52 protein-coding genes (1 of these 52 running past the window's edge) are annotated in these 56,613 nt (G+C 58.9%); 30 read left to right on the top strand and 22 right to left on the bottom strand.

Features of this window, described 5'->3' with window-relative positions; all coding sequences use genetic code 11:
* The 4 genes in view from AC2FIT_RS04090 to AC2FIT_RS04075 are tightly spaced (each overlapping or abutting the next) and all read right to left on the bottom strand, a layout consistent with a single transcriptional unit that may run on beyond the window.
* Positions 1-1,968: the 5' portion of a hypothetical protein gene (locus tag AC2FIT_RS04090; RefSeq protein WP_496826892.1), read on the bottom strand. The gene continues 75 nt to the left of window position 1, outside the view; 1,968 of the gene's 2,043 nt are visible here — the first part of the coding sequence; the start codon lies at positions 1,966-1,968; its stop codon lies beyond the left edge, outside the window.
* Positions 1,965-4,727 carry a DUF4159 domain-containing protein gene (locus AC2FIT_RS04085; RefSeq protein WP_496826890.1) on the bottom strand — a complete coding sequence of 921 codons (2,763 nt, stop codon included), beginning with the start codon at positions 4,725-4,727 and terminating at the stop codon, positions 1,965-1,967. Before AC2FIT_RS04085 ends, AC2FIT_RS04090 begins: the two co-directional genes overlap by 4 nt.
* Complete coding sequence (locus tag AC2FIT_RS04080) at positions 4,724-5,599, bottom strand: DUF58 domain-containing protein (RefSeq protein WP_496826888.1); 876 nt, start codon at positions 5,597-5,599, stop codon at positions 4,724-4,726. Before AC2FIT_RS04080 ends, AC2FIT_RS04085 begins: the two co-directional genes overlap by 4 nt.
* A complete protein-coding gene (locus tag AC2FIT_RS04075) occupies positions 5,596-6,603 on the bottom strand; it encodes an AAA family ATPase (protein WP_496826886.1) in 1,008 nt (335 codons plus the stop codon). Before AC2FIT_RS04075 ends, AC2FIT_RS04080 begins: the two co-directional genes overlap by 4 nt.
* Positions 6,604-6,668: 65 nt before the next feature.
* Here AC2FIT_RS04075 and AC2FIT_RS04070 point away from each other — a divergent pair, with 65 nt between their 5' ends.
* A complete protein-coding gene (locus AC2FIT_RS04070; protein WP_496826884.1) occupies positions 6,669-7,247 on the top strand; it encodes a DUF1285 domain-containing protein in 579 nt (192 codons plus the stop codon).
* Here AC2FIT_RS04070 and AC2FIT_RS04065 read toward each other — a convergent pair.
* On the bottom strand, positions 7,244-8,182 hold the full coding sequence (locus AC2FIT_RS04065; protein ID WP_496826882.1) for a DMT family transporter: 939 nt from the start codon (positions 8,180-8,182) through the stop codon (positions 7,244-7,246). The genes AC2FIT_RS04070 and AC2FIT_RS04065 overlap by 4 nt on opposite strands.
* Positions 8,183-8,364: 182 nt before the next feature.
* On the opposite strand from AC2FIT_RS04065, the gene AC2FIT_RS04060 reads away from it, so the two are divergent.
* Positions 8,365-9,120, top strand: a complete 756-nt coding sequence (locus tag AC2FIT_RS04060; RefSeq protein WP_496826880.1) for a hydroxypyruvate isomerase family protein — start codon at positions 8,365-8,367, stop codon at positions 9,118-9,120.
* The gene (locus AC2FIT_RS04055) at positions 9,105-9,413 is read left to right on the top strand and encodes a DUF2798 domain-containing protein (RefSeq protein ID WP_496826878.1); all 309 of its coding nucleotides are present in this window, start codon (positions 9,105-9,107) and stop codon (positions 9,411-9,413) included. The genes AC2FIT_RS04060 and AC2FIT_RS04055 overlap by 16 nt, the downstream gene beginning before the upstream one ends.
* A 45-nt stretch (positions 9,414-9,458) precedes the next feature.
* On the opposite strand, the gene polA is transcribed toward AC2FIT_RS04055, so the two are convergent.
* From polA to AC2FIT_RS04040, 3 genes are all read right to left on the bottom strand, one after another.
* Positions 9,459-12,257 (bottom strand): DNA polymerase I, encoded by a 2,799-nt coding sequence (gene polA / locus AC2FIT_RS04050; RefSeq protein WP_496826876.1) that lies wholly within the window; start codon positions 12,255-12,257, stop codon positions 9,459-9,461.
* Positions 12,258-12,426: 169 nt separating this feature from the next.
* Positions 12,427-13,089: a YrbL family protein gene (locus tag AC2FIT_RS04045; RefSeq protein WP_496826874.1), complete on the bottom strand. Its 663-nt coding sequence runs from the start codon at positions 13,087-13,089 to the stop codon at positions 12,427-12,429.
* Positions 13,090-13,179: 90 nt separating this feature from the next.
* Complete coding sequence (locus AC2FIT_RS04040) at positions 13,180-13,359, bottom strand: zinc-finger domain-containing protein (protein WP_496826872.1); 180 nt, start codon at positions 13,357-13,359, stop codon at positions 13,180-13,182.
* Positions 13,360-13,446: 87 nt separating this feature from the next.
* On the opposite strand from AC2FIT_RS04040, the gene AC2FIT_RS04035 reads away from it, so the two are divergent.
* Complete coding sequence (locus tag AC2FIT_RS04035; RefSeq protein ID WP_496827165.1) at positions 13,447-14,439, top strand: ABC transporter ATP-binding protein; 993 nt, start codon at positions 13,447-13,449, stop codon at positions 14,437-14,439.
* Positions 14,440-14,474: 35 nt separating this feature from the next.
* On the opposite strand, the gene AC2FIT_RS04030 is transcribed toward AC2FIT_RS04035, so the two are convergent.
* The 3 genes from AC2FIT_RS04030 to deoC form a co-directional block, all read right to left on the bottom strand.
* Positions 14,475-15,293 carry an SDR family oxidoreductase gene (locus AC2FIT_RS04030; RefSeq protein ID WP_496826870.1) on the bottom strand — a complete coding sequence of 273 codons (819 nt, stop codon included), beginning with the start codon at positions 15,291-15,293 and terminating at the stop codon, positions 14,475-14,477.
* Between the two features lie 24 nt (positions 15,294-15,317).
* Positions 15,318-17,651, bottom strand: a complete 2,334-nt coding sequence (locus AC2FIT_RS04025; protein ID WP_496826868.1) for an aldehyde dehydrogenase family protein — start codon at positions 17,649-17,651, stop codon at positions 15,318-15,320.
* 75 nt (positions 17,652-17,726) lie between these two features.
* Positions 17,727-18,725: a deoxyribose-phosphate aldolase gene (deoC, locus tag AC2FIT_RS04020; RefSeq protein WP_496826866.1), complete on the bottom strand. Its 999-nt coding sequence runs from the start codon at positions 18,723-18,725 to the stop codon at positions 17,727-17,729.
* A gap of 196 nt (positions 18,726-18,921) precedes the next feature.
* On the opposite strand from deoC, the gene AC2FIT_RS04015 reads away from it, so the two are divergent.
* The 6 genes from AC2FIT_RS04015 (at position 18,922) to AC2FIT_RS03990 (ending at position 26,250) form a co-directional block, all read left to right on the top strand.
* Positions 18,922-19,875, top strand: coding sequence for a metal ABC transporter solute-binding protein, Zn/Mn family (locus tag AC2FIT_RS04015; RefSeq protein WP_496826864.1), 954 nt, complete (start codon positions 18,922-18,924; stop codon positions 19,873-19,875).
* Between the two features lie 3 nt (positions 19,876-19,878).
* On the top strand, positions 19,879-20,682 hold the full coding sequence (locus AC2FIT_RS04010; RefSeq protein WP_496826862.1) for a metal ABC transporter ATP-binding protein: 804 nt from the start codon (positions 19,879-19,881) through the stop codon (positions 20,680-20,682).
* Positions 20,683-20,684: 2 nt separating this feature from the next.
* Positions 20,685-21,890 (top strand): metal ABC transporter permease, encoded by a 1,206-nt coding sequence (locus AC2FIT_RS04005; RefSeq protein ID WP_496826860.1) that lies wholly within the window; start codon positions 20,685-20,687, stop codon positions 21,888-21,890.
* Positions 21,887-22,816 carry a metal ABC transporter permease gene (locus AC2FIT_RS04000; protein ID WP_496826858.1) on the top strand — a complete coding sequence of 310 codons (930 nt, stop codon included), beginning with the start codon at positions 21,887-21,889 and terminating at the stop codon, positions 22,814-22,816. Before AC2FIT_RS04005 ends, AC2FIT_RS04000 begins: the two co-directional genes overlap by 4 nt.
* Before the next feature lie 286 nt (positions 22,817-23,102).
* Positions 23,103-24,968 carry a DNA mismatch repair endonuclease MutL gene (mutL, locus tag AC2FIT_RS03995; RefSeq protein WP_496826856.1) on the top strand — a complete coding sequence of 622 codons (1,866 nt, stop codon included), beginning with the start codon at positions 23,103-23,105 and terminating at the stop codon, positions 24,966-24,968.
* A 52-nt stretch (positions 24,969-25,020) separates the two neighbouring features.
* Positions 25,021-26,250 (top strand): DNA recombination protein RmuC, encoded by a 1,230-nt coding sequence (locus tag AC2FIT_RS03990; RefSeq protein WP_496826854.1) that lies wholly within the window; start codon positions 25,021-25,023, stop codon positions 26,248-26,250.
* Positions 26,251-26,253: 3 nt separating this feature from the next.
* Here the strand turns inward: AC2FIT_RS03990 and AC2FIT_RS03985 are convergent, their stop codons facing one another.
* The 3 genes from AC2FIT_RS03985 to AC2FIT_RS03975 are packed head-to-tail and all read right to left on the bottom strand — an operon-like array spanning position 26,254 to position 28,026.
* Entirely contained in the window at positions 26,254-26,658 is a 405-nt protein-coding gene (locus AC2FIT_RS03985) for a hypothetical protein (RefSeq protein ID WP_496826852.1), read from the bottom strand.
* Between the two features lie 51 nt (positions 26,659-26,709).
* A complete protein-coding gene (locus AC2FIT_RS03980; RefSeq protein WP_496826850.1) occupies positions 26,710-27,360 on the bottom strand; it encodes a ChrR family anti-sigma-E factor in 651 nt (216 codons plus the stop codon).
* A 9-nt stretch (positions 27,361-27,369) separates the two neighbouring features.
* Complete coding sequence (locus tag AC2FIT_RS03975) at positions 27,370-28,026, bottom strand: sigma-70 family RNA polymerase sigma factor (protein ID WP_496827163.1); 657 nt, start codon at positions 28,024-28,026, stop codon at positions 27,370-27,372.
* A 146-nt stretch (positions 28,027-28,172) separates the two neighbouring features.
* Between AC2FIT_RS03975 and AC2FIT_RS03970 the strand changes: the two genes are divergently transcribed.
* Both AC2FIT_RS03970 and AC2FIT_RS03965 read left to right on the top strand, forming a co-directional pair.
* Positions 28,173-28,946, top strand: coding sequence for a DUF1365 domain-containing protein (locus AC2FIT_RS03970; protein ID WP_496826848.1), 774 nt, complete (start codon positions 28,173-28,175; stop codon positions 28,944-28,946).
* 87 nt (positions 28,947-29,033) lie between these two features.
* On the top strand, positions 29,034-29,351 hold the full coding sequence (locus AC2FIT_RS03965; RefSeq protein ID WP_068336837.1) for a DUF3775 domain-containing protein: 318 nt from the start codon (positions 29,034-29,036) through the stop codon (positions 29,349-29,351).
* 188 nt (positions 29,352-29,539) lie between these two features.
* Here AC2FIT_RS03965 and AC2FIT_RS03960 read toward each other — a convergent pair whose 3' ends face one another.
* Genes AC2FIT_RS03960 through AC2FIT_RS03945 form a run of 4 tightly spaced genes read right to left on the bottom strand, consistent with a single transcriptional unit; the run spans position 29,540 to position 33,043 of the window.
* Entirely contained in the window at positions 29,540-30,682 is a 1,143-nt protein-coding gene (locus AC2FIT_RS03960) for a saccharopine dehydrogenase family protein (RefSeq protein WP_496826845.1), read from the bottom strand.
* 3 nt (positions 30,683-30,685) lie between these two features.
* A complete protein-coding gene (locus tag AC2FIT_RS03955; protein ID WP_496826843.1) occupies positions 30,686-31,741 on the bottom strand; it encodes a saccharopine dehydrogenase in 1,056 nt (351 codons plus the stop codon).
* Between the two features lie 14 nt (positions 31,742-31,755).
* Positions 31,756-32,370, bottom strand: coding sequence for a glutathione S-transferase family protein (locus AC2FIT_RS03950; protein ID WP_496826841.1), 615 nt, complete (start codon positions 32,368-32,370; stop codon positions 31,756-31,758).
* 22 nt (positions 32,371-32,392) lie between these two features.
* Positions 32,393-33,043, bottom strand: coding sequence for a histidine phosphatase family protein (locus tag AC2FIT_RS03945; RefSeq protein ID WP_496826839.1), 651 nt, complete (start codon positions 33,041-33,043; stop codon positions 32,393-32,395).
* A 322-nt stretch (positions 33,044-33,365) separates the two neighbouring features.
* Between AC2FIT_RS03945 and gcvT the strand changes: the two genes are divergently transcribed.
* The 6 genes from gcvT (at position 33,366) to AC2FIT_RS03915 (ending at position 41,693) form a co-directional block, all read left to right on the top strand.
* Entirely contained in the window at positions 33,366-34,460 is a 1,095-nt protein-coding gene (gcvT, locus tag AC2FIT_RS03940) for a glycine cleavage system aminomethyltransferase GcvT (protein WP_496826837.1), read from the top strand.
* Positions 34,461-34,478: 18 nt separating this feature from the next.
* Positions 34,479-34,844, top strand: a complete 366-nt coding sequence (gene gcvH / locus AC2FIT_RS03935) for a glycine cleavage system protein GcvH (protein WP_496826835.1) — start codon at positions 34,479-34,481, stop codon at positions 34,842-34,844.
* A 108-nt stretch (positions 34,845-34,952) separates the two neighbouring features.
* The gene (gene gcvP / locus AC2FIT_RS03930; RefSeq protein ID WP_496826833.1) at positions 34,953-37,808 is read left to right on the top strand and encodes an aminomethyl-transferring glycine dehydrogenase; all 2,856 of its coding nucleotides are present in this window, start codon (positions 34,953-34,955) and stop codon (positions 37,806-37,808) included.
* Between the two features lie 197 nt (positions 37,809-38,005).
* Positions 38,006-39,187: a phosphoserine transaminase gene (locus tag AC2FIT_RS03925; protein ID WP_496826831.1), complete on the top strand. Its 1,182-nt coding sequence runs from the start codon at positions 38,006-38,008 to the stop codon at positions 39,185-39,187.
* Positions 39,188-39,245: 58 nt separating this feature from the next.
* Positions 39,246-40,841: a phosphoglycerate dehydrogenase gene (serA, locus tag AC2FIT_RS03920; protein ID WP_496826829.1), complete on the top strand. Its 1,596-nt coding sequence runs from the start codon at positions 39,246-39,248 to the stop codon at positions 40,839-40,841.
* 114 nt (positions 40,842-40,955) lie between these two features.
* The gene (locus tag AC2FIT_RS03915) at positions 40,956-41,693 is read left to right on the top strand and encodes a metallophosphoesterase family protein (RefSeq protein ID WP_496826827.1); all 738 of its coding nucleotides are present in this window, start codon (positions 40,956-40,958) and stop codon (positions 41,691-41,693) included.
* Here the strand turns inward: AC2FIT_RS03915 and AC2FIT_RS03910 are convergent.
* The 3 genes from AC2FIT_RS03910 to AC2FIT_RS03900 all read right to left on the bottom strand — a co-directional run bounded on the left by AC2FIT_RS03910 (position 41,680) and on the right by AC2FIT_RS03900 (position 45,364).
* The gene (locus tag AC2FIT_RS03910; protein WP_496826825.1) at positions 41,680-43,197 is read right to left on the bottom strand and encodes a malonate--CoA ligase; all 1,518 of its coding nucleotides are present in this window, start codon (positions 43,195-43,197) and stop codon (positions 41,680-41,682) included. The two genes, AC2FIT_RS03915 and AC2FIT_RS03910, sit on opposite strands and share 14 nt — an antisense overlap.
* 94 nt (positions 43,198-43,291) lie before the next feature.
* A complete protein-coding gene (gene hutC / locus AC2FIT_RS03905; protein WP_496826823.1) occupies positions 43,292-43,996 on the bottom strand; it encodes a histidine utilization transcriptional repressor HutC in 705 nt (234 codons plus the stop codon).
* A 12-nt stretch (positions 43,997-44,008) separates the two neighbouring features.
* On the bottom strand, positions 44,009-45,364 hold the full coding sequence (locus tag AC2FIT_RS03900; protein ID WP_496826821.1) for a formimidoylglutamate deiminase: 1,356 nt from the start codon (positions 45,362-45,364) through the stop codon (positions 44,009-44,011).
* An 81-nt stretch (positions 45,365-45,445) separates the two neighbouring features.
* On the opposite strand from AC2FIT_RS03900, the gene hutI reads away from it, so the two are divergent.
* From hutI to AC2FIT_RS03860, 8 genes are all read left to right on the top strand, one after another.
* Positions 45,446-46,654 carry an imidazolonepropionase gene (gene hutI, locus AC2FIT_RS03895; protein ID WP_496826819.1) on the top strand — a complete coding sequence of 403 codons (1,209 nt, stop codon included), beginning with the start codon at positions 45,446-45,448 and terminating at the stop codon, positions 46,652-46,654.
* On the top strand, positions 46,651-48,180 hold the full coding sequence (gene hutH, locus AC2FIT_RS03890) for a histidine ammonia-lyase (protein ID WP_496826817.1): 1,530 nt from the start codon (positions 46,651-46,653) through the stop codon (positions 48,178-48,180). Before hutI ends, hutH begins: the two co-directional genes overlap by 4 nt.
* Positions 48,180-48,977, top strand: a complete 798-nt coding sequence (hutG, locus tag AC2FIT_RS03885) for an N-formylglutamate deformylase (RefSeq protein ID WP_496826815.1) — start codon at positions 48,180-48,182, stop codon at positions 48,975-48,977. The genes hutH and hutG overlap by 1 nt, the downstream gene beginning before the upstream one ends.
* Positions 48,974-50,656, top strand: a complete 1,683-nt coding sequence (hutU, locus tag AC2FIT_RS03880; protein WP_496826813.1) for a urocanate hydratase — start codon at positions 48,974-48,976, stop codon at positions 50,654-50,656. The genes hutG and hutU overlap by 4 nt, the downstream gene beginning before the upstream one ends.
* A gap of 70 nt (positions 50,657-50,726) precedes the next feature.
* Complete coding sequence (gene serB, locus AC2FIT_RS03875; protein ID WP_496826811.1) at positions 50,727-51,605, top strand: phosphoserine phosphatase SerB; 879 nt, start codon at positions 50,727-50,729, stop codon at positions 51,603-51,605.
* Between the two features lie 47 nt (positions 51,606-51,652).
* Entirely contained in the window at positions 51,653-51,982 is a 330-nt protein-coding gene (locus AC2FIT_RS03870; RefSeq protein ID WP_068336887.1) for an ArsR/SmtB family transcription factor, read from the top strand.
* On the top strand, positions 51,970-52,398 hold the full coding sequence (locus AC2FIT_RS03865; protein ID WP_496826809.1) for an SRPBCC family protein: 429 nt from the start codon (positions 51,970-51,972) through the stop codon (positions 52,396-52,398). The genes AC2FIT_RS03870 and AC2FIT_RS03865 overlap by 13 nt, the downstream gene beginning before the upstream one ends.
* A 22-nt stretch (positions 52,399-52,420) precedes the next feature.
* Positions 52,421-52,741, top strand: coding sequence for a YciI family protein (locus AC2FIT_RS03860; protein WP_496826807.1), 321 nt, complete (start codon positions 52,421-52,423; stop codon positions 52,739-52,741).
* A gap of 5 nt (positions 52,742-52,746) precedes the next feature.
* Here the strand turns inward: AC2FIT_RS03860 and AC2FIT_RS03855 are convergent, their stop codons facing one another.
* Positions 52,747-53,745, bottom strand: coding sequence for an asparaginase (locus AC2FIT_RS03855; protein WP_496826805.1), 999 nt, complete (start codon positions 53,743-53,745; stop codon positions 52,747-52,749).
* A 178-nt stretch (positions 53,746-53,923) separates the two neighbouring features.
* On the opposite strand from AC2FIT_RS03855, the gene AC2FIT_RS03850 reads away from it, so the two are divergent.
* The 4 genes from AC2FIT_RS03850 to rlmN all read left to right on the top strand — a co-directional run bounded on the left by AC2FIT_RS03850 (position 53,924) and on the right by rlmN (position 56,571).
* Positions 53,924-54,457: an invasion associated locus B family protein gene (locus tag AC2FIT_RS03850; RefSeq protein WP_068336896.1), complete on the top strand. Its 534-nt coding sequence runs from the start codon at positions 53,924-53,926 to the stop codon at positions 54,455-54,457.
* 162 nt (positions 54,458-54,619) lie between these two features.
* Positions 54,620-54,784, top strand: coding sequence for a hypothetical protein (locus AC2FIT_RS03845; protein ID WP_496826803.1), 165 nt, complete (start codon positions 54,620-54,622; stop codon positions 54,782-54,784).
* Positions 54,785-54,926: 142 nt separating this feature from the next.
* Positions 54,927-55,304, top strand: coding sequence for a lysozyme inhibitor LprI family protein (locus tag AC2FIT_RS03840; protein WP_496826801.1), 378 nt, complete (start codon positions 54,927-54,929; stop codon positions 55,302-55,304).
* A 79-nt stretch (positions 55,305-55,383) separates the two neighbouring features.
* On the top strand, positions 55,384-56,571 hold the full coding sequence (rlmN, locus tag AC2FIT_RS03835; protein WP_496826799.1) for a dual-specificity RNA methyltransferase RlmN: 1,188 nt from the start codon (positions 55,384-55,386) through the stop codon (positions 56,569-56,571).
* Positions 56,572-56,613: the final 42 nt, after the last annotated feature.

Here is a 56,613-nt window from a genome sequence, read left to right as displayed (position 1 = left end):
CAAACCAGCCTGCGTCACATCTCGTGTCTCATAGGCATCGCGCGGGGTCAGGCCGATCCAGCCACGCCCGGCGGCCGGACGTCCTGCGCGGACATTTCGGATGGAGGGCAATCCCTCTTCCAACCGAACTGCGCCACCGCGCATTTGGGCCAATACAGGGTCCAGAACCTCGGCTGTGGCGATGGTGCGCTCAAACTCTTTTGGTGCCGCCGGGCCCAACCCGATAACCGCCATCTGTTCGCCCTCCTGCAGTCGATAAAGACCAATCTCCGGACCGAAATACGTTGCTTCGAACCGGCCGGGCGATACCTCTTCGAGGGTGATTTCGAGTGTCTCTCCGTTCGGACGGGTAATCGTCACCGGCCCAACTTCATCCCCAAGCGTTTGGCGAATGATGCGCATGACCTGCCCGTTAGCTTCGGCCCAAAGGGCTTCTTCTTCCAATTCAGGCTCTTTCATCATCCAATGGGCCAACCGGCGCAGCAGTTCCAACTGCGGTCCGCCCCCTTCAAAGCCTCGGCTCCACAGCCAGGCGTGGTCTGAGGCCAGCAGCGCAACCCGTCCTTCCCCCACACGGTCAAGCACCAGCAGCGGGCGTTCTTCCACGCCGGTCATCAAAAGCTCACCGCTGCGATGGCTCACATCGATCTGACGCAGCCACGCGCCCCAATCCTCGGAATCGCCCAGATCCGTCGTCACCGGATGACGATGACCCAGGTCGGTGACCGTTGGCACAAAGCGTTCCTCGATCACCCGTGCCGTGGGCTGCGCTGGCAGAATTGGTGCCAGAGGCGACCGAAAAATGCTGTCTGCGCTGGCAAAGTCCGGTCCCGCAGCAATCAGAACCGCCCCGCCTTCGTTGATGTAGTTGGTCACGTTGTCCAGATAGATCGCAGGCAGGATGCCGCGCCGCTTGTAGCGGTCAAAGATGATCAGGTCGAAATCGTTGATCTTCTCCAGAAACAACTCACGTGTCGGAAAAGCGATCAGAGATAGTTCATCGACCGGTACCCCGTCTTGTTTCTCTGGCGGGCGCAAAATGGTGAAATGCACCAGATCGACCGAGCTGTCGGATTTCAGCAGGTTGCGCCATGTCCGTCCACCGGGATGCGGCTCGCCCGAGACCAGCAGCACGCGCAGCCTGTCGCGTACACCATTCATCTGGATCAGCGCAGTGTTGTTGCGGTCGGTCAGTTCGCCATCGGCCAGCGGTACCGTGAACTGGATTACGTTGCGCCCGCCATGGGGCAGTGTGATGGGCAGTTCGACATCAATTCCGATGGGAATATTCAGCCGCTCTGGCTCAGCCCCGTCAACCGAGACTTCAAGCGGTGCGGTCGTCTCACCGGCGGGTGCCGCCCCGCTGTCCTCGACCCGCAGGGTCAACGTGACCGGCTCGTCTATGATGGCGAACGCGGGGGCGTTGCGGACGATCAGGCGGCGATCCCAATCATTGTCACGCCCAGTCTGCAGCAGATGCATCGGTGCGGGAAGGGCGGGGGCCTGATCGACGTCATGCACGATCCCGTCTGACATGATCAGAATGCCCGCAATGCGCGCACGCGGTTCTTCGGCCAGTGCAGCGTTTAGCGCTGTCATAACTTGCGTGCCTTCGTCGCCGTCCCCGTCGCCAAGTGTGATCCGTCGCAGTTCGGTATTGTCGCGGGATTCAATTTCGGCAGCCAATTCCTCGGCCGCTCGTGCTGTCTGATCAGCCCGGTCTGACAGCGTCTGGCTGGCGCTTTCGTCTTCGATCATCAGGACGATATCGGTCAGCGGCGTACGGTCTTCGACCTGATAGACAGGCCCCGCCAGTGCTGCGATCACGACGAGGGCCGCCAAACCACGCAATGCCCAGCCCGACAGGCCACGCCACAGGGCCAAGACAACTCCGGCCACCGCAACAGTGGCGACAATTGCCAGAACGGGCCATGGGATGAGAGGATCAAAGATGACGGTTCCGGTCATTGTCCCAACCTGTCAAGCAAAGCAGGCACATGGACCTGATCGGATTTGTAATTCCCGGTGAGTACATGCATCACCAGATTGACGCCAAAGCGATTGGCAAGCTCACGCTGACGTTCCCCGGCGTAGCCACGCCCGACAGGCAACATCGCCTGCCCGTTTCGATCCACCGCCCAAGCCGACGCCCAGTCATTGCCGCCGATCACAACCGGCGTCACGTTGTCGTTGAGATTGCGGAATGGCATGCCTTCGATCTGTTCCGCGTCCAGCGGCGCGGCCTCGACCCAGACTTCGGTGCCGGCATATCGGCCCGGAAAGTCCTGAAGCAAGTAGAAGGCGCGGGTCAGGACGTGATCACGTGGAACAGGCTCTAACGCAGGGATATTCAACGGCGCGGCTAGTTGTTGCAGCTTGCGCCCATTGGGGCTTGAGGCGCCAAACTGCGCCACATCCGCGTCGCGCGTATCGAACAGGATCATGCCACCCGACCGCAAAAAAGCGTTGAGCTTGGCGTAGGCCTCGGCAGATGGTTGCGGTTGATCTGGCGTGATCGGCCAGTAAAGCAGCGGGAAAAACGCAAGTTCGTCACGCTCAAGGTCCACGCCGATGGGGTCTACCGGCTCGACGGATGTGCGAAAAAACAGCGTCTGAGCCAATCCACGCATGCCAGCCCCGGCCACCTCGTCCACCTGCGCGTTGCCGGTCAGTACATGGGCCAATACCAGCTCTTGCGTGGCGGTCAGAGCGAAGTCGGTTTCTTCCGCGGTTTGTGCCTGTGCTTCGGGAACCAACAGCATCGCACCCAGTGCAACGGCTGCGGCTTTGGCAAGGCCAAGGCGGCCGGACAAGGCAAGTGAGGCGATTACATCAATCGTCAGCAACAGCAACGCAAGGCTGAGAAGAATTCCCCCGATGGGCGTTTCCGTGTTCACCTCTTGCCCCTTGATCGGTACATCCGGGGGCCAAGCTGCGGGTGTCAGAACTGCATCTTCGGACAGGACATTCAATGCCAGCTTTTGCTTGCCGCTTTCATAAAGTCCGGGCTGCAAGTCGGGACCAATCGTGCCCGAGATCAGACCGACCCCATCAACACCGGCCAGATTCCCCGCGTCTGACAAGGTTCCAAAGGCATCCATGACCTGTATCGGTTCCCATGTAGTGCCTTGCAACTGTGCATCCTGCCGGGATTTCGCAGCCGATGCCACGGCCAGACGATCCAACATCTCAACAAACAGGCCTGACAGCGGCAGGCTGGACCACTCTGCATCCGCCGTGACATGGAACAGGACCACCTGCCCCAAACCTAACGCCTTGCGTGTTACCAGCGGCGTGCCATCGGACAGGGACGCAATCACACGATCCGCCAGATTAGGGTCTGGTTGTGCCATGACCTGAGTGCTGATCGTAACGTCGCCGGGAATACGCAAACCAAAGAATGGTGAATTCTCGGGGAAGGGGGCCAGACCCTTGGCCTCACCCCAACTCATCGCGCCGCCGACCGAGCGGCCCCCGCTACGCAACCTTACGGGCAACAGCGTATCCTCGGCGTCGCGGCCCAGATCGCTGGCCGCCATGCGCGGACCGGCAAACCGCAGCAGCAGCCCGCCCTGTTCGACCCATTCGACAAGCGCGCTCTGCTCACCGTCGGACAGTTTTGCCACATCAGCCAGTACGATCACATCCGGGTTTGCAGGCAACACGTCCAGCAAGCCACCGTCGACGAAATCTGCCGTGGGGCTTAGAACCTGCGTCAGATAATGCAGTGGTGACAACAGCTCCAACCCTTCGCGGTTGAGCGTCCCGGCAATCAGAGCAACTTCGCGTCTGCGCAAACTGTCATCGGTCAGGGTCACTGCACCGGCTGATCGTTGGCCCTGAATCTCGAACCGGGTAATCCGGGCGCGCAGTTCTGACGGAAGCGCCAAATCCACCTGAGCTTGCGTGTCCTGGCCCAAGAACTCGATCTCGACCCTTTGCAATATACGTTGTGCGCCTGCGGGATCTCGGCCCTGTGCTACTATGGTGATGCGGTCCACCGGTCCCGGTTCATCGCGCTGGGCGGTCAGTTGGATGACACCATCCTGATAGGCAGCGGGCAAGAGTGCGAGGACAGGTGCCGCGGCCTGATACACCGATACGTCACCGCGGGATTGCAAGACTGCCAAAACCCTGCCATGGCCGCTATACGTCAGCCGGTCGCTGAACCAATGGGTTTCGAATCCACCCTCCACCTGATCCAACGCGGCCAAGGCTTGATCTATCTGCATGTCCGTTGGTTGCCACGGTTTGGGGGCCAGACCCGGCAGGCGTCCGCGCCAGGCTTCAGCGGCCTTGAAAATCGGCGGCTCAGGCTCTGTCAGGCTCAGGATGGCCACCGTCCGGCCTGCACGTCCGGCTTCGGTCAGTTGCGCGTCGATCTGGTCCAGCGTCGAAGGCCACCCGGTCGCCCCCGCCCAACTGGCATCCAGCACCAACAGCAAGGGCCCCGATCCGGAAATATCCCGTGACGGGTTCAGGACCGGCCCGGCCAGACCGATGATAATCGCTGCCGCAGCCAGCATCCGCAGTAAAAGCAACCACCAAGGCGTGCGATCCGAGACGCTTTCATCGTCTTTCAGACCCAACAGCAATGTCACCGCAGGGAACAGACGGCGTATCGGTGCGGGCGGCACGGCACGCAGGATTAGCCAAAGGATCGGCAGGGTCAGCAGACCCAGCAGCACCCAAGGTGCAGTAAAACCGATGCCCGCCAGTATAGTCATCGCGTTCCCCCGTCCAGCGCACGGTAAAGCCATAACAGGGCTGCTTGTGCGCTATCCCCGGTGTGATGCAGGCCCAGTTGCCACCCCGTGGCACGGCATAGCTGTGTCAGCGCGTCCTTGCGTTTCGCAAGCCGTTCCAAATACCGCTCTCGCAGCTCGCCGGCCTTGAGGGTTTCGTGCCGGACCGAGCCGCCGACGCTTTCGAAGATCGTCCGACCGCGATAGGGAAACGTCTCTTCGCCCGGATCGAGAACCTGCAGCAGGACCCCGCGAACGCCACGGTCCGCGGCTTTGGTCAATGCCAGCTCAACTTCGTCCATCGGACCAAGGAAATCGGAAATGAACACTGCACGGGCATGGGGTATCATGGCACGATGCTCGGGTGGCGCGTAATCGGTCTCAAGGTCTTGTGACAAGGCTTCTGCCAACCGGATAATCTGCGCATTACCGCGACGTGGCGGCAGGGTGGTGCCGGTCAGGCCAACGCGCTCACCTCCGCGAACCAAGAGAATGGCAGTTGCCAGACCCAAAAGGCGCGCCCGGTCGGCCTTGGAGGCAAGGTTTTTGTCGGATGCGAACCGCATCGAAGCGCCCTGATCCACCCACAGCATGACCGATTGCGCGATCTGCCATTCACGTTCGCGTACAAATTGCTGGTCACCACGGGCTGATCGCCGATGGTCAATCATCCGGCGGCTGTCGCCAATCTGTGCGGGTCTGTATTGCCAGAAATCATCACCCAGACCCGATCGCCTGCGCCCGTGATCCCCCAGCAAAACGGTTCCCGCCAGATGTTCGGCACGTGCCAACAAGGGCGGCAGCCGGGACGCCTCGGCTTCGGATCTTTCGCGAAGGGTCAGTGCAGCATTCACGCCGCTGCCTCGGTGCGGATCAGGCCGGCAGCCGTTGTTTCGATCAGATCGGTCAAGCTGTCACCGCGTGCGCGCGCCGCGAAGTTCAGCGCCATCCGGTGGCTGAGAACAGGGCGGGCCATGTCCAGCACGTCGTCAGCATTCGGCGCCAGCCGTCCTTGCAGCATCGCCCGGGCGCGCACTGTCATCATCAGCGCCTGCGCCGCGCGCGGGCCGGGACCCCAGGCAACCGTTTCCGTCACGCGTTCCGAGGCGTCTGCCTCTTCTGGGCGGAATGCGCGGACCAGATCAAGGATCAATTCCACAACCGACTCTCCGACCGGCATACGGCGCAACAACACTTGCGCGGCCAGCAATTCCTCTTTGGTAAATATTTCATGTGCCGCGTCTTCTTCGACGCCCGTCGTGGCCAACAGGATGTCCCGTTCGGTCTGACGGTCCGGGTACTCCACGTCAATCTGCACTAGGAAGCGGTCCAATTGCGCCTCGGGCAGCGGATAAGTACCTTCCTGTTCAATCGGGTTCTGTGTCGCCAGCACGTGAAATGGCTCGCCCAGTGAGCGATCTTCACCTGCGACCGTCACCGTGCGCTCCTGCATGGCCTGCAACAGGGCCGACTGGGTACGCGGGCTGGCGCGGTTGATCTCGTCCGCCATCAGCAACTGACAGAAGATCGGACCTGGGATGAAGCGAAAGTGGCGCGAGCCATCGTCGGCGGTGTCCAGAACCTCGGACCCCAGAATATCGGCTGGCATCAGGTCAGGCGTGAACTGGATACGGTTGCCATGCAGGCCCATCACCGTCGACAACGTTTCGACCAATCGCGTTTTGCCCAGCCCCGGCAGACCGATCAGCAAGGCGTGCCCGCCGCACAAAAGCGCGGTTAGGGTCAGGTCCACGACCCTTTCCTGTCCAATAAAGCGACGGGTGATCGAGGACTTGGCCTCTTGCAGCTTGGATTCCAGCGCTTCGATCTCGGACACGAGGTCGGCAGGTTCGGTCATGACTTTCCCTTCCGTGGGCTATTATGCTTTGAAGTGTATCGCGCTTAGAGGAAATGGCAAAAGTAATGAGCGGACAAAAACCTGTGACACCTTCTCCTGACGGTCTGGCAGCATCGGTAAAAGCGGCCAAAACCCGGGGCTTGCCCCCTGTTCACCTTTGGAATCCTCCGTTTTGCGGCGATCTGGACATCCGGATCGCAAAAAATGGTACATGGAGTTATTTAGGTTCGCCCATCAACCGGTTCGAGCTTGTGAGGCTTTTTTCCTCAATTCTTAAGAAAGAAGATGGGAAATATTTTCTGGTGACTCCGGTCGAAAAGGTGGGAATCACCGTGGAAGACGCGCCTTTTGTCGCCGTGGATTTCGACGCCGAGGGCGTGGGGGACGCACAAAACCTAACCTTTATCACCCAGGTCGGTGACAGGGCGATGGCCGGCCCGGATCATCCGATCCGCATTGTCATTGACCCCGCAACCGATGAGCCGTCGCCGTACGTGCTGGTTCGCGCAAATCTTGAGGCGCGGATCGATCGCAAGAGTTTCTACCGCCTTGTCGACCGTGCCGTTCATCACGATGAATGGTTCGGCGTGTGGTCCGGCGGTCAGTTCTTTCCGCTAATCCGGTCGGATGATCTGCCTGACTAAGCCGGGCGGGTCACACGACGATCCTGGGCAAGCACAACGGCCAGCGCAACGATACCGGCACCCAAGGCACGGGTGCTGTTCCACTCCTCTCCCATCATCATCATGATCACCATCACGTAAAACGGTGCGATATTGATATGGAACGAGGACAAGGCCACTCCCAGCTTGCCTATAGACGCGATGAACAAGACCTGGCTGAGACCCATCGAGATCAGCGCATAGATGACCAGCATTCCCGACTGCTGGGCATCAACAGGCTTGGAGGGCAAGACGTCCATCCCAAATTGCGCCGCGCCGAATACCAAGAGCGACGCCATAACCAGCCCGCCAACGAAGGTGATCGTTGTGCGGCCCGTCTGGCTGAGTTCCGGAAAGTCCCGCGCTGTCGCCATGCTGGCCCAACAGAACAGACCCGTGGACATGATGGCCAGGGCCGCGCCAAGACCTAACTGTGCCGGAGCCATCGCGCTTGTTGCGATCAAGCCGCCGACAATTGACACCAGTACACCCAGCGCGAAGTTCCAGCGCAGCCGTCGCGTGCCGGACGCAAGCTCTAACAAGGTTGCAATCAACGGTGCGCACGAGGCGATGATCGCCACCGTAACCGGGTCGGTTAGTTTCTGCGCCACGATGATTAGGAACATACCCGTTCCCAACCCGACCCCGCCAACACCCATCGCACGCATCCAGCGGGCACGCATCACCCTGCGCGGCCCGTCGATCAACAGCCAGATCGGAACCATGATCGCCACCGCCAGAGCCAGCCTCGCTGCGAACAAAGCCACCGGGGGCCATGTTTGCAGCAATACCTCAGCAGCAGGAAACCCCGCCGCCCAAGTCAGCATGGATGCAACCGCCAAACCGTTGCCGGACAAAGCGGAATTGCGACCAGAAACCATAGAAAGATCGGTCCCGCGCGCGGGGTCAGGGCTCATCGCCATTGGAGTCAGACCTCATGTTGGAGCGGCGCCCTGAAATGGTCCGCCGCATTGGCCCAAAGGGTCCCTGATTCGCAGCACACGATCTGGCTGATTTTCGACAATCTGTCGTTTTTGACCCCCTTCCCCTGCAATCAGCCTGTGAGTATGGTCCGGGCGATAGCCGCCCGAGACCCCTCATGCCCAAATTCGCCGCCAATCTCTCCCTGCTCTATACAGAGTTGCCGTATCTTGAGCGCTTTGAGGCCGCAGCCGCAGCCGGGTTCAAAGCGGTTGAGGTTCTGTTTCCCTACGAACTGGCCGCTAAAGAAACCCGCCGCGCGTTACTGTCCAACGGGCTAGAGCTGGTGCTGATCAATGCGCCGCCGCCAAATTATACCGGTGCCGAGCCTGGCTATGCCGCAATCCCCGGTGCCGAAGCGCGGTTCCAATCCGACATTCGGCGTGTTCTACGCTATGCCGATGTTCTGCAGCCAAAGCTGATCCATATCATGTCAGGCTACGCAAACGGACCCGTGGCGCAGGATTGTTTTGAACGTAATCTGCAATGGGCTGCTGATTTTGCACCAACACAGCAGTTCACGATTGAACCCCTCAATCCGATCTCACAACCCGGTTATTTTCTGAATGACTATGAACTGGCCGCGCAGGTGTTGGACCGCGTGAGCCGCCCAAATGTTGGCCTGCAATATGACAGCTTTCACGCACATATGATCCACGGCGATGCGCAGGCGATCTGGGATCGCTTTTGCTCCCGGATCGTGCACGCCCAAATCGGCGCGGCCCCTGACCGCAGTGAACCGGGGTCCGGGGAAACGAACTTCGAACGTCTTTTCCGGGCTATTGACGCCGCAGGCTATTCCGGGTGGGTCAGCGCGGAATACATACCCTCAACAAAGCGCACATCTGACAGCCTTGGATGGATGCAGATGTAGGTCTGGCATTTTTTCAGAAAATGCATCACATCGTAGAGGCTTCGACCAATAGGATGCCCGTGATGATCCCTGCCCAATATTCCCGTGCCGTGTTCAGCCTGATCATGTCTGGCCTGATGTCGCTTATCGTGACTGGTATCGCCACCGTGAAGGCAATCGGGTTCGGCCCAAGCACACTTGGCAACTGGATGGCGTCGTGGAGTTTCTGCTGGCCAATTGCCTTTACCGTCATCCTGCTGTTCGGACCTATGGTGCAACGGGTAGTCAATCGGCTGGTCAGGCCGCAGGACTGACCCGCGGCGAAGAAGGCCCGCGGGGCCCGATGAGCCGCGCCTTTCCTAATGCGCCTCAGCCCAGTTCGCGCCTTGGCCTGCATCCACGCTCAGCTTTACATCCAGCTTGACAGCAGGGTCCGACGCACCCTCCATCACGTCGCGGGCAACGTCGATTACCTGATCCACCGCACCCTCGGCCACTTCGAACAGCAATTCGTCGTGTACCTGCAGCAGCATCTTGGCGGGCAAGCCGTTGATTGCATCCGGCATTCGCACCATGGCCCGCCGGATCACATCCGCCGCAGTCCCCTGAATCGGCGCGTTGATCGCCGCCCGGCGCGAGAAACCGGCATGCGGCCCTTTGGCATTGATTTCGGGCGTATGGATTTTGCGACCAAACAGGGTCTGGACATAGCCATGTTCCTTGGCAAATGCGATCGTGTCGTCCATGTATTTCCGAATTCCGGGGAAACGTTCGAAATAGCGGTCGATAAAGCCCTGCGCCTCGGCCCGTGGAATGCGCAGGTTGCGCGCCAGCCCAAAACCCGAAATGCCATAGATCACTCCAAAGTTGATCGCCTTGGCCTTGCGGCGAATATCTGGCGTCATCTCGTCCAGTGGGACATCGAACATCTCGGACGCCGTCATCGCGTGAATGTCCAACCCATCCGTAAATGCCTGTTTCAGGGCCGGAATATCGGCGATATGGGCCAGGATTCGCAGCTCGATCTGGCTATAGTCAAGGCTGACCATCACGTTACCCGGCTCGGCAACAAATGCCTCGCGAATGCGCCGCCCTTCTTCGGTGCGCACCGGAATATTCTGCAGGTTCGGATCAGTCGAGGCCAGACGCCCCGTGTTGGCCCCGGTGATAGAATAAGACGTATGCACCCGGCCCGTATCAGGGTTGATGTGGGTCTGGAGCGCATCCGTATAGGTCGATTTCAGCTTGGAAAGCTGCCGCCAGTCCAACACCCTGCGTGGCAGTTCATGCTCGGTCGCGAGGTCCTCAAGAATATCTGCGCCGGTCGAATACTTGCCGGTCTTGCCCTTTTTGCCGCCTTCCAGACCCATCTTGTCGAACAGAATCTCACCCAACTGCGCGGGTGAGCCTACATTGAACGTCTCACCTGCCAGTTCGTGGATTTCAGCCTCTAACCCGGCCATTTTCTGTGCGAACGCGTTGGACATGCGCGATAGCACATCGCGGTCGACCTTGATGCCATGCATCTCCATCTCGGTCAGGACCGGCACCAGCGGTCGTTCCAGGGTTTCGTAAACCGTTGTCACCTGGACCTGATGAAGTTGGGGTTTGAACAGCTTCCACAGGCGCAGCGTGATATCCGCATCCTCGGCGGCATAGGCCGTAGCCTCATCAATTGGCACCTTGTCGAAGGTGATCGCCGATTTGCCCGACCCCAACAGCGGTTTGATCGGGATCGGTGTGTGGCTCAGATACCGTTCCGAGAGTGTGTCCATGCCATGCCCATGCTCGCCGCCGTGCATCGCGTACGACATCAGCATGGTGTCGTCGATGGGGGCAATGTCGATGCCATACCGTTTGAAAATCTTGGCGTCGTATTTCATGTTCTGCCCGATTTTCAGGATCGACGGGTCCTGAAACATCGGTTTCAGCAGTGTTAGAGCCTCATCCAGCGGCATCTGCCCTTCGGCCAACGCATCCGATCCAAACAGATCATCAGCCGCCCCATCCCGGTGGGTCAGAGGTACATAGCAGGCCTCACCCGGCTCGATACACAGCGAAATACCCACCAGATCAGCAATCATCTCGTTCAGACCAGTGGTTTCGGTGTCCACCGCGACCCAGCCGCGTTCATAGGCCTGATCAATCCATTTCTGCAGCGCGCCAGCGTCGCGGACACACGCATATTTCGTTGCATCAAAGGGTGCGGCCTCAACCTCTTCCACCTCGGCGGCAGGCGCAGGCACGTCGGCAATCACGGGCGCTTCTGCCCCCAGTTTATCCGCGATGCGCTTCGTTAGGGTGCGGAATTCCATCTCGGCCAGGAAGCCCAGCAAAATATCGGAATCAGGGTCCGTCACCTCAAGATCGTCCAAAGTGAAGTCCAACGGAGTGTTCTCGTCCAACTGCACAAGTTTCTTGGACAGTTCGATCTGATCGCGCTTTTCGATCAGGGTCTGGCGGCGCTTGGGCTGTTTGATCTCTTCCGCACGATCCAGCAGCGTTTCCAGATCGCCAAATTCGTTGATCAGCAGGGCTGCGGTTTTTACCCCGATCCCCGGTGCGCCCGGAACGTTGTCGACGCTGTCGCCAGCCAAGGCCTGCACATCAACCACACGTTCTGGTCCAACGCCAAACTTTTCGACCACGCCATCCCGGTCGATACGCTTGTTCTTCATCGCGTCCAGCATTTCAACGCCGTCGCCAACCAATTGCATCAGGTCCTTGTCAGAGCTGACAATGGTGACACGTCCGCCCGCATTGCGCGCCTGAACGGTGAGGGTCGCGATGATGTCGTCGGCCTCGTAGCCTTCCAATTCCTTGCACGCGATGTTGAAAGCGCGGGTTGCTTCACGGGTCAGCGGAATCTGAGGGCGCAGGTCTTCTGGCATCGCCTCGCGGTTTGCTTTGTACTGTTCATACAGGTCGTTGCGGAAGGTATGAGAGCCCTTGTCAAAGATGACCGCCACATGGGTCGGCGCATCCGGCCCGGTATTCCCTTCGACATATTTTTGCAGCATGTTGCAAAAGCCCGAAACGGCCCCGATCGGCAGCCCGTCAGATTTTCGCGTCAGCGGAGGCAACGCGTGATAGGCTCTGAAAATAAAGGCCGATCCGTCAATCAGATGCAGGTGACATCCTTTTCCGAAATTGCTCATGCGCGCTCTCCCTGTCGGTCAGGGATGGTTCTGCCACAGGGCTAGACGGGTGACCAGTCAAGAACGCGGCTGAACCGTCAAAGAGATTTCGAAAAGACTTGGCCTGCGCCAAATCCACCGACTGAGGCGTGTTGCTCTGTCAGGTGATAAACTTTTTAGATACAGCGGATTAAGCGTTTTTGAATTCCCGCTTCACTGCATCCCAAATTAACCCCGTGCTTTCGGCAATCTGGCTCATCTGTTTGTTGAGCGAGCGGTCATTCAACCTGCGGCTTAACGTGCGCAGGGGCACGAGGTTACGCTCTCCGTACCCGTCTATCAGAAAGAACATGCGGACCGAGTCTCGTACGCCGTAGACAATGTTTTCGGCATGGATATCGCGGCCAACGATCTGAAGTTCAAATAATTTGTGAACGAAGTCATTGAGATCGTGCAAAACCTCACCAGTCGGCTGGTGTTGCTTGCACATAGACAAGAGATCTCGTGCAAGGTCACCTTCTGCGGTTTGAATTTTTTCGACCAATACGCCCGGACCAACAACTGTCTGTACGACACCAAACGAACGGGCCAAAGGCAGGAGCGAAACATCATGGCCGCTTTTCAGCGCCGCTTTCATCTCACACTCAAGCTCTTTCAATGCGTTCCGGTGCGCTGAGTCAGGTAGCAACCGCCGTATCACGCGCTTCATGAAAGACCGGTTCGGGCGCGTTCGTGGCCGCGTTACCTTGATCAGAAGCCCTGGTTGTTTCGGGCAGGCGTATACGTTCCTGTGGCCACCTTCTGCCACAAGATCCTGATCTGACAATTGCAATAGCTGCACTGGAAACAGCATCCAGAGTCCGCTCCGTGCTAAAAACAGAAAAATGCGCAGGTCTAGGTAGGCCAGGCCCGACACGGCGACTGCATCTGTAGCAGCAATGTATCAGTCTTGGAAATCCCTATTGGCCAAGACATACTTGCAGTCGCAATAGGGGCATTCGACCCAACCGATGTCTTCGGGGATTTGAAGCCACACGCGCGGATGACCCAATGCACCCTCGCCACCGTCGCAGGCGACACGGGTGGTTTCGACGATCTTGGTTTCCGGCGCTTCGATGGTCACGGCTGGCGATCCTTCTTCGGTTGTCGGCCTCGCGGGCATGTATTAGGTGCGTTTATGAGCGATGAGCAAACCGGGGGCAAGGGCCACATGAGCGATGCGGCAATCACAATCGAAGGCCTGCGCAAGACCTATAAGGGCGGCAAGGGCCAGCCTGAGAAACACGCACTCAAGGGCATTGACCTGACTGTCCCGCGCGGTTCGGTTTTTGGTTTGCTCGGGCCAAACGGCGCTGGAAAGTCGACGCTGATCAACATTTTGGCTGGTTTGGTGGTGAAAACCGCAGGCCGTGTCGTGATCTGCGGGTTCGATCAGGATAAACATCCGCGCCAGTCCCGCGCTGCAATCGGCGTGATGCCGCAAGAGCTGAACCTTGATCCTTTCTTCACGCCTCGTGGCGCGTTGGAAGTTCAGGCCGGGCTTTATGGCGTTCCCAAGGCACAGCGCCGCAGCGCCGAGATTCTGGACGTTGTCGGCCTCAGCGACAAGGCCGAAGCCTATGCCCGAACCCTGTCAGGCGGTATGCGGCGGCGGCTGCTGCTGGCGAAGGCGCTGGTGCATCATCCCAAGATTCTGGTTCTGGATGAGCCCACGGCCGGTGTCGATATCGAGCTGCGCCAGATGCTTTGGGCCAATGTGCGCAAACTGAACGAGCAGGGTATGACCATTATTCTGACTACGCACTACCTGGAAGAAGCGCAGGAAATGTGTGACGAGATCGCCATCATCAATCACGGAGAAATGATCGCGCAGGACAGTACCGCCAACCTTCTTGGGCGGATGGACAGCCGCACCATGGTGATCGCGCCGGACGACCCTGTCACCGATCTGCCCTCCGCGGAAGGTGTCGAAGCGGCACTGCGCGAGGATGGAAACCTTGTACTGCGGTATCAGAGCATCCAGACCAGCGCCGAGCAGGTCTTGGAAGCCGTCCGGCAGGCTGGCATCCGTATCCGCGACGTCCGAACCGAAGAAGCCGATCTTGAGGATGTCTTCCTCGCGCTTACCTCCTCCCGCGAGGATGAAGCCCCGGTGGACGATCACGACCAACCCCGTGGGGGGATGCACCGGGTCAGGCTGTAGCCCCGGTTAATCCGCACAGGGCCAGAATGTTTCGGTTATTTAGGGTCTTTTTTCGCCTGTGCGCGGAGCATTTGCCCCATCATTTGTCCGAATTTGCCCGACCCGCGCTGATACAGAGCCCCGTCGACGGACAGAACTGTTCCGCTGATATAGCTGGCCAAGTCCGAGCAAAGGAACAGGCAGGCATTGGCCACGTCCTGCGTGGTGCCCCAACGCCCCAGCGGCACGTCCTGTCTGATCTCTTCATGCGCGTTTTCCGTTGGAGCCAACCGTCGTGCTCCTTCGGTGCCCTCGATGAAACCCGGCACGACCGAGTTCACGCGAATCCCCTCAACCCCCCATTCCATTGACAGGGTGCGGGTGATCTGATCGACGCCTGCCTTGGCGGCGCAGACATGGGCCTGTCCCTCATAGGGCAGAAACGCTTGCGGGGCGGAAATGTTGATGATGCTGGCACCGGGTCGTTTCAGGTACGGATAGGCGCCCTTCATCACGTGGACGGTGCCCATCAGGTCGATATCCACCACCGTCTTGAACGCGTTTACCGACATCTCAGAGGTCAGCGCCGGGAAATTCCCCGCCGCGCCCGAGACGAGAACGTCGAAATCGCCCAAGGCCTCGTGGAATTGTCTGAGGCCCTCGGCCACCGCCTCGGGGTCGCGCACATCAAAGGCTGCGCCGACCACGTCTGCGGCACCGGCCTCTTTCAACGCGGTGAGTGTATCATCCACCTTCTCCTGCGACCGGCTGGCAACTGCCAGTTTGGCCCCCGAGGCCGCAAAAGCCTCGGCAATACCCCGATTGATGCCGCTGGTCCCGCCAATGACGATGACAGTTTGCCCTGCAAAATCCATGTAGACCTCCCTTAGCGGGGTGCCTTACTCACCGTAGGGCACCCAGATGTTCTTCACTTCGGTTGCAGCCTGAAGGAAGCGGCGCGATTGGTCCACGCTCCAGTCAAATGAAGTCGCGTTATTGACCCAGGTCCGCTTAAGGTTCCCGGCTGACACAGTTTCGATTTCTTGCGACAGATCGGTGGAGGAGAACGACCAGACCGCATCCACGTTCAGATGCGAGGCCAGCGGTTTCGCCAGTTCCCCGTGGCTGCCTGTCAATATGTTGACCACACCCGCAGGCACGTCCGAAGTCTCAAGCACCTGGTAGAAGTCTGTCGCGGCAAGCGGATAGGGCTCTGACGCCACCAGAACCGTCCGGTTTCCCATCGCGATCGCAGGCGCCATCACGGAAACCAAGCCCAGCAGGGGGGCTTCATCCGCGCAGAGCGTGCCGATCACACCGACCGGTTCTTTCATCGCAATGGCAACACCGCGGATCGGAACGCCATGGACCTGACCGTCGTACTTGTCGGCCCAGGCGGCGGCCGTGAACAGACGCTGGATCGAGGTCTCAACCTCTTTCGTGCCGTCTTTCTTGCCGGTCATGGCGTCAATGCGCGCGGCGAGTTCATCGGCACGGGCCGAGAGGTTCTCGCCGATATAATACAGAATCTGCGCGCGCAGATGGCCGGTGGTCTTGGACCAGCCCTTTGCGCCTGCTGCGGCCTCAACCGCGTTACGGACGTCTTTGCGGTTGGCAAGCCCGACATGGCCCAGCAGGCCGGTCTTGCCCCACACGGGTTTGGAATAGCCGCCATCGGGGCGCGCCTGCTTGCCGCCGACATACATCTTGGCGGTGCGGTCGATGGGATCAACCGGAGCGCCTTCTCCGGTGATGGACTCGATTTTCGCCAGTGGCTTGGCCTTGCCCTTAGGTTTTGTATAAGCCGCCAGACCTTCCCAACCGCCTTCACGACCAAAGCCGCTCTCACGCACACCGCCGAAGCCTGCGGCGGCGTCGAACAAGTTAGTTGCGTTCACCCAAACCACACCCGCAACCAGCTTAGGCGCGATATCCAGCGCGAGGTTTACATTCTCGGTCCAGACGGTTGCCGCCAGGCCGTAGCGGGTATTGTTGGCCAGCTCAACGGCCTCAGCCGGGGTACGGAAGGAAGACGAAACCAGCACCGGGCCGAAAATCTCTTCCTGCATCAGCAGATCGGAGGTTTCGAGGCCCGAGATCAGGGTCGGCGGATAATAACAGCCATTCTCAGGTAGCTCACAGGCGGCCTGATGCACGTGGCCAACCGTATTGCTTTCAACCATGCCCTTGATGGTCTGTAACTGGATCGGATCCACTACCGCACCCACGTCGATGCACTTGTCCAGCGGATCGCCAATGCGCAGCGTGTCCATCCGCGCGCGCAGCTTCTCGTGGAAACGGTCGGCTATCCCCTCTTGCACCAGCAGGCGGGACCCTGCACAGCACACCTGGCCCTGATTGAACCAGATCGCGTCGACCAGACCTTCGATGGCGCTGTCGATATCGGCGTCGTCAAAAACCACATAGGCGGACTTGCCGCCCAGTTCCAGCGTCAGTTCCTTGCCTGACCCTGCAGTCGCCTCGCGGATACGCCGACCCACGGCGGTTGAGCCGGTAAACGCGATCTTGTCCACATCCGCGTTGACGATCATCTCACCCACGGCACCGTCACCGGTAACGATGTTGACCACGCCTTTTGGCAAACCGGCCTGCGTGCAGATATCGGCGAACAGTAAGGCGGTCAGCGAGGTGTACTCGGCCGGTTTCAGAACCACCGTGTTGCCCATCGCCAGAGCGGGCGCAATCTTCCACGCCAGCATCAGCAGTGGGAAGTTCCAAGGAATGATCTGCCCGCAAACGCCAAGCGCCTGCGCGTCTGGCAGCTCGCTCTCCATCAGTTGCGCCATGCCAGCGTGATAGTAAAAATGCCGCTGCGCCAGTGGGATGTCGATGTCGCGCGATTCACGGATAGGCTTGCCATTGTCCAGGCTTTCAAGCACGGCAAACAAGCGCGAATGCTTCTGCAACAGCCGTGCAACGGCATAGAGATAGCGCGCACGTCCCGCGCCGCCCAGTTTCTCCCATTTTGGTTGCGCTTTGCGGGCGGCAGCGACGGCGGCGTCAACATCGGCCTGTTTCGCCTGTGTCAGCTTAGCCAGAACCTCTCCGGTCGCCGGGTTGCGGCTTTCGAACCCTTTGCCGGGTTTGGTGAAAGCGCCGTCGATATAGTGGCCGAACTTGTCGCCCTGATCGACCAACCAGGCCAAAGCCTCAGCGGCGCTTTCGGGGGCGGGACCGTAATCCATGGTTTCGAAAATCTCTTTGACTGTCATCGTTCTTGTCCTTTTCCCGGGGCTTCGCCCGTTCGGCACTGAAATCGCTCCACTGGAGCGATTTCCGGGCGTGCCTCACCCCATAGAATGACGGTAACCGGCGGAATATGAGCCCGTCACATAGTGTTCCAACTGTCGTTCAATATCACCCAGCAGAGACGACGCGCCAAAGCGAAACAGATCGGGTTCCAGCCAGCGGTCTCCAAGCTCATCTTTGATCAGAGCCAGGTAAACCAGTGCATCCTTAGCCTTCGAGATGCCGCCCGCAGGTTTGTAGCCAACGCGATATCCGGTGCGGTCATAATAGTCGCGGATGGCTCGGATCATCACCAGTGAAACGGGCAGGGTGGCGTTGACGCTTTCCTTCCCGGTCGAGGTTTTGATGAAATCCGCCCCGGCCATCATGCAAACCAGCGAGGCGCGCGCGACGTTTCGCAGGCTACCCAGTTCACCGGTCGCCAGGATGGCTTTGACATGCGCATCGCCGCAGGCCGCACGGAAGGCTTTCATCTCGTCATACAAAGCCTGCCAGTTGCCCGACAGCACGTGGCGGCGCGAGATCACGATATCGATCTCTTCAGCCCCGGCCTGAACGCTTTCCTCGATCTCGGCCACGCGCAGGTGAAACGGCGACAGGCCAGCCGGAAACCCCGTGGACACCGCAGCCACCGGGATGCCGGTGCCTTCTAGCGCCTCAACGGCGGTCTCGACCATGTCGTGATAAACGCAGACCGCCCCGGTAGTGATCGGCGTCATGTCCATTGCACGCAACAGCGCAGGCGACACCGGTTGACGTGCCTTGGCACAAAGGCGTCGCACCCGGCCAACCGTGTCGTCGCCCGACAAGGTGGTCAGGTCGATCATCGTGATCGCCTTCAGCAACCAAGCCGCCTGATAATCTTTCTTTACAGATCGCCGACCGGGCAGGGTTGCTGCGCGACGTTCAATGGCCGACGTATTGGCCTGAACCGCACGCACCCAATCCAGATCAAGATTCATACCGGGGTTTCTGGGTTCGGTCACTTGCGGCAGATGCGCGGTGCGCACGGGGCTGTCTGAGCTCTGCGTTTCCATTGTCACATCCTTTGGAGGTTTGCGTCAAACTTGCACGAGAGGTGCCTAAATGGAAGGCGTAGCAGAGGCCAACCTGTATATTTTTGACCAAATGGACAAAGAAAATATTTTTTTGCGAATAATTCGCAATAGCGTTGACTTAGTTGCGAATGGTTCGCATATTCATTTGCAAGAGGACAGCAAACCGGGGATTGGTATGATTCGTCGCAGCTTTCTTGCAGCGCTGGCTTTTGCTGCTGCATTGCCTTTAACCGCATGGGCCGAAACGCCCCTGAAAGTGGTCGCAACAACTGGTATGATCGCTGATGCGACCCGTCAGGTCGGTGGTGATCAGGTTGAAGTAAAAGGTCTGATGGGGCCGGGTGTTGATCCGCATGCCTATCGCCAGACCCGCAGCGACATCGTGGCGATGACCCGCGCGGACCTGATACTGTGGCATGGCCTGTATCTGGAAGCTCAGATGGAGGATTTTTTCCATGACCTCGGCCGCAAGCGCACCGTGGTGGCCGTGGCCGAGGGGATCGACAAATCCAAACTGCGTGCGCACGACGACTACGCTGACAAGTACGATCCGCATGTCTGGATGAGCCCGGACCTTTGGCGAGAAGTTGTGATCGAGATTCAGGAAACTCTGACCAAGGCCCGCCCCGAGGCCGCCGACATCTTTGCTGCGAACGCACAGGCGCATTTGGCCGAGCTTGAGCAGTTGCAAGCCTACGCTGACCAGACCCTTGCCGCCGTTCCGGAACAGAACCGCGTATTGGTTACGGCGCATGACGCGTTTGGCTATTTCGGCGCTGAACACGGGTATGAGGTGATGGGTATTCAGGGGATTTCGACCCAGTCTGAGGCCGGTCTGAACCGCATCGGAGAGCTGGTGGATAAGCTGGTCGATAAGCAACTAAAAGCGGTGTTTGTGGAAAGCTCAGTTTCCGATCGGTTGATGCGCGCGCTGATTGAAGGCGCGGCGGCCAAGGGTCACGACGTTGGTGTGGGTGGTGAGCTCTATTCCGACGCGATGGGCGAGCCGGGCACCTACGAAGGCACCTATGTGGGCATGCTGGACCACAATATTACCACGATCGCCGGAGCGTTGGGCGCAGACGTGCCCGAACGTGGGATGAACGGCAAATTGTCGGCGGGGTACTAACGCATGCTGGAATTGGCCACAAATCAGGGTATCCCGGTTGCCGAGCACAATGTTGAGGACAGCCCCTTGGCCATACGGGGCCTGACCGTATCCTATGGGCAGAAACCGGTGGTGTTTTCGGTTGATATGACCGTGCAGCCGGGGGCGATGACTGCAATCATTGGCCCGAACGGAGCGGGGAAATCGACCCTGCTCAAGGCTGCTTTGGGAATTGTGGCGCCGCTGTCCGGGCAGGTGACTGTTTTTGGTAAGCCGCTGGAACAGCAGCGCGCCCGCATCGCCTATGTCCCACAGCGGGCCAGCGTGGATTGGGATTTCCCGACACGCGTGATCGACGTTGTCCTGATGGGTTTGTCGCGGCAGCTGGGGTTGCTGGGCCGTATCCGGGCACGGCACATGTCGCGCGCGATGGAATGTCTGAACCGCGTTGGCATGCGCGATTTCGCGGATCGCCAGATTGGCCAGCTTTCCGGCGGTCAGCAGCAACGGGTTTTCCTGGCGCGCGCATTGGCGCAGGATGCTGACCTCTATTTGCTGGACGAACCGTTTGCCGGGGTTGATGCCGCAACCGAGAAAGCCATCATCGCAGTTCTGAAATCATTGAAAGACGCTGGAAAGACAGTTGTTGTCGTGCATCATGATCTGGCCACCGTCACTGAGTATTTCGATCATGTCTTCCTGATCAATACCCGCAAAGTGGCCGAAGGTCCTGTGGCTACGGCATTCACGGCTGAAACATTGCAAACAGCGTATGGCGGACGCCTGGCCACCGCTCAGATCGACCAGATCTCGCGCGCGCTGGCGTAGTCATGCTTTGGGAAGCTCTGACACTGCAGCTTGGCTACAATGCCACGCTGGTCGCGATTGGTGCGACCCTGTTGGGCGTGTCAGCCGGAGTCACCGGCACTTTTTTGTTCCTACGAAAGCGCGCGCTTGTCAGTGACGCGATCAGCCATGCGACACTGCCGGGCGTATGTTTGGCTTTCATGATGCTGGTCACCTTGGGTGGTGACGGGCGCAACCTGATCGGCCTGCTGGCCGGATCGGCGATTTCGGCGTGGATCGGTTTGCTTTGCATGAATTGGCTGACGCGCCGCACCCGGCTGGCTGAGGATGCGGCGATCGGAGCTGTACTTTCAGTGTTTTTCGGCTTTGGCATCGTGTTGCTGACGGTCATTCAGACGATGGGTGTGGGCCGTCAGGCCGGACTCGAAGGGTTCCTTCTGGGGTCGACGGCCGGGATGCTGTGGGCCGACGCGCTGATCATCGTGATTGGCGGCGCGGCGACATTGTTGATGGTGATGATCATTCGCCGTCCAATGACGATTGTTGCCTTTGACGCGGACTACGCTGCGGCGCAGGGTCTGCCGGTGCATCGTATTGATCTGGCCATGATGGGGCTGGTGATGGCCGTCACTGTCGTGGGTTTGAAAATCGTTGGTTTGATCCTGATCGTGGCGTTGTTGATCATCCCCGCTGTCACCGCGCGGTTTTGGACTGAACGGTCCGACAGGGTGGTGATGCTGGCGGGTCTGGCCGGGGGGCTGGCGGGATATCTTGGGGCGGCTCTTTCGGCTGTTACCCCCAACCTGCCGACCGGTCCCATCATCGTCTTGGTCAGCTTTGGCTTCTTTGCTCTGTCGCTGTTGTTTGCGCCGGGCCGGGGTGTGTTGGCGGCCGTTTTGCAGCATCTGAAATTCCAGCGCCGCGTTCATATCCGCCAAGGCCTTCTGGCGCTTGCACAAGGTCAGAAAATCTATGAGCCGCTCACCCTGCGCCTGCTGGCACGCGCTGGTCTTGCCCGTGCTGACGGGGTTGCCACCGAGGCTGGCAAGGCCCTTGCCGCCAAGGCGCTGCGCGATGAAAAGCGGTGGGAGGTTATCCGGGCCGACCAGGCGCATGAGGCGACGGCGGCGCTCTATGACGGGTTGCGTGATATTGAGACGGTGCTAACCCGTGACCAGATCGCTGAGATCGACCGCCGGATCGGCGGCCTGCAGGAGGTTCCAGCATGAATGGTGAAGATTTCGTTCCACTGTCGCTGACACCTTTGCTCATCGGCACCTTCGCAGCGATTGCCTGCGCTTTGCCCGGTAACTTTCTGGTCCTGCGAAAACAGGCGCTGATTGGTGATGCGATCAGCCATGTGGTTCTGCCGGGCATCGTGGTGGCCTTTATTCTGACGGGTACAATCTCGACATGGCCCATGATGCTGGGCGCTGCGGGCGCGGCGATTGTCTCGGTCGTGATGATCGAGGCGATCCGGCGGTTGGGCCAGATCGAACCGGGGGCCGCGATGGGCGTTGTTTTCACCACCATGTTCGCGGGCGGCGTGCTGCTGCTGGAGCTGACCGATACGTCGAGTGTACATCTGGACGTGGAACATGCGCTTTATGGCAATCTGGAAAGCCTGATCTGGCTGGATGCGGTGGGGTGGTCGTCGTTGTTGGATCTGACGGCGTTGGCCGGTCTGCCGCCGGAACTGCCGCGGATTGCGTTGACGCTGGTCGGGGTGATCCTGTTCATCTGGGTGTTCTGGCGTCCGTTGAAGATTTCCACTTTTGACGAAGGTTTTGCCCAGACCATCGGCATTCGCACCGGTACACTTGGCATGGCGCTTGTGATCGTGGCGGCCATATCCGCCGTGGCCTCTTTTGACGCGGTCGGCTCTATTATCGTGATCGCGATGTTCATCTGCCCCCCGGCGGCAGCGCGGATGATGACCAACGGGCTTGAGGCGCAGATCGCGTGGAGCGTCGTCTTTGCCAGTGCGTCGGCGGTGTCGGGGTACGTTTTGGCGGGGTACGGGCCGCTTTGGCTGGGGGCTGCGGATGCGGTCAGCGCGGCAGGTATGATCGCAACAATGTCCGGCCTGATTCTGGCCATTGCAGCACTGTGGGGTCCTTACCGCACGCGTACCGGCGCCCCTCAAGAGGCTTGACACGGCATGTTCCCGCTAGCGGTGAATCGCACCTTTCGGCTGAAAATCGCCTAGATACGGTGCGTTAGTAGATCACGTAACTGTGATATCGCGTTTCGTGCTAAGACAACCGCTAATGAATTCAGGATGACCACCACTCACTTCGGAACGTTCGGACAATCTCGACCAGCTTTGCGTTAAACAAGACCAGCGCTGCGAGATTGTTCGAACGCCCCCCCCTCTTCAGGACAATTACAGCCGCCAAACCGGTGGCAGAATCGTGCGAACCTGTGCTAGGTCTGGTAGCATGGCGCAAGCAAACCCCAATATCAGCGAAAATCGCCCCGTAATCCGGCAACTCGACGATGCCGCGATCAACCGTATTGCCGCGGGTGAGGTTGTGGAACGTCCGGCCTCTGCCGTGAAAGAACTGGTCGAAAATGCGATCGACGCCGGATCGACCCGGGTTGCCATCGACATTGCCGATGGGGGTAAGACACTGATTCGTGTCAGCGATGATGGCTGCGGGATTTCGGCAGATGATTTGCCGCTGGCCTTGTCACGCCATGCCACATCAAAGATCGATGGCTCGGACCTGCTGAACATTCACACCTTCGGCTTTCGGGGCGAAGCGTTGCCCTCGCTCGCGGCGGTTGGGCGGCTGACCATCACCAGCCGGGTGCCGGGGGCTGAGGCTGCCTCGATCCATGTGGCGGGCGGTAAGATGGAGGCCATGAAACCCGCAGCGCTGCGTGCTGGTACCGTGGTGGAACTGCGGCAGCTTTTTTTCGCCACGCCCGCCCGTCTGAAATTCATGCGCACCGACCGGGCTGAGGCACAGGCGATCACCGATACGGTAAAACGGCTGGCCATGGCCGAGCCTTCGATCACTTTCACCTTGCGCGATGTCTCGGGTGGGGGTGAGGGTCGTGTGACCTTCCGCGCCGACCGCGAGAATGGCGATCTGTTCGACGCGCTACATGCGCGCCTGGCGCGTGTGATCGGCCGCGATTTTGCCGAGAATGCCTTGCAGATCGAGGCGACGCGCGAAGGCATCCGACTATACGGATACGCTGCTTTGCCGACCTATTCGCGCGGTGCGGCGGTGGCCCAATACCTGTTCGTGAATGGCCGCCCTGTTCGGGACAAGATGCTCACTGGTGCTTTACGCGCAGCCTATTTCGATTTCCTCAGCCGTGACCGGCACCCGGCGGCGGCTCTCTTCATTGACTGCGACCCAACTCTGGTGGACGTGAACGTGCATCCCGCGAAGTCCGAGGTCCGCTTCCGCGAGCCCGGCGTGGCGCGTGGCTTGATCGTCTCGGCCTTGCGGCATGCTTTGGCCGAGGCAGGGCATCGGGCGTCTTCGACCGTGGCCAATGCCACCTTGGGTGCGATGCGGCCCGAACCGACCTTGCCAGCGCAGCCCGCAGCGGCGCGGGTATATCAGATGGATCGGCCGTCGGTTGCGGCACGACAGGCCGCATACAGAGCACAGTCGCCCGGATTCGCAGATTTGTCGCACGACTACAGCGGCAGCGTTGTTGAGCCCGCGCCTGCAGTGCCAGTCGTTGAGGAGCCTCCGACGCAAGACTTGCCATTGGGCGCGGCGCGCGGGCAGGTGCATGAAAACTACATCATCGCTCAGACCGCCGATGGCATGGTGATCGTTGACCAGCACGCCGCGCATGAGCGGTTGGTTTACGAAAAGCTCAAACGCCAGATGGCAGATAATGGCGTGGCCGCACAGGCATTGCTAATCCCTGAGATCGTCGAACTGTCTGAGGGCGATTGCGCGCGCCTGATGGCTGTGGCTGATGATTTGTCCCGCCTTGGGCTGACGCTTGAGCCTTTCGGTGGCGGTGCCATTGCTGTACGCGAAACACCCGCGATCTTGGGTGAGGTCGATGCCCGCGCGATGATCCTGGATATCCTCGACGAGCTGGCCGATCAGGGTGAAAGCCAGACGGTACAGGCGCGGATTGAGGCGATCCTAAGCCGGGTTGCCTGCCATGGATCGGTCCGCTCGGGTCGCCGAATGCGCGCAGAAGAAATGAACGCTCTGCTGCGCGACATGGAAGCGACCCCGCATTCGGGGCAATGCAACCACGGGCGACCGACATACGTCGAACTGAAGCTGACCGATATTGAGCGTTTGTTCGGCCGCAGTTGATCTGACTGTCAAGCCGGGCTAAGAAGAATAAAACAAGAACATCCGAGGCGACATGATCGAGATTGCTGGCACTGAAATGGCTTTGAACGACCCTGTGATCCTGATCACGGGTGGGATTGTAGCCCTGATCCTGTTGCTTCTGTTCATGTCTTTGCGCGCTTCGAATCGCTCAGCCCGGATGGCCGAACCCCTGGCACGGCAAATGGCCCATCTGGGTCAGCATGTGCAGCAATTGGGGCAGGGACAAGAGCAACTGCGCGGCGGGTTGCAGCATGTATCAGACACGCAAGCCAACGCGCAGGTGCAGGTGATTCAAACAGTTGAATCCCGCCTGTCTTCGGTTCAGCAGCAGATGAATGACCGGCTGGCGGAAAATGCGATGAAATCGGCCCGCGCGCTGGCCGAGATGCAGGAGCGGATGAAAGAATCGCTGCATGGCTCCTCGAAACAGACAGCTACTTCGCTGACGCAATTGCAGGAACGTCTGGCCGCCATCGACAAGGCGCAGGACAATATCACCAAACTGTCGGGTGACGTGCTGTCGCTGCAGGACATCCTTTCAAACAAGCAAACCCGCGGTGCATTTGGAGAGATTCAGTTGAACGACATCGTCTCTAAAGCGCTGCCATCAGACAGTTTTCAATTGCAGGCGACCTTGTCAAATGGGCGCCGCGCGGATTGCCTGATCAATCTGCCGAATCCGCCGGGGCCGATTGTGATCGACAGCAAGTTCCCGCTTGAGGCGTATGAGGCACTTATCGGATCGACCAACGACATGGAACTGAAAGCGGCCGTGCAGATGTTCCGCACCACTGTGCGCAAACACATCACGGATATCTCGCAGAAATACATTCTGGATGGCGAAACCGCTGATGGTGCGCTGATGTTCCTGCCGTCCGAAGCGGTCTATGCCGAGCTACACGCCAAGTTCCCCGAACTGGTGCAGGAAAGTTTCAGCAAACGCGTCTGGATCGTGTCCCCGACCACCTGCATGGCCACGCTGAACACGATGCGGGCAATCCTGAAAGACGCACGGATGCGCGAACAGGCCGGGGCGATCCGCAAAGAGCTTGGTATGCTGCACAAGGATGTGGAACGTCTGGAGGATCGGGTTTTAAACCTCGATCGTCATTTCGGTCAGGCGGCCAAGGACATTTCTGAAATCAAAATCAGCGCCGAGAAAGCGGGTCGTCGGGCGCAGCGTCTGGACAATTTCGATTTCGAGGAGCTTGCCCCGGACGATCACACAAACGTCGTGCCACTTGGCAAGACCGAGGGTTAGGGTCTACTGGATCGACAGGTCCAGATTGTACCCAACCGTTTTGCCGGTGTCGCGGTCATTACCCATTAGGTAGACACGGATCGTATAGTTTCCGTCATCGGGCAGATCGATCCGGGCGGTGTTCCCGTCGATTGAGCCGTTGTAAATCGCGGCCCCGTCGCTGCCGGGTGGCAGGATATTGAAATAGATCACGCCATTGCCATTTGTATCACTGACCTGAAGCTCGGCAAACATCTCCTGCCCGGCTTTTGCGCCTAAGTTGTAGTCAAAATATTCGTCGCCGGTGATGGTACCGCTGACCATCGTACCGAAGTTACCCGGCTCGAATTTCACGTCGGATGTCTGTTGTGCCCATGCAGTGAAGGCCAAGCCTGCGAAAAATACACTTAGGATTAAACGCAATTTCATGGTCTACTCCCTAAACAAACTTGGGAAAGTATAGCACAAACCAAGGCCTATTCAGATTCGAAGGAATGGCTGGAACAGGCGCGGCATCATTTTGGTGAACTTCAGAGGCGCATCAGTAACGGCCAGACAAATACAATCCTCTGAAATATGCGCAGTCGGCATGTGGTGTAGGTCTTCATCCGCGATCTCAACATCGCCGCGGGCAAAGTGGTCAACCTCATCCGAAAAAGCACCTTGCAGCACCATCGTCAGTTCCATGCCGTTGTGACTATGGTCAGGAACCGCAGCACCGGCAGGAATGAACAGCAAACGCGCAGTAGCTTCGCTTGTGGTCGGAAGAATCGCCTGCTTGACGCCCATGCCGATCGATCGCCACTTGATGCTGTTGACGTCTCCGCCAACATAATCCTGCAACGGTGCAGGCAAAACCGAGCACCCCGCGCGGGCGGGCTTTGCAATCGGTGCACCTTTGGCAATCAAAGCCATGGTTGCTGCCAGCGACCCATCGGACATTACGGCAGTTCCGTCTTGCTGCTGCAAAACGCACCCGCCCACGGCGTCAAAACTTTCTGCGCGCGCACGGCAATGGTCGCATAGCGACAGGTGCGTGGCGACCATGAGGTCGAACGCTTCGGGCAATGAGCCTGCGGCATAAGCCATAAGCAGGTCGTCAGTTAGGTGATGTTTGATTTCGTTGCTCATCTTTTCATCTCAATTCATCGCGTGGCGCAAGCGGTCCAGCGCCAGCCGTATACGTGATTTGATTGTTCCCAAAGGCAACCCTGTCTGTGACGCAATCTCGCGGTGGCTGAGATCGCCAAAATATGCCTTCTCAATCAGTTCTCTTTGCGCGGCAGGAAGCGCCGCCATGGCATCGCGCAATTGCGCTGTTTCCTGCTGCAGTGCGAGGACGTCGTCCTGTTCAGGTTCAGCTTCGGGGCCCCAACCCAGATCTTCCGGCTCGGGGCGGCGTTGTTTGCGTAAAACGTCGATGCGCTTGTTCCGTGCAATCGTGAACACCCAGGTGGCCACGGTTGCACGGGCGGGATCGAACATGTGCGCCTTGTGCCACAAGGTCGCCATAACCTCTTGGGCGCATTCCTCGGCCAATGTTGTGTCTGATCCAGATTTGATCAGAAACGCTTTGATCCGAGGCGCGAAATGTTGGAACAGTTCGGCAAAGGCCGCCTGGTCCTGCGCGTCTCTTATGCGTCTGACGTGGCTTACCCACTCAGTTCTGGTTTCGCGCTTGCCATTCGCACTGTTCACCGACTTGCCCCTGGTACGTGTCTTATCGCGCCAAGGCCTCGGCGCTGGCCCATCAGCCGCCGGATCGTCCAAGGTCACGGTATCAATCTCGGTAAACATAACCACATTACGACGCGCGACCCAAGCCGGATCACTTTGTAGCTCGTTTTTGATCCGTCTACGGCTGCTTTTCGTACAGACATATGTATACAAATGAGGAAAAGAATGCCGATTGAACGGTTTACAGGCGCGGCGGAGATATTCAATTGAACTGGGTCGACCACATTGCAGGCCACACATTTCACGGGCGAAAAGGCGCGATTCAAAACGCTTTTCGTTACTCGGTAGACTACATCCTGCTAGATCCGGAGTCCGACCCTGACACCCCGATGCTGTTTTCGAAAAACCAACCCAACGTGACAAACTGGCGGGATCTGGACCATGGCGGAGAACCGGGACAAGGGCGTGGTGCGGTTTGGCTGCGTGAGCAGCTCGACCAGTTTGGTGTGGCACAGCCCGACCATATCACCCTTCTGACGCAGCCACGTGTGTTCGGTCATGTGTTCAACCCGGTAAGCTTCTGGTTCTGCTTTGATGACACCGACCAGCTTTACGCGGTCGTCGCCGAGGTCACGAACACCTTTGGCACGCGTCATAGCTATCTGTGTTACAATCCGGGTTTCGCGCCGATTCAACCGTCGGACCGGATCGTGGCGGACAAGCTGATGCATGTCTCGCCCTTTCAGAAGGTCGAGGGGTGCTACACATTTCGGTTCGACTATCGCCCCGAACGCGTGGGCGTGTGGATTGACTATGGCCGTAAAGGTGGCGGCTTGATTGCAACGTTAACCGGCCCTCGGACCAGGTTGACCGACCGCGCAATCATTTGGTCATTGGTCCGTCGCCCCTTTGGAGCCCGCCGCGCATTTTTCCTGATCTTGTGGCAGGCGGTGAAACTGTGGGCGAAAAAGGCCCGGTTCCGCGCGTTTCGCTCTGCGCCTGTTCCCGATCATCCGGTGTCTCGTATTCGTGAACCTTGAGGCCGCTTTGTTTGAGTAAGATCAAAGACTCAGACGTCTGACAGTGATTGTGCTAAGGTTGAAACCGCGAACACAAGGAGTTGGGACATGTTGGAAATCTCGGCAAGAAAAATCGCTCAGGTGGCCATGATGGGTCGTGAACTGAATCGGGCCGAGGGGGAACTGCGCGCATTTATTGACCGTATGAGCGAAGATGAGCAGGCAGAATTGGTTGCGGTCATGTGGGTCGGGCGTGAAAGTTTCTTTGCCGAGGATCTGGCTGAAGCAATCGCAACCGCCAAATCAGAGGCCTCGACGCCCTGTGCCGATTACCTGATCGGAACCCCGCACCTTTCGGATCATCTTGAAAACGGATTGGATGCGCTTGGTATCTCGGCTGAGGATGTAGAAAACGACCTTATGTAGGGTCTGTTTCCGGTCGAATAAACGTTGAGCTGGTGTTCGGATTTGCAGACCCCTCGACGCCACCCTGATTGTGGCCAGCGCCGAAACCGCTGGCCATTTCATGTTTTTAGCTCGTCATCGACAAAGCCGAGCTGCGCTCGGGGATAAAGGTCTGCCCTGATGTGCTGGACAGGCCTTTTCCTCTGAGATCACGCCGTGTGGTCCACCACTTGCAGGTGTTGGGCCAAGGTGTCGATTTCAGCCATCCAGTCCTGCACCAGTTTCGGGTCTCTGGGGGCTGCATGGACGCCCGCCGGGATGGCGCGGTTCAGAACCGCCTCGACAGCCAGCGAGACGGGGATTGAAACCAGGCGCGCCATAGCTGTGCCGCGCGCGTCGCCCCATGCGTCCATCACGTAGGTCTTGTGCCAGACCGGGATGCCGTCTTTTTCTGCCTTTAGCCCGACGCATAGAACCACGCGGTCCGGTTCGCCCTCGTCATAGGCGTTTTCAGCCCAGAACTGATCTGACATTTCTTTCAGGCGCGTGTCGCCTTCGGGGCCGGAAAGGGTCTCGATTTCGGTAAACACATCCGACCAGGCCTCTGCCCAACCGTTCAGTCGCAAGGTGCCACGGACGAATTCCTTGACCGGCCAATGGTCTTCGAACTGGTACTCTTTCATAAACGGGATCGAGTCGCGGTTCGGATACACCTCAAAGCTTTCCGGAGCAGGCAGCGGCGCGATGTAGCTGGTGATCGCATCCCACGGGCGCGCCACATCCAGCGGAGCGTAGTCGCGGATCGACTTGGACGGCGACCGCAGCGCCTTGAGCACACCTAGCGGCGACCAGCTGAACTTGTACCGGAACGGATTCGGGTTTTTGGCAATACCGCCGCAATACGAGATAAAGCTAAGGTGGTTCTGCGGATCAAACGCATCCGAGGCGCGGTAGTCGTCCACCAAGGCATGCGCCATCAGGTGATCGATACCCGGGTCAAGACCCACCTCGTTGACTAGCGCGACACCGGCCTCACGCGCCTTGTTATCCAGCGCACGCATCTCGGGCGCGATATACGATGACGAGACGAAACTCGCTTCTTTCGAAATCGCCAGTTCGGCCAGAGGTACATGCCAGTCGCCCGGCAGCATCGAAACGATCACATCACCCTTGCCCAGCACCGCGCCCAGCGCTTTGATATCAAATGCATGGATATCGTCGGTCAGGTCTCCGACCTCGGTCTTCGCCTTGTCGACGGTCCGGTTCCACACGGTGACCTTGTGCCCGCCTTCGATCAGACGGCGCAGGCCGGGGATGGCCGACAGGCCGGTGCCACACCAGTGAATCGTCATCGCTCAGATCCCTTCGATATGTGTTTTGTAAGTAGCTTCTGCCCGACCCCAGACGCCGCTGTCCAGATCGGTCAGGGTCAGTAATGAGGGCAACAATTGCGCTGCATAGTCTTGCGAGCTTTCGACCGGCAACATTGACGGCAGGTTGTCGATCGCCATTACATCCAGAACCGGGTTGGTTGCCACGCGAACGGCGGGTTGGTCCCATGTCGTTGCACGGTCATAGACGGGGACCGGGTTGTAGTCGCTGTCCGGGTCGCAGGCCACATCACCAATTGCGGTCAAGGTGCGCGGCGCCGTCAATGCCTCGCGCGGGACAAAGACAGGGGTGCCGGGGCTTGCAAAAATGCAGTTCAAGAACAGGTCATGATCAAGGATTTCGGGAAATGGCCCACCACTCGCGGTCTCAGCCATATCCCACTTGGTGACTTTTACGCCCATGGCTTCGCACAGATCGGCTGCACCTGTCCCCACGCGACCCAACGCGCCGATGACGATGGCGCGCGGACGGTCGACTCTGGTGGCATCCAATTCGGCCAGCAATTCGGCATTCAGCGCATCCTTGCCCCGGTAGACACCGACCGGGGGACATTCCTCAGCCCGTTGTTGTGCAGCCCATGTTTTTAGTGTTACGGCTGCCCCGGCGTATCCCGCCCAATACCCAAAGGCCGCAACGCGGCGGCCATCTTCATCCACTAGATATTCAAGGTCATACAGTGTACCGCCACCCGCCTTGAACCGTTCCAGCAAGGCGCGGCCGGAATGCTGGCCCTTATAGGCGTGACCGAACATGATGTGGCGGTGGGGCAGAGGCGTTCCATCCTCGGGCAGTTCTTTGAGGCCGAAGATGATCGCATCCAACGGCGCGTCCGGCCACGAGTTTTCGGGTACGATTTCACATCCGACCTGCTTATATCCCTCAATCGGTATCGCGCGGACGGTGCTGTCTTCGACCGTGACGCGGATATCCGCCGCGATCAGTTCTTTGGCGCCTTCGGGGGTCAGCCCGACCCGTTCCTCGTTCGGGCGCTGTTCTGCCCGGACCCAGAGATGTGTCATGCGTTTTCCTTTTGTCAGAGCATTCCAGCGGCTCGTACAGCCTGAACCGAGGCGCGCGCCTCCATCGCCGCGCGAAAGGCTAGAATCTTGGGAAAGGCCGCAACGTCAACGCCATCACCTTCGAGCCAACTACAAACCACATAAAGATAGGCATCGGCCAGCGAAAAGGCCTCACCCAGCACAAATGGCCCGCGCAACCCGTTCGAGGTGATGTACTTGCAGGATGCGGTCATTGTCTGCGGCACCTTGTCCGCCATGTCGATCCAACTGGACTCGTCGTCGGCCCAACGTGAGCCGCGCATCTTGTGAGCGTGGTTCACATGCATCGTCGAGGCGAGGTAGTACATAACCTCGCGCATGCGGGCCGCTGCAACCGGGTCATTGGGCACCAGCCGTGCTTCGGGCTTGATCGCGGCTACATAGTCCAGCAGGGCGCCCGTTTCTGTCAGGATGCCGCCCTCTACCGCCAAGGCCGGAACGCGGCCTTTGGGATTGATTTGCGCATAGGCCGGTTTGGCCTGCTCTGCCTGTGCAAAATCAAGACGGATGGCTTCATAGTCCAACCGGGCCTCTTCCAAGGCAATTGCGACAGCAACCGAGATCGTGCGCGGAGCATAATAGAGCTGCATGAACAGGGTCTCCGGGGGTGGTTTACAGATGCGTTTGCGCGAATTGCCGATCGGGCGCTTCCAGGTGGGGAACGGCGTTAAACAGTACCGGGCTCAGCTGTTCCCCGATCGGGTGCAGCCGATGCAGCGACGTGTTCATGATGGCAAGCGCCACCCGTGCCATTGCGGGAATATCCAGCCCCATCGCCTGCCGCACCACCATCGAGATGAGGCCGCCCGACGTCACAACAATGGCCGGCCCGCCCTCGGTTCCGATCTCGTGCAGCGCGGCGGAAACGCGGGTTTCGAAGGCTTCGAACGTTTCCGGCGTGCCTGTGATCTGACCCTTGGCCCAGGCTTCAAAGGTACGGGGCAGGTGTTCGACAAAGCCTTCACGATCCATTGGAACCGCTACACCGTGCTGCTGTTCGTAAAGCTGCGCCATGGTGAAATACTCGATTTCATTCAGGCGTGCGTCCTGAATCGGGTTGGTCAGACCCATGCTGGCGGCAGTTTCCACGTGCCGTTTCAGTGTTCCGCAGTAGACCCGCGGATAATGCGCACCGGTATCCTGTAGATGCGCCCCAAGCCAGCGAGCCTGCTGATGACCCAGATCGCTGAGCATGTCATAGCTTTCTTCATCACGGGCAGTTGTATTGGCCTGGCCGTGTCGTACCAGTGTAATGTGTGACATCGCGGTTCCTCTTGCGCGACGTCTTAGGGCAGGTTTCGGGCAGGGACCAGAGGCGTTTGACGGGGTGCGGGCACAAATCGGTCAATCGACAGTGTTCTCCCAGCGCGAATTCGGCAAAACACTGTACGCCTTTTGTGTTGCCTAACGGAAAAAAGTTTCCTATACGATACAAAATTGCTGCATGCGGCCGCATACCAGCTGCTTCCGCGCCCGGGGAAACCCTGTTGACTCGCAATAGCGTCCCGGGAACCTTGGTGCCTGTCAAAGCTGCCACTGCGCCCCGCACAGCAACCTTTGCAAACGGCATTGAAAGGTTAAGAAGATGACCGCACCAAACCGCACACCGTTGTATGACCTTCATGTTGAATTGGGCGGTAAGATGGTCGACTTTGCCGGGTGGGAGATGCCGGTACAGTACCCGATGGGCATTATGGGAGAACATAAACAGTGCCGCGACAAAGCGGCGGTGTTTGATGTAAGCCACATGGGTCAGGTGATCTTGCGGGGCGAAAACGTAGGCGAAAAGCTTGAGGCGCTTTGCCCGCAGGCCTACGCGACGCTGAAGGAAGGCAAGGCGCGATATGGGTTTTTCACCAACCCCGAAGGTGGAATCATGGATGACCTGATCGTATCGAACGCCGGAGATCACTTTTTCGTCGTGGTCAACGCAGCACTGCGTCATCAGGACATTCCGCATATGAAGGCCAATCTGGAAGGCGTCGAAGTGACCGAGATATTCGACCGCGCTCTGGTCGCTGTGCAGGGTCCAAAGGCCGAAGATGTGGTGGGTGACCTTTGCCCGGCGGCCCGCGATCTGAAGTTCATGGAAACCATCGAAGCCGACATCATGGGTGTCGCGTGCCGCGTATCGCGCCTGGGCTACACCGGAGAGGATGGCTTTGAAATCTCGATCCCCGAGGGCAAAGCCATCGAGGTTACGCGCGCGTTTCTGGCGCATGAGGATTGCGACCCGGCCGGTCTGGGCGCACGCGACAGTCTGCGGCTTGAGGCGGGGCTTTGCCTCTACGGCAATGACATTGACCAAAGCACCTCACCCGTTGAGGCCTCTCTGGGATGGGCCATTCAGAAACGTCGCAGGGAAGAAGGGGGCTTCCCAGGGGCGGAGCGTATTCAGAAGGAACTGGCGGAAGGTCCCGCGCGCAAGTTGGTGGGCATCGCACCCGAGGGCCGTGCGCCCGCGCGGCAGGGCGTTGAAGTGCAATCCCTTGAGGGGAATACGATTGGTCAGATCACCTCGGGCGGGTTTGGTCCCACGGTCGGTGGGCCGGTTGCGATGGGTTACGTCTCTGCCGACCATAGTGCGGCAGGTGAGACGGTGAACCTGATCGTACGCGGCAAGCCATTGCCAGCGCAGATCGTGGCGCTGCCCTTCGTCAAACAGAACTACAAGCGTTGAAGTCAGGAGAAAGACAACATGGCAACCTATTACTCAGAAGAGCATGAATGGATTGAGGTCGAAGGTGACACTGCTACTCTGGGCATCACTGCGCATGCCGCCGAGCAGCTGGGCGATGTGGTCTTTGTCGAACAGAAAGACGAAGGTGAGGAATTTGAAAAGGGCGATGAGATTGGCGTTATTGAGTCCGTCAAAGCAGCCTCCGAAATATATGCGCCGGTTGATGGCGAAGTGATCGAAGTCAACGAGACATTGGCCGACAACCCCGCCGCTTTGAACGACGACCCCGAGGGCAACGCCTGGATTTACAAGATCAAGCTGAGCAACGCCGCTCAGTTGGAAGACTTGATGGACCTGAACGGTTATAAAACCTTCATCGGCTGATCCAATGGCGGGTTCCTGTGCGAATCCGCCCTTCATCTGGCAAAAAATATCCCCGCCGGAGGCTCCAACCAGAGCGGCAGGGCGAGACATTCTTTGAGGAGCGCAACAATGGCCTTCAAACTGACCGATTACGAAGCCTATGACTTTGCCAATCGCCGCCATATCGGCCCTAGCCCGACCGAGATGCGCGACATGCTCAAGGTGATTGGTTTCAAGACGCTGGATCAGCTGATCGACGCCACCGTCCCGCCTGCAATCCGGCAGGCCGAACCGTTGGACTGGGGTCCGGCGATGACAGAACGCGATGCGCTCTTTCATATGAAAGAGGTGGCGAGCAAGAACAAGGTTCTGACCTCGCTGATCGGTCAGGGGTACTATGGCACCACCACGCCCGCGCCGATCCTGCGCAACATTCTTGAGAACCCGGCGTGGTACACAGCCTATACGCCTTATCAGCCCGAGATCAGCCAGGGCCGGCTTGAGGCGCTCTTGAACTACCAGACCATGGTCAGCGATTTGACCGGTCTGGACGTGGCCAACGCGTCGCTTCTTGACGAAGCCACAGCCGCGGCCGAGGCAATGGCGATGGCCAAACGCGGCGGTCGGTCCAAGGCTAATAACGCGGCCTTTTTCGTGGATCGCAACTGCCATCCGCAGACCATTGCGGTGATCAAGACCCGCGCCGAGCCTTTGGGCATCGACGTTCAGGTGGCCGACCCCGATCAGCTGGATGCAGGCGCGGTCTTTGGCGCGATCTTCCAGTATCCGGGCACCCACGGCCATGTGCGCGATTTCACCACCGAGATTGCTGCGCTGCACGAACACAACGCCATTGCAATCGTGGCGGCTGACATCCTGTCGCTGGCATTGCTCAAGTCGCCCGGTGAGATGGGCGCGGATATCGCCATCGGCTCGACCCAACGCTTTGGTGTTCCGATGGGCTATGGCGGCCCGCACGCGGCCTATATGGCCACCACCGACAAGCTGAAACGCGCGATGCCGGGGCGGATCATCGGCGTTAGCATCGACAGCCGTGGCAACAAGGCTTACCGGCTGGCGTTGCAGACCCGTGAACAGCATATACGGCGCGAGAAAGCCAACTCGAACGTTTGCACCGCGCAGGCGCTGCTGGCGGTGATCGCCTCGATGTATGCGGTCTATCACGGCCCCGACGGGATTAAGGCGATTGCGCAATCGGTGCACCGCAAGACCTCGCGCCTGGCCGCGGGGCTGGAAGAGCACGGCTTTAGGGTCGAACCCGAGGTGTTCTTCGACACCATCACTGTCGAGGTCGGCCCCCTGCAGAAAACCGTCATGGAAGCTGCGGTGGCGCGCGGCGTCAACCTGCGCAAAGTGGGCGAGACCCGCGTCGGCATCAGCCTTGACGAGCAGACCCGCGCCGAGACGATCGAGGCAGTCTGGGGCGCCTTCGGTATCGAAAAGAAAGACGACAGTTCGAACAAGCAGTACCGCCTGCCGGACTATGCGCTGCGCGAGACGCCTTATCTGACCCACCCGATTTTCCACAAAAACCGGGCCGAGGCCGAGATGACCCGCTACATGCGTCGTCTGGCTGACCGCGACCTGGCGCTGGACCGGGCGATGATCCCGCTGGGCAGCTGCACTATGAAGCTGAACGCCACGATCGAGATGATCCCGGTCACATGGCCCGAGTTCGGCAACCTCCACCCGTTCTGCCCCGAAGATCAGGCGCAGGGCTATCACGAGATGATTGCCGATCTGAATGAAAAACTGTGCCAGATTACGGGCTATGACGCGATCAGCCAGCAGCCCAACTCGGGCGCGCAGGGGGAATATGCGGGCCTCTTGACCATCCGCAACTATCACTTCGCCCGCGGCGAAGGGCACCGCAATGTCTGCCTGATCCCAACCTCGGCGCACGGGACCAACCCGGCCTCGGCGCAGATGGTGGGCTGGCAGGTTGTCCCGGTGCAGTCGGATGCGAATGGCAATATTGATCTGAATGACTTCCGCGCCAAAGCCGAGAAGCATTCGGACAACCTGGCCGGTTGCATGATCACCTACCCCTCGACCCATGGCGTGTTCGAAACCACCGTTCAAGAGGTCTGCCAGATCACTCACGATCACGGCGGTCAGGTCTATATCGACGGGGCCAACATGAACGCTATGGTCGGCCTGTCGCGCCCCGGCGACATTGGCGGTGACGTCAGCCACCTGAACCTGCACAAGACCTTCTGCATCCCCCATGGCGGCGGCGGTCCCGGCATGGGTCCGATTGGCGTAAAGGCGCATCTTTCCGAGCATTTACCGGGCCACCCCGAATACGGCACCGCGGTGGGGCCAGTCTCAGCCGCGCCCTTTGGATCACCGTCTATTCTGCCGGTGTCGTGGGCCTATGTGCTTTTGATGGGCGGCGCGGGTCTGACGCAAGCGACAAAGGTGGCGATCCTGAACGCCAACTACATCGCGGCGCGTCTGCAGGATGCTTATCCGATCCTTTATACCTCCGAGTCCGGTCGCGTGGCGCATGAATGTATCCTCGACACCCGCCCGCTGGACGCCGAGGCACATGTGACCGTGGATGACGTCGCGAAACGTCTGGTCGACAGCGGCTTCCACGCCCCCACGATGAGCTGGCCAGTGGCTGGTACCCTGATGGTGGAACCCACCGAGTCAGAGCCCAAGGACGAACTGGACCGCTTTTGCGACGCCATGCTGTCGATCCGAGCCGAAGCGCAGGACATCATCGACGGGAAGATCGACGCGGAAAACAACCCGTTGAAAAACGCCCCTCATACGGTGCGCGATCTGGTCGGTGACTGGGATCGCCCATATACCCGTGAACAGGCGTGTTTTCCTCCGGGCTCAATGGGCGTCGACAAGTACTGGTCTCCTGTAAACCGTGTCGATAACGCATATGGTGACAGAAACCTGGTGTGCACATGCCCGCCAATGGAGGACTACGCAGAGGCAGCGGAATAAAACCATCAAACCCCGCCAAGAGACTGGCGGGGTTTTTTCGCCAATCGGAAACCTGTGTTCCAATTTGCGCCCCTTTCAGTTGTCGTTTTTTGCAAGTGAAGCGTCTTTTCCGCTTGCTGCAATCGCAAACGCCTCATACCTCTGACCGTGGGACACCCCTCCCCAACGAGGGGCGTGTATCTGGAAGGGTAATACAGATGAGCATTGAAAAAACGGCGTCGCGCGACGCCGCGCGCAAACCTGAACTGCGGCCAGCTAATCCGCGTTTTTCCTCGGGTCCTTGTGCCAAACCCCCCACATTTGATCTGTCTAAACTGGCTGATGCCGCACTGGGTCGTTCGCACCGCGCTGCTGTTGGCAAAGACAAGCTGAAGGCGGCCATTGAGGGCACGCGAGAGGTTCTGGGCATTCCGGCAGACTACAAGATCGGCATCGTACCCGCCTCGGACACCGGCGCGGTCGAGATGGCAATGTGGTCGCTGCTGGGCGAGCGCAAGGTCGAAATGCTGGCCTGGGAAAGCTTTGGTGCAGGCTGGGTCACGGATGTGGTCAAGCAGTTGAAGATTGATGCCGAGGTCAAAACGGCCGATTACGGTCAGATCGTTGATCTGGCCTCGGTCGATTTCGCCAATGACGTTGTGTTTACGTGGAACGGTACCACCTCAGGCGTGCGGGTGCCGAATGGCGACTGGATCGCAGATGACCGTCAGGGTCTGACAATCTGTGACGCGACCAGCGCAGCGTTTGCGATGGACCTGCCCTGGGACAAACTGGATGTGACAACGTTCAGCTGGCAGAAGGTGCTGGGCGGGGAAGCTGCGCATGGGATGCTGATTCTGTCACCCCGCGCGGTGGAGCGGTTGGAAAGCTATACCCCCGCATGGCCCCTGCCGAAGATTTTCCGCCTGACTAAAGGTGGCAAGCTGATCGACGGTATCTTTACTGGTGCAACGATCAACACACCGTCGATGCTGGCGGTCGAGGATTATCTGTTCGCGCTTGATTGGGCGCGCTCGGTTGGTGGCCTGCAGGGGCTAATCGCCCGCGCCGATGCCAATGCCGGTGCCGTACATGCGTTCTGTGATCAGAATCATTGGCTCGCGAACCTGGCCGAAGATGCCGCGACGCAATCGAATACCTCGGTCTGCCTGAAATTCACCGATGCGCGGATCAAGGATGGCGCAGCCTTCGCCAAGGCAGTGGCCAAAAGGTTGGAGGCCGAAAACATCGCGCTGGATATCGGAGCCTATCGCGACGCGCCTGCGGGCCTGCGTATCTGGTGCGGCGGCACGGTCGAAACCTCGGATATCGAGACGATGCTGCCTTGGCTCGCATGGGCTTTCGAGGCCGAAATCGCGGCGCAAACCGAAGCCGCTTGATCTTGCGCATCGGGCCGGAACAGGCCCGGACCCTTCATATAATTCAAGGACCAAAGATATGGCCCCCAAAGTACTCGTCTCTGACAAGCTCAGCGAAACAGCCGTTCAGATTTTCCGCGACCGAGGCATCGACGTGGATTTCATGCCCGACCTGGGCAAGGACAAGGACAAACTGGCCGAGGTGATTGGCCAGTATGACGGCCTTGCCATCCGGTCGGCCACCAAAGTTACGCCGACGATTCTGGAAAAGGCGGACAAGCTGAAGGTGATAGGCCGGGCCGGCATCGGTACCGACAACATCGACAAGGATGCTGCGTCGAAAAAAGGCGTGATCGTGATGAACACGCCTTTCGGTAACATGATCACCACCGCTGAACACGCGATCGCGATGATGTTTGCGGTTGCACGCCAAATCCCCGAGGCCAGCACCTCGACCCATGCGGGCAGGTGGGAGAAGTCCAAATTCATGGGGATCGAGCTGACCAACAAGACGTTGGGCGTGATCGGTGCGGGCAATATCGGTGGTATCGTCTGTGAACGCGCGCTGGGCCTGCGTATGAAGGTCATCGCCTACGATCCGTTTCTGAACGCAGAAAAAGCCGCGAAGATGGGTGTGGAAAAGGTTGAACTGGATGAGTTGCTTTCGCGCGCTGATTTCATCACCCTGCACGTGCCGCTGACCGACCAGACCCGCAACATCCTGAGCCGCGAAAACCTTGCCAAGACGAAGCCGGGTGTGCGTATCGTAAACTGTGCCCGCGGCGGTCTGGTGGACGAAGAAGCACTGGCCGAGATGCTGCAATCGGGCCATGTCGCTGGTGCCGCCTTTGATGTGTTCAGCGAAGAACCGGCCAAAGACAACCCTCTGTTCAACCTGCCCAACGTGGTGTGCACGCCGCATCTGGGGGCGGCAACGACCGAAGCGCAGGAAAACGTGGCCCTGCAGGTGGCTGAGCAAATCTCGAACTACCTGCTGACCGGGGCCGTTGAAAACGCGCTGAACATGCCCAGTGTGACCGCTGAAGAGGCCAAAGTGATGGGGCCGTGGATCAAGCTGGCCGGGCATCTGGGCAGCTTCATCGGCCAGATGACAGATGAGCCAATCAAGGCGATCAACATTCTGTATGACGGTGTCGCGGCAAAGATGAACCTTGCTGCGCTGAACTGCTCTGTTGTCGCTGGGATCATGAAAAAGTTTAACCCCGAGGTGAACATGGTCTCGGCCCCCGTGGTCGCAAAAGAACGTGGGATTCAGATCTCGACCACCAATCAAGACAAGTCCGGTACGTTCGACGGCTATATCAAGGTGACCGTGGTGACCGAAAAGCGTGAGCGTTCGATTGCCGGTACAGTCTTCAGCGATGGCAAGCCGCGCTTTATCCAGATCAAGGGCATCACCATCGACGCCGAGGTGGGCGCGCACATGCTTTACACCACCAACGAAGATGTGCCGGGCATCATCGGAGCGCTGGGTCAGACCATGGGCGACAACGGTGTGAACATCGCGAACTTTACCCTTGGTCGAACCGAGGCGGGCGGCGAGGCAATCGCCTTGCTTTATGTCGATGAACCTGTTCCGGCAGAGGCGCGGGCCAAGCTGGCGGAAACCGGGCTGTTCAAGCAGATCAAGCCTCTGGAGTTTGACGTTGCCTAAGCGGTACTGATACTCCGCGTCATTTCGCGCCCGCGCCACCCCCGGTGCGGGCGTTTTCTTTTGCCGGTCGCCGGTTTACACCACAAAGAAATACAGCTTGTTCGAAGGTATTTCATGACTTCTCCGCTTTACGCCATTGGCGATATCCACGGTCAGCTAGACATGCTGGAAAATGCGCTTCACCTGATTGAGCAGGACGGAGGGCCAGATGCCCGCGTGGTGTTTCTGGGTGACTATGTGGACCGCGGACCAAACAGCAGCGGCGTGCTGAACCTGCTGATCGAAGGGCAGCGCGCGGGCAGAAACTGGATTATGGTCAAAGGCAACCATGACCGGATGATGGCGCGCTTTGTGCAAGACGGCGAAATCGCGGACAAACACCTGCCGATCATGCTCAACTGGCTGCATCCGCGTTTGGGGGGTGTTGAAACGCTGGCGTCCTACGGGGTCGAGGTATCTGACGATGACCGCATTTTTCAGGTCATTCAGCGCGCCTGTGCGGCTGTTCCGCCTGCGCATATCGATTTTGTCAACGCGCTGCCTTTGTATCATCGCGAAGGCGATCTTTTGTTCGTCCATGCCGGTATCCGCCCCGGTATCCCTCTGGAACAACAGGCCGAAGACGATCTGGTCTGGATTCGCCACGAATTTCTGCAAGAGACCGGTCCGCATCCGTGGCTGGTTGTCCACGGGCATACGCCGTGCGACCGGGCCGAACATTGCGGCAACCGGATCAATCTGGATGCGGGCGCGGGTTATGGCCGGTCTTTGGCGGTGGCCGTATTCGAAGGGCGGGATTGCTGGCTTTTGACCCGGACGGGACGCGTTCCGCTGACGCCTAACCCTTTGTAAACAGGGATTCGTAGGTTTCGCGCAGTGCGTTTTTCTGCACTTTGCCCATCGTGTTGCGGGGCAGCTCGTCAACCACGATCAGCTTGCGCGGATGTTTGAAGCGGGCCAGCACGTTCTGGACATTGGTCAGGATGGCGTCCGGGTTCAGTGCCTCGCCCGGTTTGGGCACCAGAATGCCTAACACGGTCTCGCCGAAATCCGGGTGCGGCACGCCGATCACGGCGCTTTCCAGTACGCCGGGTTGATCATCCAGCACCAGTTCGACCTCTTTCGGATAGATGTTATAGCCGCCCGAGATGATCAGGTCCTTGCCGCGCCCAACGATGTGAACATAGCCATCCTCATCCACGCGCCCCAGATCACCAGTAATGAAGAACCCATCTTCACGCAGTTCGGCTGCGGTTTTCTCGGGCATCTGCCAATAGCCGCTGAATACGTTGGGTCCGCGCACCTCGATCATGCCAATCTCACCCTGTGGCAGGTCGGCGCCTGTTTCCGGATCAGTAACCTTCAGTTCGACACCAGGCAGCGGGAAACCTACCGTGCCCGCGCGACGTTCGCCATCATAGGGGTTCGAGGTGTTCATGTTGGTCTCGGTCATGCCATAGCGTTCAAGTATGCGGTGGCCGGTACGCGCTTCGAACCGCTCATGGGTTTCCGCAAGCAGCGGGGCCGAGCCCGAGATGAACAGCCGCATGTGCCCGGAAAGATCACCTGTAAACCGCTCGTCACCCAGCAGGCGGGTGTAGAAGGTCGGAACCCCCATCATCGACGTCGCCTTAGGCATCCATCGCAGAACCTCGTCCAGATCGAATTTCGGCAGGAAGATCATCGACCCGCCTGACGCAAGCATCACATTCGTTGCCACGAATAGGCCATGGGTGTGAAAAATTGGCAGGGCGTGCAGCAGAATGTCATCGTTGGTGAAATGCCATTCCTTTACCAGTGTCTGGGCATTCGATAGCAGATTGGCCTGTGTCAGCATCGCGCCCTTCGAGCGGCCCGTCGTGCCCGAGGTATAGAGGAACGCGGCAAGGTCGTCTTCGGTGCGCTTCACTGGTTCAAATGCAGGCAACATCCCCAGCGCCCGCCGCATCAGGCTACCAGAGCCATCGGCGTTCAGTGTCTCTAACCGGGCGTTCTGGGCGGCAGCGATGGGCGTAAGATCCTGTTCTTTTGCCGCGTCGCAGACAACGAGTTCTGCCCCACTGTTTTCGATGAAATAGCGCAGCTCGGTTGTGGTGTAGGCTGTATTCAGCGGCAAAAAGATCAACCCGGTCTGGGCGCAGGCCGCATAAAGCGCCAGCATTTCGGGCGATTTTTCAACCTGCACCGCCACCCTGTCGCCGGGTTCAAGTTCGTACCCCGTCAGGGCATTGGCGATCTGCGCAGTCATGTCCAGAAAGGCAGCATGGGTCAGGGTCTGCCCGTCCGGCAGATGAAGAAACGGCGTGTCCTTGCCCGCATGAATGCCAAACAGTCGGTCATAAAGCGGGTTGGCCATATCGTCATTCCTTTTGCGCCTGCTCAATCGGAGCTGAATCTGTATCGGATTGAAAGGGGGGTAAAGCCCTTTGGCGCGGAAATTCAAAACTCGTTCAGAATTCGGTAGTCATACGATATCCGGCGGCAAAATACATTTTGGCAAAGGTTACTGGCTGACCCTCTAACCACGTGATCCGCTCTCCGGTAAAGACGGGGTCCCCTTCGGTTACGTCCAGAAACCCGGCAACCGTTGCATCGGCGCGGCTGGCAAGAAAGCTAAGCTCGACATTGGTAAAGGGAACAGTTTGGATCAGCCACTCATTCGGACCGACTTCAGAGAAATCAGCCTGCTGCACCTGCGGGACCGAGGCTGTGACGATCCAGCGGTCCTCGTACTGAAACGGGGTGTTGCCGTTGAAATGCATGCAACGCACATGCACCACGCTTTGCTTTGGCGAAAGGGCCAGGCGGGCCCTTAGCCATTCTGGTGCTGTTTCTGAATCAGCCGAGACCAGCGCATAGCGATAGGTGCCGCCCATCGCCGCTACCTCATCCCGGACCATTGGGATGGTAAAGCGGGCTTGCCGTTGTGGTGCGCTTAGCACCCGGGTTCCGGCTTTGCGGCGGCGTTCCAGATAGCCTTCCTCGGCCAGTTCCCGCATGGCGCGGTTTACCGTGGTGCGGGTGCAGGAAAACTCAGCAGCAAGCTCCTGCTCGTTTGGTAAAAGCGAGTCAGGCTGCCACTTGCCCGACCGAATGCGCGCCAGAACGGTCTGTTTGATGTCTTTGTAGCTGGTTGTCTCGTTTGATTGAGCCATCGCGTCGCTCCTTTAGACCGAGGCCAACAGACCCGCAATCGCGGATCGGTAGTCGGCAATGATCTTATCTCGTGCGATGTGACGGCCCTGTTTCACCGCATGGCGCCCGGCGCTCCATAAATCGGTAACCAAACCGTCGGGGGTGGCAAAGCACAGACCATCTAGTAGTTGATTGTCGGTCAGGGCGCAGAGCGTCGGATGGCTTCGGTCGATGGCAACCAGATCCGCAAGCCTGCCCTCGGCAATCTCGCCCGCGTCGCGCCCAAGCGCGCGTGCGCCGCCCTGCGCAGCCCCTGTGTACAGCGCCTGCCCGACCGAGCCTTCGCCGTTCACCAGAACCGCACGCTCATGATCGCGGAGCCGTTGCGAATATTCCAGTGTTCGCAACTCTTCGGGCAAGGAAATCCGAATATTAGAGTCTGATCCGACGCCGAATTGCCCACCTTCGGCAACATAGGTTGCGCCGTTGAAAATGCCGTCGCCCAGATTGGCCTCGGTGATCGGGCACAGCCCGGCGACTGCACCAGACCGGGCCAAGGCGCGGGTCTCAGCGTCAGTCATGTGGGTTGCGTGGATCAGGCACCACCGCGCGTTTACTTCAGCATTGTCCAGCAGCCACGCCACCGGGCGCTGTCCAAGCGCAGCCCGTACATCTGCGATTTCCTTTTGTTGTTCTGCGATGTGGATGTGTACTGGCCCTTGGGGTACTGCCCGCAGTACTTCGGAAAGATCGGCGGGAGAAGTGGCGCGCAAGGAATGAGGTGCGATGCCCAAACGAGAGTCAAGAAATGGCAGGTCTTTAAGGCAATCTTCCACCAGTCTTAGGAATTGATCCACGGTATTGCCGAACCGCAGTTGCCCGCCTGACAAGGGCTCTTGCGAGACGCCCCCATAGGTGTAAAGCACGGGCAGATGGGTCAGCCCGATCGCCGTCTGGTTTGCCGCCGCAAAGATGCGCTGGCTGAGTTCCGAGACGCAATCGTAAGTCGCGCCGCCGGGTTTGTGATGGACATAGTGGAATTCGCCGACCGAGGCATAGCCAGCCTCTTGCATTTCCATGAAGACCAACGCTGCGATGGCCTGGATCTGCTCGGGCGTCAGTTGATCGAGGAAACGATACATCAACGTGCGCCACGTCCAAAAACTCTCACGCCCGGTCATACGGGTTTCGGTCATACCGGCCATGGCGCGTTGAAAGGCGTGGCTGTGCAGATTGCCCAATGCTGGCAAAAGGACATCTACTTGCGTGTCCCCCGGCATCGCCTTGGCCTGTTTCTGCAACTGATTGATGCGGCCCTGATCCGTTTCAATCCGCACATTTTGAACCCAGTCAGAGCCTAACAAAGCAGTTTTGGCATGAATCTGCATTTCGATCCTATAATGTGTAGACTTTATATCTTTTCACATATACGAAAAAATCAAACAAGAGGGGAGCCGAAAAGAATCGCCATGACCAGAAAAGCGGTTTTGATCAGCGCCGTAATGGCCACGATGACCGATGGGGAAACGCCCTACGGGCTGTGTCACGATGCAGCGATTGCAGTTGACGGGGCAGAGATCGTTTGGGCTGGCGCGCATAGCACCCTGCCGCAGGAGTTCACCGACTGGCCGATCGAAGACTTTGGGCCGCGTCTGATCACCCCAGCCCTGATCGACGCACATACGCATGTTGTTTTCGGCGGTGACCGCGCGGTTGAGTTCGAGATGCGGCTGAAAGGTGCTTCGTACGAGGAAATCGCCCGCGCCGGGGGCGGCATCCTGTCTACAGTTAACGCTACGCGAGCAGCCAGCGAGGGCGCGCTGTTGGCGGATGCGCTGACCCGGGTTGACGCGCTGATCGCTGAGGGTGTCTGTACCATTGAGGTTAAGTCTGGCTATGGGCTGGACACAGAGACCGAGCTGAAGATGCTGCGCGTGGCCCGCCGTATTGGCGAATCCCGTCCCGTCCGTGTCAAAACCAGCTTTCTGGGCGCGCACGCGGTGCCGCCGGAATTCGCTTCGCGGCCTGATGACTATATCCGCGATGTATGCATCCCGACCCTGCGCAAATCCCGTGCCGAGGGTCTGGTGGATGCAGTTGACGGTTTCTGCGAAGGGATCGCCTTTACCCCCGCTCAGATCGCGGAGGTTTTCGACGTGGCGCAAGAGTTGGGCATTCCGGTGAAGCTGCATGCAGAACAACTGTCCAACCTGGGCGGAGCGCAAATGGCGGCGTCCTACGGAGCTTTGTCGGCTGATCATGTCGAATATCTGGATCAGGATGGAGTGTCCGCCATGGCAAGGGCTGGAACGACGGCCGTTTTGCTGCCGGGTGCGTTCTATACCCTTCGGGAAACGCAGGTGCCGCCTGTCGATCTGTTGCGCCAATACGCAGTGCCAATGGCGCTTGCGACGGATTGCAACCCGGGGTCCTCACCGCTGACCTCGGTGTTGTTGGCGATGAATATGGGCTGCACCCTGTTTCGCCTGACGCCAGAAGAGGCGCTGGCGGGTGTCACCAGAAACGCGGCTCGTGCCTTGGGAATCGGTGACGCGGGAACAATCGCGCCTGGAAAACGCGCAGACCTGGCGGTGTGGGACGTCGCACACCCGGCCGAGCTGTCTTATCGCATCGGATTCAACCCGCTCCACAAACGTGTGTTCGGAGGCTTGGAATGACCATTCTGACGATGCAACCGGGTCAAGTGTCCCTGTCGCAATTGGCCGACGTGTATTGGAACCAAACGGCCGTGTTGCTGGATCCTGCGTGTAAACCCGCAGTCGACGCAGCCGCCCAACGTATTCAGGCCGCCGCACGGGGCGACGAACCCGTCTATGGTGTAAATACCGGCTTTGGCAAACTGGCCAGCCATAAGATCGCCGCGCAGGATACGTCGATCCTGCAACGCAACCTTATCCTTAGCCACTGCTGTGGTGTGGGTCCGGCTATCCCAAGGCGGCTGACGCGGCTGATGATGACGCTCAAGCTGTTGTCGTTTGGCCGGGGGGCGTCGGGTGTGCGGTGGGACCTGATCGAGGTGTTGCAGCAGATGCTGGTCCGAGGGGTCACGCCGGTGATCCCGGCGCAGGGGTCGGTCGGAGCGTCGGGTGATCTTGCACCGCTCGCTCACATGACCGCAGTGATCATCGGCGCAGGCGAGGCAGAGGTAAACGGAGATATCCTGCCGGGGGATCAAGCCCTGAAAAGCGTTGATTTAGAGCGTATTCAACTAGGTCCCAAGGAAGGCCTTGCCTTTATCAATGGTACGCAGTTTTCAACGGCCTTTGCGTTGGCCGGTCTGTTTGAAGCCTGGCGCGCGGCACAAAACGCGCTTGTCATCTCGGCAATGTCGACGGATGCGATCATGGGGTCAACTGCCCCTCTGCGGTCAGAGATTCATACATTGCGCGGCCATCGCGGCCAAACTGAAGCTGCTGGTGCCATGCGTGCCGTGCTTGATGGATCGGAGATTCGCGAAAGTCATCGCGATGGCGACACACGGGTGCAGGACCCGTATTGCATTCGGTGCCAAGCGCAAGTCACCGGTGCAGCCATGGATGTAATGCGTCAGGCTGCCGCCACGCTAGAGGTTGAGGCCAACGCGGCCACCGACAATCCATTGGTTCTGGAGGACGGTATCGTGTCGGGCGGGAATTTCCATGCCGAGCCGGTAGGGTTCGCCGCAGATATGATCGCCCTGGCCCTGTCCGAGATCGGCGCCATCGCGCAACGCCGAATTGCGCTGATGGTGGATCCGACGCTCAGCTTTGACCTGCCGCCTTTCCTGACGCCCCATCCCGGTCTGAACTCGGGCCTGATGATTGCCGAGGTCACGACGGCTGCGCTGATGAGCGAGAACAAGCATCTGGCCAATCCATGCGTGACGGACAGCACCCCGACCTCGGCCAATCAAGAGGATCACGTCTCGATGGCGGCGCATGGTGCCCGCCGTTTGATCCGAATGGTCGAGAATTTGAATTACATTTTGGGTGTCGAACTGCTGTGCGCCGCGCAGGGGGTTGAGTTTCGCGCACCACTGGCCACCAGCACTCCGTTGCAACAGGTTATCGCCCGGTTGCGGGCAGACATTCCCGCTCTGGCCGAAGATCGCTATCTGGCGCCGGATCTGGAGGCCGCAAAGCACTTGGTCGCTGAGGCCACGATTCTAAGCGCGGTGGGTGTTCAGATGCCGGAGATTGCGTGATGCAAGTGGTGAGCGTGCAGCGCGGCGACAGCCCGATCGTGCTGGGGCAACCTCACGGTGGGACATTTGTACCCGATGAGATCGCGGCCCGCTTCAATGACACGGGGCGCGCGTTGGCCGATACCGATTGGCACATAAATAGGCTCTATGAGAGGATATTGGCCGGAGCAACTGTCGTGCAATCCCATATCCATCGCTATGTGATTGACGCCAATCGCGATCCGGATGGTATCTCGCTTTATCCCGGCCAGAACACAACGACGTTGGTGCCGCTGACAGATTTTGATGGCCAGCCCATCTGGCAAAGCGGGCAGGAACCCTTAGAAGACGAGATCATCGAACGATGCCAAGCCTACCATGCGCCCTATCACGCTGCGTTGCGCGAAGAGGTTGAGCGTGTCCGCGACCGCCATGGGGTGGCGGTTTTGTTCGATTGCCACTCAATCCGCAGCCGCATTCCGTTTTTGTTTAACGGAACGCTGCCCGACATGAATATCGGAACCGATGGGGGTGTTACCTGCGGCTCGCAGATAGAGTCTATTACGTATGAATATGCCTCTAACTCACCTTTTAGCAGCATCTTGAACGGACGTTTTCGAGGTGGGTGGACAACGCGTCATTATGGTCGCCCTGCTGAAGGAGTACACGCCATTCAGATGGAGTTGGCACAGTCCACCTATCTGGCGGCCGAGGCTGCGCCGTGGCGCTATGACCCGCCCAAGGCGGATCGCTTGCGCCGATGGTTACGCGACATTCTGACTGCCATCCAGGACACTGCATTGGAGCTTACGCCATGACCGACCCCCGTAAGAATACCCGCGACATCTATCCTCCGACTGGTCCCGAGTTGAATGCGAAAAGCTGGATGACCGAAGCGCCGCTGCGGATGTTGATGAACAACCTGCATCCGGATGTGGCGGAAAACCCGCATGAGCTGGTGGTCTATGGCGGTATCGGACGGGCGGCGCGCACGTGGACTGATTTCGACACTATTGTCGATGGCTTGAAAGATTTGGAAGAGGACGAGACCCTGATCGTCCAATCCGGCAAACCCGTTGCAATCATACGCACACATAAAGATGCGCCGCGGGTGCTGATCGCCAATTCCAACATCGTACCTCACTGGGCGACCTGGGATCACTTTAACGAACTCGATAAGAAGGGTTTGATGATGTACGGCCAGATGACCGCCGGGTCTTGGATTTACATCGGGACACAGGGCATCGTTCAGGGAACTTATGAGACCTTTGCCGAAGCAGGACGCCAGCATTATGGCGGCGACCTGACCGGTAAGTGGATTCTGACCGGAGGGTTGGGCGGCATGGGCGGTGCGCAGCCGCTGGCCGCTGTCTTTGCCGGGGCGTGTTGTCTGGCGGTTGAGTGTAACCCCGATAGCATCGATTTCCGCCTGCGGACCAAGTATCTGGATGAAAGGGCCGAGACGCTGGACGAAGCACTAGAGATGATCGACCGCTGGACCAAGGCGGGCGAGGCGAAATCCGTAGGCCTGCTGGGCAATGCCGCCGAGATTTTCCCCGAGATCTACCGCCGCATGGCCGAGGGCGGGATGCGCCCGGATATCGTCACTGACCAGACGAGTGCTCATGACCCGATCAATGGCTACCTGCCGCTGGGTTGGACCATGGCGCAATGGCGGGAAAAGCGCGAAACAGACCCTAAAGCCGTTGAAAAAGCAGCCCGCGCGTCGATGAAGCAGCATGTGGCCGCGATGGTCGATTTCTGGAACGCGGGTGTTCCGACGTTGGATTACGGCAACAACATCCGGCAAGTGGCGCAGGATGAGGGGCTTGAAAACGCCTTTGCCTTCCCCGGCTTCGTGCCTGCCTATATCCGCCCTTTGTTCTGTAAGGGGATCGGCCCGTTCCGCTGGTGTGCCTTGTCCGGTGACCCGGAGGACATCTATAAAACCGATGCCAAAATGAAGGAGCTGTTCCCCGAGAACGAGCATCTGCATCGTTGGCTCGACATGGCTCGGGATCGGATCGCGTTTCAGGGTCTGCCAGCGCGCATCTGTTGGATCGGGTTGGGGGATCGTCACCGCGCCGGGCTGGCCTTCAACAAGATGGTGGCCAGTGGCGAGTTGAAGGCGCCAGTTGTTATCGGTCGTGACCACCTCGACAGTGGTTCGGTCGCCAGTCCGAACCGGGAAACCGAGGCTATGCTGGACGGGTCCGATGCGGTGTCAGATTGGCCGCTGCTGAACGCGCTGATCAATACCGCCAGCGGCGCGACGTGGGTGTCGATTCATCACGGTGGCGGGGTCGGCATGGGCTTCAGCCAGCATGCCGGCGTCGTGATCTGCGCTGACGGGAGCGAGGATGCGGCAAAACGGCTGGAGCGTGTTCTTTGGAATGACCCGGCCTCGGGCGTGTGGCGACATGCGGATGCGGGGTACGAAGCCGCAAAAGACTGCGCCTGCGCCCACGGGCTGCGGTTGCCGGGCATTTTGGGATAGGCATTTCAACTGTCTCTGGTGAATTGGCGCCCTCTGCGGTATGCGCAGGGAAGTTCGCAGGAGACCGAAGATGTATGTAGCCACTCTGTTGACCAACCCTGATACGCCCAAGCTTGACCTGGCTTTGGTCGAGTCACTTTGCAATGCATGGGGTGGCGATGATCTGGTGTGGCTCAGCCAGAATGAGGCCGCGCAGTTCTTGTTTCCAAGCCTGCCAGACAACCGGTGGGAGGTCTGGGCCGAGCTGCAGCTGCTGGAGGTCGACCTGATCGTTCAGCGGCTGGGGAAGCGCCGCAAACTGATGCTGTTGGCAGATATGGACAGCACGATGATTCAGCAGGAATGCATCGACGAACTGGCCGATGAGGCTGGTGTAGGCGACCGGGTCAAGGATATCACTGCGCGGGCGATGAATGGTGAGCTGGATTTTGAAGGCGCGCTTATTGAACGCGTTGGCCTGCTGAAAGGTCTGGATGAGGCCGTGATTGGCAAGGTGCTGGAACAACGCATCACGCTGATGCCCGGCGGTAAAGAGTTGGTCGCAACAATGCGTCTGAACGGAGGGTACGCCGTTCTGGTATCGGGCGGGTTCACCGCCTTTACCGCCAAAGTAGCCGACCTGCTGGGTTTCGATGAGAATCGCGCGAACACTCTGCTGGTCGAGAATGGCAAGCTCACGGGCGATGTACAGCGCCCGATCCTGGGGAAACAGGCCAAGGTGGACGCGCTGGAACAGATCACCAAGCGCCTGGGTCTGTCCGAAGCTGACGTGATCGCTGTCGGCGACGGGGCCAATGATCTGGGGATGCTCAGCCGGGCCGGAACCGGGGTGGCGCTGCACGCCAAGCCGTCGGTCGCAGCGCAGTGTGACATTCGGATCAACTACGGGAATTTGACGGCATTGCTATACCTGCAAGGTTATTCCCGCACGGCCTTCGCAGACATCTGACCCGAAAGGCGCTTCCTTTTATTTAACAAAAATGTTAAACAGTGGTTATGAACACGCTTCTGACTGCTTTCTCGGCCTTGTCCGACGCCACCCGATTTTCAATTGTTGAGCAATTGATGCAAAGCGGTGAACTGTCTGCCGGTGATCTGATCGAAGGGCGCGGCATGTCAGGGGCCGCAATATCGCGTCATCTAAAGGTCCTGCGCCAAGCCGGTCTGGTTCAGCAACGGGTGCGGGGCAGTCAGCGGATATACTCCATCCAACCCGAAGGGCTGCGCGCGATTGCCGAATGGACCATCTCGAAACGGCAGTTTTGGGAGGGCAGCCTCGACCGTCTAAATGATTTGATTGAAAGTGAGAATTCATGGCCGACCTGAGACTGGAACGTGAGTTCCCAACCACCCCCGACAACCTGTTTGCCTGGATCAGTGACGGTGCAAAGCTGTTGCAATGGTGGGGGCCGGAAGGGATGCATGTGCCCGAACATGACCTGGACTTTTCACGTCTTGGGCCGTGGTACTCGGTCATGGTGAATGCGGAGGGCCAGCGTTACAAGGTTTCAGGACAGGTTACCCATGTTGACCCGCCAAATTCTGTGGGGTTCACCTGGGGGTGGCACGATGATCAGGACCAGCGCGGGGCAGAAAGCCATGTGGCGCTGACGGTTGAGTCCTCGGGCGACGGTGCGCGACTGATCCTCGATCACCGCGACCTGGGCGATGACGAGATTGCGGCCAATCACGAATCCGGCTGGACCTCATCCCTGCGCAGGCTTGAGGCACAGTTTCAATAGGCTCTCATAACGGAGGAAGAAAATGCCCCAATACTTGTTTGTCTATCATGGCGGAACTACCCCGACCGATCCCGCGGAAATCGACGCAACCATGGCCGCCTGGGGTGCGTGGTTTCAGAACATGGGCGATGCGCTGGACATTCCCGGCAACCCGGTTGGCCAGTCATATACCGTCAGCTCCGGTGGTGTCGTTGACAATGGCGGTGCAAATCCGGCCTCTGGCTTTACCGTGATTAAAGCCGACAGCATCGACACCGCAACCGAGATGGCCAAGGGTTGCCCCATGGTCATCAACGGTTCGGGTTCGGTCGAGGTCGCCGAGGTGCACGAAATCGAAATGTGACAGACTTAGCCGGGGAATCCTGACGCTGGTTTGATCACTCCGCATTCCAGCCCACGGCGGCTGTATTGCGTGGCGTTCATGAATTTGCGGGTGGCTGGATGGTTGGCCTCCAGCACACCTAAGCTGACCAGAATGGCGGCGATCGCGCATTCACTGGCGCGGGTTGTGCCATCAGTGATCTTCAACGCCACGCCCATGCGTTTTTCCGGTACGATGGCGACGTAGACGGCCTCGGCCCCGGTCTTGATCGCAGCGCGTCCTTTCATGGCGCGCATCAGTTCTGTACAGGCGCGGTTTTCTCCGGCGACCAGTTCCGGGTGCTTCATCATTGCGGCCGTCAACTGAGCCGCCGCATCGCTGGTCCGGTCCGAGCGATCAGCGGCTGACGCAAACCACGCCATCGACCGCGCCAGCCCCACGAGCGAGGTGGCAAAATTCGGGGCCGAACAGCCATCGATGCCATAAGCCGGGCTGGTCTCGCCCGTTGTCTCCTCAATCGCGGACAGGCAGGCCTGTTGCACGGGGTGGTCGATCTCAAGGTATTCCGGACCTGCGCCCATATGCTGGGCCACCGTCAGAAACCCGCAGTGTTTGCCCGAACAATTGTTATGAATCTGGCAGGGCGTGTCATCGGCCAGGATCAACCCGTCCCGCGCTGCCATGTCCTGCGGTTCTTGCGGGCCACAGCGCAGATCATGCTCGGACAGTCCAAGGTGATCCAGCCAAGCCGACACGCGATCTGTATGTATATGTGCGCCATTGTGCGACGCGCAGGCCAGAGCGAGATGTTCGGTAGTTAATCCGTACTTTGCGGCCGCTCCGGATGTGATCAAAGGCAGCCCCTGAATCACTTTGGCCGAGGAACGGGGATAGATCACTGCGTTGGGATCACCCCAGCTTTGCACAATCTGTCCGCTGTCGTCACAGACCACCGCATGCCCCGTGTGCAGGCTTTCCAACAGGGGGCCTCTCCACAGTTCTGTCATTGGTACCGGTTGCGTCATCTGGCCCCTCCGTTATATGCGCAAAATTCTGCCAATCGCCCTTTCGCCTGTGGCGAAACCTGCGTTAGTGTGTGTATGTCGACAATCATCGGAATACGCAACTTACAGACGAACCGGCAGAGTTCACAGTTATGTCCGATGGGTATGAGGTATTAGGTCGGGCTAGGAGGCTGGACAGATGGGATCGAAACTCGTCCGTGTGATTGCGGGCTTGTGTATGGCCGGGTTGGCCACAACTGCAACCGCTCAACAGGCGTCAAGCACCAATCGCGTGGCGGCGAAGACGGATTGGAGCGTTTTCGTCGAAGATGATCCCACCGAATGTTGGAGCGTGTCTGCCCCAAAGGAAACCGTGAACACCCGAGGTGGCCGCGTAGTATCGGTGCGCCGCAGCGATATCTTGCTGTTCGTGTTTTATCGTCCGAACGCAGACGTGAAAGGGCAGGTGACGTTCACCGGCGGATATCCTTTTGCGGCAGGTTCGACAGTGAATGTCGAAGTCGACGGGTCCGAGTTTGAATTCATCACCGACGGCGAATGGGCCTGGCCCGCGACGGCTGGCGAAGACCTGAAGGTTGTCGCGGCCATGAAGCGCGGAACCGAGGCGGTGCTGACCGCGCGCTCGGAACGTGGCACGCAAACCAAAGATACATTCTCGCTTCTGGGCTTTACGGCCGCAATTGAAGACGCCGAAAAGCGCTGCACAGAATAATCCGGACCTTTCAGCGCGCAGAGCCCCGTCATCCGGCGGGGCTTTGTGCATTTCACTTAGACGCATTGTTTACGTCACGTCCGGTTTTTAAATTGATCCGTATCAAAGTGATCCTCTGTCTTCTGAACTAATCAGTTTACAGACAAAGGAAGGAACTTGGAAATGCTGAATAAAACTCTCGCCGTGTTGATGCTGGCTGCTGCTTTGCTTAGTGCGTGCGAAAACACCAATGAGACCTACCCGATTTCGGGTGAGGAATGCGGCCCGAATGACCCGGTACAAACCTTGGATGCCGCGGATTGTGCCGTTGTGCCTGCGGGTATCTGATGGCCTTTGCCACGATATTCTTGCCATGACTTGAAAGACCAGTCAGGCCGCAGCGTTCGTTGCGTGGCGGCCAACTGAACTAGGCACTTTTCACAGCTTGTGCTACCGTCAGCGTGTATGAAGTACTTGCTGGACACGAGTTATGCGTCACGTTCTGTTCGTTCTGTTCCTACCATCCGCCGCGTTTGCGGACCCGACGCTGGAATGCTGGGACGCCAGCTCACAGGTTGAGATTGGGTCTTGTGTTCGCCAAGCAGAAGCCCGCGTCGACAAGGCAGTCGAGGCAAGTTATGGTCTGGCCATGCGTGCCGCCAAAGAGTTGGATGGCCTCACTGAACGCTTGGTCGCGCAACCCGCGTTAGAGGCGGCACAAGATGCGTGGCTTGCTTACCGGGATGCACAATGCGAAGCGGTTGGCGCATCTTTTGGCGGCGGCTCGGGTACGGGGATTGCCATTACCGCTTGTCGGGTTGATCTTGGCCGTGCGCGCGTTGATCAATTACTTGGCTATGCGAACTAGGCGCGACGATTCCTTTTGATCTTTGCGCGCAATCCTATATAGAGGCGCATCCCAAGTCAGAATGTTCCGAGATAGCCACATGTCGCCCAAAGCGCCGATCACTCAAGACGTCATGACCATCCCCCGCAAGCTGCCCGAGGGGAAGGTGAACCTTGTTGGTTTGACCCGCGACCAACTGCGGGAGGTGCTGATCGCACATGGCACGCCGGAAAAGCAGGCCAAGATGCGCACCGGGCAAATCTGGCAATGGATTTACCAATGGGGCGTTCGCGACTTTGCCGAGATGACCAACCTTGCCAAAGCCTATCGCGCGCAATTGACCGAGAACTTCGTGATCGAAATCCCGGAGGTTGTGACCCGTCAGGTATCCGAGGATGGCACCCGCAAATACCTGTGTCGTATTGCGGGCGGGCATGAGGTCGAGGTGGTCTATATCCCAGAAGAGGATCGCGGCACGCTTTGTATCTCGTCCCAGGTGGGCTGCACGCTGACCTGTTCCTTCTGCCATACGGGCACACAAAAGCTGGTGCGTAATCTGACCGCGGCCGAAATTGTTGGTCAGGTGATGATGGCCCGCGACGATCTTGAGGAATGGCCGACCCCCGGCGCGCCCAAGGATGAAACGCGCCTGCTGTCGAACATCGTGCTGATGGGAATGGGCGAGCCGCTCTATAATTTCGAAAACGTCCGCGATGCGATGAAGATCGCCATGGACCCCGAAGGGATTTCCCTGTCGCGCCGGCGTATCACTTTGTCTACATCCGGCGTGGTGCCTGAAATCGCACGCACGGCCGAGGAAATCGGCTGTTTGCTGGCGATCTCGTTCCACGCCACCACCGATGAAACCCGCGACGTACTGGTGCCGATCAACAAGCGGTGGAACATTGAGGAGTTGCTGCAGGCGCTGGCCAGCTATCCCAAGGCTTCGAATTCTGAACGGATCACGTTTGAATACGTGATGCTGGATGGTGTGAACGACAGCGATGAGGACGCGCACCGGCTGATCGACCATATCAAACGCTACAATATCCCGGCCAAGATCAACCTGATCCCGTTTAACGAATGGCCCGGCGCACCTTACAAGCGAAGCTCGAACAACCGTATTCGGGCCTTTGCGAATATCATCTACCAGGCGGGCTACGCCTCTCCGATTCGAAAAACACGCGGTGAGGATATCATGGCAGCTTGTGGTCAGCTGAAATCAGCAACCGAGCGCGCCCGCAAGTCCCGCAAGCAGATTGAGGCTGAAGCTGGTCTGCAACGCTAGGCCGTTCAAGTATCCCCGATCAGAGAGGTATGGTATACTGCT

It is taken from the genome of Ruegeria sp. YTSA135 (assembly GCF_059610165.1).
This window is presented reverse-complemented; position numbering and strand designations above follow the sequence as displayed.

Coding starts and splice junctions, on each gene's coding strand:
- hutC (WP_496826823.1), bottom strand. CDS start 43,996: ATGGCTCAATCAAACGAGACAACCAGCTACAAAGACATCAAACAGACC.
- AC2FIT_RS03865 (WP_496826809.1), top strand. CDS start 51,970: ATGGCCGACCTGAGACTGGAACGTGAGTTCCCAACCACCCCCGACAAC.
- AC2FIT_RS03965 (WP_068336837.1), top strand. CDS start 29,034: ATGTTGGAAATCTCGGCAAGAAAAATCGCTCAGGTGGCCATGATGGGT.
- AC2FIT_RS03960 (WP_496826845.1), bottom strand. CDS start 30,682: ATGACGATTCACTGGTGTGGCACCGGCCTGTCGGCCATCCCCGGCCTG.
- serB (WP_496826811.1), top strand. CDS start 50,727: ATGTATGTAGCCACTCTGTTGACCAACCCTGATACGCCCAAGCTTGAC.
- polA (WP_496826876.1), bottom strand. CDS start 12,257: ATGAGCAATTTCGGAAAAGGATGTCACCTGCATCTGATTGACGGATCG.
- AC2FIT_RS03975 (WP_496827163.1), bottom strand. CDS start 28,026: ATGTTTACCGAGATTGATACCGTGACCTTGGACGATCCGGCGGCTGAT.
- AC2FIT_RS03860 (WP_496826807.1), top strand. CDS start 52,421: ATGCCCCAATACTTGTTTGTCTATCATGGCGGAACTACCCCGACCGAT.
- AC2FIT_RS03925 (WP_496826831.1), top strand. CDS start 38,006: ATGAGCATTGAAAAAACGGCGTCGCGCGACGCCGCGCGCAAACCTGAA.
- AC2FIT_RS03845 (WP_496826803.1), top strand. CDS start 54,620: ATGCTGAATAAAACTCTCGCCGTGTTGATGCTGGCTGCTGCTTTGCTT.
- gcvT (WP_496826837.1), top strand. CDS start 33,366: ATGACCGCACCAAACCGCACACCGTTGTATGACCTTCATGTTGAATTG.
- serA (WP_496826829.1), top strand. CDS start 39,246: ATGGCCCCCAAAGTACTCGTCTCTGACAAGCTCAGCGAAACAGCCGTT.
- hutI (WP_496826819.1), top strand. CDS start 45,446: ATGACCAGAAAAGCGGTTTTGATCAGCGCCGTAATGGCCACGATGACC.
- AC2FIT_RS04010 (WP_496826862.1), top strand. CDS start 19,879: ATGCTGGAATTGGCCACAAATCAGGGTATCCCGGTTGCCGAGCACAAT.
- AC2FIT_RS03915 (WP_496826827.1), top strand. CDS start 40,956: ATGACTTCTCCGCTTTACGCCATTGGCGATATCCACGGTCAGCTAGAC.
- AC2FIT_RS04035 (WP_496827165.1), top strand. CDS start 13,447: ATGAGCGATGCGGCAATCACAATCGAAGGCCTGCGCAAGACCTATAAG.
- AC2FIT_RS03985 (WP_496826852.1), bottom strand. CDS start 26,658: ATGAAATTGCGTTTAATCCTAAGTGTATTTTTCGCAGGCTTGGCCTTC.
- AC2FIT_RS03855 (WP_496826805.1), bottom strand. CDS start 53,745: ATGACGCAACCGGTACCAATGACAGAACTGTGGAGAGGCCCCCTGTTG.
- AC2FIT_RS03850 (WP_068336896.1), top strand. CDS start 53,924: ATGGGATCGAAACTCGTCCGTGTGATTGCGGGCTTGTGTATGGCCGGG.
- AC2FIT_RS03840 (WP_496826801.1), top strand. CDS start 54,927: ATGCGTCACGTTCTGTTCGTTCTGTTCCTACCATCCGCCGCGTTTGCG.
- AC2FIT_RS03870 (WP_068336887.1), top strand. CDS start 51,653: ATGAACACGCTTCTGACTGCTTTCTCGGCCTTGTCCGACGCCACCCGA.
- hutG (WP_496826815.1), top strand. CDS start 48,180: ATGCAAGTGGTGAGCGTGCAGCGCGGCGACAGCCCGATCGTGCTGGGG.
- AC2FIT_RS04045 (WP_496826874.1), bottom strand. CDS start 13,089: ATGCTGTTTCCAGTGCAGCTATTGCAATTGTCAGATCAGGATCTTGTG.
- gcvP (WP_496826833.1), top strand. CDS start 34,953: ATGGCCTTCAAACTGACCGATTACGAAGCCTATGACTTTGCCAATCGC.
- AC2FIT_RS04075 (WP_496826886.1), bottom strand. CDS start 6,603: ATGACCGAACCTGCCGACCTCGTGTCCGAGATCGAAGCGCTGGAATCC.
- AC2FIT_RS04065 (WP_496826882.1), bottom strand. CDS start 8,182: ATGAGCCCTGACCCCGCGCGCGGGACCGATCTTTCTATGGTTTCTGGT.
- deoC (WP_496826866.1), bottom strand. CDS start 18,725: ATGGAAACGCAGAGCTCAGACAGCCCCGTGCGCACCGCGCATCTGCCG.
- AC2FIT_RS04000 (WP_496826858.1), top strand. CDS start 21,887: ATGAATGGTGAAGATTTCGTTCCACTGTCGCTGACACCTTTGCTCATC.
- AC2FIT_RS03945 (WP_496826839.1), bottom strand. CDS start 33,043: ATGTCACACATTACACTGGTACGACACGGCCAGGCCAATACAACTGCC.
- AC2FIT_RS03990 (WP_496826854.1), top strand. CDS start 25,021: ATGATCGAGATTGCTGGCACTGAAATGGCTTTGAACGACCCTGTGATC.
- AC2FIT_RS04060 (WP_496826880.1), top strand. CDS start 8,365: ATGCCCAAATTCGCCGCCAATCTCTCCCTGCTCTATACAGAGTTGCCG.
- rlmN (WP_496826799.1), top strand. CDS start 55,384: ATGTCGCCCAAAGCGCCGATCACTCAAGACGTCATGACCATCCCCCGC.
- AC2FIT_RS03900 (WP_496826821.1), bottom strand. CDS start 45,364: ATGCAGATTCATGCCAAAACTGCTTTGTTAGGCTCTGACTGGGTTCAA.
- AC2FIT_RS04055 (WP_496826878.1), top strand. CDS start 9,105: ATGGATGCAGATGTAGGTCTGGCATTTTTTCAGAAAATGCATCACATC.
- AC2FIT_RS04030 (WP_496826870.1), bottom strand. CDS start 15,293: ATGGATTTTGCAGGGCAAACTGTCATCGTCATTGGCGGGACCAGCGGC.
- hutH (WP_496826817.1), top strand. CDS start 46,651: ATGACCATTCTGACGATGCAACCGGGTCAAGTGTCCCTGTCGCAATTG.
- gcvH (WP_496826835.1), top strand. CDS start 34,479: ATGGCAACCTATTACTCAGAAGAGCATGAATGGATTGAGGTCGAAGGT.
- AC2FIT_RS03950 (WP_496826841.1), bottom strand. CDS start 32,370: ATGCAGCTCTATTATGCTCCGCGCACGATCTCGGTTGCTGTCGCAATT.
- AC2FIT_RS03980 (WP_496826850.1), bottom strand. CDS start 27,360: ATGAGCAACGAAATCAAACATCACCTAACTGACGACCTGCTTATGGCT.
- AC2FIT_RS04025 (WP_496826868.1), bottom strand. CDS start 17,651: ATGACAGTCAAAGAGATTTTCGAAACCATGGATTACGGTCCCGCCCCC.
- mutL (WP_496826856.1), top strand. CDS start 23,103: ATGGCGCAAGCAAACCCCAATATCAGCGAAAATCGCCCCGTAATCCGG.
- AC2FIT_RS04015 (WP_496826864.1), top strand. CDS start 18,922: ATGATTCGTCGCAGCTTTCTTGCAGCGCTGGCTTTTGCTGCTGCATTG.
- AC2FIT_RS03955 (WP_496826843.1), bottom strand. CDS start 31,741: ATGACACATCTCTGGGTCCGGGCAGAACAGCGCCCGAACGAGGAACGG.
- AC2FIT_RS04005 (WP_496826860.1), top strand. CDS start 20,685: ATGCTTTGGGAAGCTCTGACACTGCAGCTTGGCTACAATGCCACGCTG.
- AC2FIT_RS03910 (WP_496826825.1), bottom strand. CDS start 43,197: ATGGCCAACCCGCTTTATGACCGACTGTTTGGCATTCATGCGGGCAAG.
- AC2FIT_RS04070 (WP_496826884.1), top strand. CDS start 6,669: ATGAGCGGACAAAAACCTGTGACACCTTCTCCTGACGGTCTGGCAGCA.
- AC2FIT_RS04085 (WP_496826890.1), bottom strand. CDS start 4,727: ATGACTATACTGGCGGGCATCGGTTTTACTGCACCTTGGGTGCTGCTG.
- hutU (WP_496826813.1), top strand. CDS start 48,974: ATGACCGACCCCCGTAAGAATACCCGCGACATCTATCCTCCGACTGGT.